62 protein-coding genes (2 of these 62 cut by a window edge) are annotated in these 57,671 nt (G+C 42.9%); 25 read left to right on the top strand and 37 right to left on the bottom strand.

Translation table 11 applies throughout. From position 1 onward, the window contains the following. The 4 genes in view from D7V92_RS02390 to D7V92_RS02375 are tightly spaced (at most 31 nt apart) and all read left to right on the top strand, a layout consistent with a single transcriptional unit that may run on beyond the window. On the top strand, positions 1-225 hold the 3' portion of the coding sequence (locus D7V92_RS02390; protein WP_121772201.1) for a nuclear transport factor 2 family protein. It extends 759 nt beyond the left edge of the window; the window shows 225 of its 984 coding nt (coding positions 760-984); its start codon lies off the left edge, out of view; the stop codon is at positions 223-225. 31 nt (positions 226-256) lie between these two features. Beyond that, positions 257-2,179 carry a hypothetical protein gene (locus tag D7V92_RS02385; protein WP_034532050.1) on the top strand — a complete coding sequence of 641 codons (1,923 nt, stop codon included), beginning with the start codon at positions 257-259 and terminating at the stop codon, positions 2,177-2,179. Between the two features lie 11 nt (positions 2,180-2,190). After that, the gene (locus D7V92_RS02380; RefSeq protein ID WP_008773715.1) at positions 2,191-3,915 is read left to right on the top strand and encodes a leucine-rich repeat domain-containing protein; all 1,725 of its coding nucleotides are present in this window, start codon (positions 2,191-2,193) and stop codon (positions 3,913-3,915) included. Between the two features lie 12 nt (positions 3,916-3,927). Continuing rightward, positions 3,928-4,761 carry a hypothetical protein gene (locus tag D7V92_RS02375; protein ID WP_121772200.1) on the top strand — a complete coding sequence of 278 codons (834 nt, stop codon included), beginning with the start codon at positions 3,928-3,930 and terminating at the stop codon, positions 4,759-4,761. A 1,032-nt stretch (positions 4,762-5,793) separates the two neighbouring features. Here the strand turns inward: D7V92_RS02375 and D7V92_RS02365 are convergent. Next, on the bottom strand, positions 5,794-6,933 hold the full coding sequence (locus D7V92_RS02365; RefSeq protein WP_121772199.1) for an ATP-binding protein: 1,140 nt from the start codon (positions 6,931-6,933) through the stop codon (positions 5,794-5,796). 241 nt (positions 6,934-7,174) lie between these two features. Between D7V92_RS02365 and D7V92_RS02360 the strand changes: the two genes are divergently transcribed. From D7V92_RS02360 to D7V92_RS02350, 3 genes are read left to right on the top strand one after another with little or no spacing between them, the layout of a single operon-like run. Beyond that, positions 7,175-7,819: an HD domain-containing protein gene (locus tag D7V92_RS02360; RefSeq protein WP_008773712.1), complete on the top strand. Its 645-nt coding sequence runs from the start codon at positions 7,175-7,177 to the stop codon at positions 7,817-7,819. A gap of 4 nt (positions 7,820-7,823) precedes the next feature. Further along, entirely contained in the window at positions 7,824-8,417 is a 594-nt protein-coding gene (locus D7V92_RS02355) for an RNA polymerase sigma factor (RefSeq protein ID WP_034532049.1), read from the top strand. 35 nt (positions 8,418-8,452) lie between these two features. Beyond that, entirely contained in the window at positions 8,453-9,442 is a 990-nt protein-coding gene (locus D7V92_RS02350) for a FecR family protein (RefSeq protein ID WP_008773710.1), read from the top strand. 385 nt (positions 9,443-9,827) lie between these two features. On the opposite strand, the gene D7V92_RS02345 is transcribed toward D7V92_RS02350, so the two are convergent. The 19 genes from D7V92_RS02345 to D7V92_RS02250 all read right to left on the bottom strand — a co-directional run bounded on the left by D7V92_RS02345 (position 9,828) and on the right by D7V92_RS02250 (position 25,140). Next, complete coding sequence (locus D7V92_RS02345) at positions 9,828-10,562, bottom strand: hypothetical protein (protein WP_057327573.1); 735 nt, start codon at positions 10,560-10,562, stop codon at positions 9,828-9,830. Between the two features lie 93 nt (positions 10,563-10,655). After that, entirely contained in the window at positions 10,656-10,898 is a 243-nt protein-coding gene (locus D7V92_RS02340) for a hypothetical protein (RefSeq protein WP_057327796.1), read from the bottom strand. A gap of 210 nt (positions 10,899-11,108) precedes the next feature. Next, a complete protein-coding gene (locus tag D7V92_RS02335) occupies positions 11,109-12,683 on the bottom strand; it encodes a hypothetical protein (RefSeq protein ID WP_121772198.1) in 1,575 nt (524 codons plus the stop codon). Continuing rightward, the gene (locus D7V92_RS21950) at positions 12,680-12,976 is read right to left on the bottom strand and encodes a hypothetical protein (RefSeq protein WP_147441508.1); all 297 of its coding nucleotides are present in this window, start codon (positions 12,974-12,976) and stop codon (positions 12,680-12,682) included. The genes D7V92_RS02335 and D7V92_RS21950 overlap by 4 nt, the downstream gene beginning before the upstream one ends. 170 nt (positions 12,977-13,146) lie before the next feature. Then, entirely contained in the window at positions 13,147-13,953 is an 807-nt protein-coding gene (locus D7V92_RS02325) for a baseplate J/gp47 family protein (protein WP_121772196.1), read from the bottom strand. Then, positions 13,929-14,231 carry a hypothetical protein gene (locus D7V92_RS02320; protein WP_121772195.1) on the bottom strand — a complete coding sequence of 101 codons (303 nt, stop codon included), beginning with the start codon at positions 14,229-14,231 and terminating at the stop codon, positions 13,929-13,931. Before D7V92_RS02320 ends, D7V92_RS02325 begins: the two co-directional genes overlap by 25 nt. Then, entirely contained in the window at positions 14,218-14,514 is a 297-nt protein-coding gene (locus D7V92_RS02315; RefSeq protein WP_057327578.1) for a hypothetical protein, read from the bottom strand. The genes D7V92_RS02320 and D7V92_RS02315 overlap by 14 nt, the downstream gene beginning before the upstream one ends. 3 nt (positions 14,515-14,517) lie before the next feature. Then, entirely contained in the window at positions 14,518-15,165 is a 648-nt protein-coding gene (locus D7V92_RS02310) for a hypothetical protein (RefSeq protein ID WP_121772194.1), read from the bottom strand. After that, positions 15,162-16,124 (bottom strand): hypothetical protein, encoded by a 963-nt coding sequence (locus tag D7V92_RS02305; RefSeq protein WP_121772193.1) that lies wholly within the window; start codon positions 16,122-16,124, stop codon positions 15,162-15,164. Before D7V92_RS02305 ends, D7V92_RS02310 begins: the two co-directional genes overlap by 4 nt. A gap of 1 nt (position 16,125) precedes the next feature. Further along, positions 16,126-16,722: a DUF6046 domain-containing protein gene (locus D7V92_RS02300; protein WP_121772192.1), complete on the bottom strand. Its 597-nt coding sequence runs from the start codon at positions 16,720-16,722 to the stop codon at positions 16,126-16,128. Further along, the gene (locus tag D7V92_RS02295) at positions 16,719-19,598 is read right to left on the bottom strand and encodes a phage tail tape measure protein (protein WP_121772191.1); all 2,880 of its coding nucleotides are present in this window, start codon (positions 19,596-19,598) and stop codon (positions 16,719-16,721) included. Before D7V92_RS02295 ends, D7V92_RS02300 begins: the two co-directional genes overlap by 4 nt. A 157-nt stretch (positions 19,599-19,755) precedes the next feature. Beyond that, a complete protein-coding gene (locus D7V92_RS02290) occupies positions 19,756-20,058 on the bottom strand; it encodes a hypothetical protein (RefSeq protein WP_057327583.1) in 303 nt (100 codons plus the stop codon). A 14-nt stretch (positions 20,059-20,072) separates the two neighbouring features. Continuing rightward, positions 20,073-20,498 (bottom strand): hypothetical protein, encoded by a 426-nt coding sequence (locus D7V92_RS02285; protein WP_057327584.1) that lies wholly within the window; start codon positions 20,496-20,498, stop codon positions 20,073-20,075. Continuing rightward, positions 20,498-21,691, bottom strand: coding sequence for a DUF2586 family protein (locus tag D7V92_RS02280; protein ID WP_121772190.1), 1,194 nt, complete (start codon positions 21,689-21,691; stop codon positions 20,498-20,500). Before D7V92_RS02280 ends, D7V92_RS02285 begins: the two co-directional genes overlap by 1 nt. 11 nt (positions 21,692-21,702) lie before the next feature. Continuing rightward, positions 21,703-21,912 (bottom strand): hypothetical protein, encoded by a 210-nt coding sequence (locus tag D7V92_RS02275; protein ID WP_121772189.1) that lies wholly within the window; start codon positions 21,910-21,912, stop codon positions 21,703-21,705. A 1-nt stretch (position 21,913) separates the two neighbouring features. Beyond that, positions 21,914-22,444: a hypothetical protein gene (locus D7V92_RS22010; RefSeq protein ID WP_158598873.1), complete on the bottom strand. Its 531-nt coding sequence runs from the start codon at positions 22,442-22,444 to the stop codon at positions 21,914-21,916. 244 nt (positions 22,445-22,688) lie between these two features. Beyond that, positions 22,689-23,099 carry a structural protein P5 gene (locus tag D7V92_RS02260; protein WP_121772187.1) on the bottom strand — a complete coding sequence of 137 codons (411 nt, stop codon included), beginning with the start codon at positions 23,097-23,099 and terminating at the stop codon, positions 22,689-22,691. A 3-nt stretch (positions 23,100-23,102) separates the two neighbouring features. Next, the gene (locus D7V92_RS02255) at positions 23,103-24,170 is read right to left on the bottom strand and encodes a hypothetical protein (RefSeq protein WP_121772186.1); all 1,068 of its coding nucleotides are present in this window, start codon (positions 24,168-24,170) and stop codon (positions 23,103-23,105) included. A 19-nt stretch (positions 24,171-24,189) separates the two neighbouring features. Beyond that, positions 24,190-25,140, bottom strand: coding sequence for a hypothetical protein (locus D7V92_RS02250; protein WP_121772185.1), 951 nt, complete (start codon positions 25,138-25,140; stop codon positions 24,190-24,192). A gap of 204 nt (positions 25,141-25,344) precedes the next feature. Between D7V92_RS02250 and D7V92_RS02245 the strand changes: the two genes are divergently transcribed. The 8 genes from D7V92_RS02245 (at position 25,345) to D7V92_RS02210 (ending at position 31,739) form a co-directional block, all read left to right on the top strand. After that, positions 25,345-25,803 (top strand): hypothetical protein, encoded by a 459-nt coding sequence (locus tag D7V92_RS02245; RefSeq protein WP_057327591.1) that lies wholly within the window; start codon positions 25,345-25,347, stop codon positions 25,801-25,803. Continuing rightward, positions 25,793-27,328, top strand: a complete 1,536-nt coding sequence (locus D7V92_RS02240; RefSeq protein ID WP_057327592.1) for a hypothetical protein — start codon at positions 25,793-25,795, stop codon at positions 27,326-27,328. Before D7V92_RS02245 ends, D7V92_RS02240 begins: the two co-directional genes overlap by 11 nt. A gap of 1 nt (position 27,329) precedes the next feature. Next, a complete protein-coding gene (locus D7V92_RS02235; protein ID WP_057327593.1) occupies positions 27,330-27,560 on the top strand; it encodes a hypothetical protein in 231 nt (76 codons plus the stop codon). A gap of 3 nt (positions 27,561-27,563) precedes the next feature. Further along, entirely contained in the window at positions 27,564-27,983 is a 420-nt protein-coding gene (locus D7V92_RS02230; protein WP_057327594.1) for a phage protein Gp36 family protein, read from the top strand. Between the two features lie 2 nt (positions 27,984-27,985). Beyond that, positions 27,986-29,224, top strand: a complete 1,239-nt coding sequence (locus D7V92_RS02225; protein ID WP_121772184.1) for a DUF935 family protein — start codon at positions 27,986-27,988, stop codon at positions 29,222-29,224. Positions 29,225-29,238: 14 nt separating this feature from the next. Beyond that, a complete protein-coding gene (locus tag D7V92_RS02220; protein WP_147441507.1) occupies positions 29,239-30,540 on the top strand; it encodes a phage minor head protein in 1,302 nt (433 codons plus the stop codon). A 102-nt stretch (positions 30,541-30,642) separates the two neighbouring features. Then, entirely contained in the window at positions 30,643-31,200 is a 558-nt protein-coding gene (locus tag D7V92_RS02215; protein WP_057327597.1) for a phage virion morphogenesis protein, read from the top strand. Then, positions 31,197-31,739, top strand: a complete 543-nt coding sequence (locus D7V92_RS02210; RefSeq protein WP_121772182.1) for a hypothetical protein — start codon at positions 31,197-31,199, stop codon at positions 31,737-31,739. The genes D7V92_RS02215 and D7V92_RS02210 overlap by 4 nt, the downstream gene beginning before the upstream one ends. Here D7V92_RS02210 and D7V92_RS02205 read toward each other — a convergent pair. The 14 genes from D7V92_RS02205 to D7V92_RS02140 form a co-directional block, all read right to left on the bottom strand. Beyond that, positions 31,736-31,954, bottom strand: coding sequence for a hypothetical protein (locus D7V92_RS02205; RefSeq protein ID WP_057327599.1), 219 nt, complete (start codon positions 31,952-31,954; stop codon positions 31,736-31,738). The genes D7V92_RS02210 and D7V92_RS02205 overlap by 4 nt on opposite strands. Positions 31,955-32,103: 149 nt before the next feature. Continuing rightward, on the bottom strand, positions 32,104-32,544 hold the full coding sequence (locus tag D7V92_RS02200; protein ID WP_121772181.1) for a hypothetical protein: 441 nt from the start codon (positions 32,542-32,544) through the stop codon (positions 32,104-32,106). A 7-nt stretch (positions 32,545-32,551) separates the two neighbouring features. Then, positions 32,552-33,262 (bottom strand): DUF2786 domain-containing protein, encoded by a 711-nt coding sequence (locus D7V92_RS02195; protein ID WP_121772180.1) that lies wholly within the window; start codon positions 33,260-33,262, stop codon positions 32,552-32,554. 47 nt (positions 33,263-33,309) lie between these two features. After that, positions 33,310-33,669, bottom strand: coding sequence for a xylulose kinase (locus D7V92_RS02190; RefSeq protein WP_121772179.1), 360 nt, complete (start codon positions 33,667-33,669; stop codon positions 33,310-33,312). A gap of 18 nt (positions 33,670-33,687) precedes the next feature. Then, positions 33,688-33,948, bottom strand: a complete 261-nt coding sequence (locus D7V92_RS02185) for a hypothetical protein (protein ID WP_075555815.1) — start codon at positions 33,946-33,948, stop codon at positions 33,688-33,690. A 259-nt stretch (positions 33,949-34,207) separates the two neighbouring features. After that, positions 34,208-34,444 carry a hypothetical protein gene (locus D7V92_RS02175; RefSeq protein ID WP_121772178.1) on the bottom strand — a complete coding sequence of 79 codons (237 nt, stop codon included), beginning with the start codon at positions 34,442-34,444 and terminating at the stop codon, positions 34,208-34,210. Continuing rightward, positions 34,441-35,103 carry a DUF3164 family protein gene (locus D7V92_RS02170; protein WP_121772177.1) on the bottom strand — a complete coding sequence of 221 codons (663 nt, stop codon included), beginning with the start codon at positions 35,101-35,103 and terminating at the stop codon, positions 34,441-34,443. The genes D7V92_RS02175 and D7V92_RS02170 overlap by 4 nt, the downstream gene beginning before the upstream one ends. Positions 35,104-35,110: 7 nt before the next feature. Next, positions 35,111-35,536: a hypothetical protein gene (locus D7V92_RS02165; RefSeq protein ID WP_075555817.1), complete on the bottom strand. Its 426-nt coding sequence runs from the start codon at positions 35,534-35,536 to the stop codon at positions 35,111-35,113. Then, positions 35,533-35,700 (bottom strand): hypothetical protein, encoded by a 168-nt coding sequence (locus D7V92_RS22140; RefSeq protein ID WP_167369465.1) that lies wholly within the window; start codon positions 35,698-35,700, stop codon positions 35,533-35,535. The genes D7V92_RS02165 and D7V92_RS22140 overlap by 4 nt, the downstream gene beginning before the upstream one ends. 23 nt (positions 35,701-35,723) lie before the next feature. Continuing rightward, a complete protein-coding gene (locus D7V92_RS02160) occupies positions 35,724-36,305 on the bottom strand; it encodes an ATP-binding protein (RefSeq protein ID WP_172681329.1) in 582 nt (193 codons plus the stop codon). Between the two features lie 32 nt (positions 36,306-36,337). Continuing rightward, positions 36,338-36,550, bottom strand: a complete 213-nt coding sequence (locus tag D7V92_RS02155; protein WP_075555818.1) for a hypothetical protein — start codon at positions 36,548-36,550, stop codon at positions 36,338-36,340. After that, positions 36,547-37,431 carry an ATP-binding protein gene (locus D7V92_RS02150; protein WP_057327622.1) on the bottom strand — a complete coding sequence of 295 codons (885 nt, stop codon included), beginning with the start codon at positions 37,429-37,431 and terminating at the stop codon, positions 36,547-36,549. Before D7V92_RS02150 ends, D7V92_RS02155 begins: the two co-directional genes overlap by 4 nt. A 34-nt stretch (positions 37,432-37,465) precedes the next feature. Then, positions 37,466-39,523: a hypothetical protein gene (locus D7V92_RS02145; RefSeq protein ID WP_075555820.1), complete on the bottom strand. Its 2,058-nt coding sequence runs from the start codon at positions 39,521-39,523 to the stop codon at positions 37,466-37,468. Between the two features lie 9 nt (positions 39,524-39,532). Beyond that, positions 39,533-39,925 carry a hypothetical protein gene (locus D7V92_RS02140; RefSeq protein WP_121772176.1) on the bottom strand — a complete coding sequence of 131 codons (393 nt, stop codon included), beginning with the start codon at positions 39,923-39,925 and terminating at the stop codon, positions 39,533-39,535. 107 nt (positions 39,926-40,032) lie between these two features. Here D7V92_RS02140 and D7V92_RS02135 point away from each other — a divergent pair, with 107 nt between their 5' ends. Beyond that, the gene (locus D7V92_RS02135) at positions 40,033-40,422 is read left to right on the top strand and encodes a hypothetical protein (protein ID WP_121772175.1); all 390 of its coding nucleotides are present in this window, start codon (positions 40,033-40,035) and stop codon (positions 40,420-40,422) included. A 236-nt stretch (positions 40,423-40,658) separates the two neighbouring features. Here the strand turns inward: D7V92_RS02135 and D7V92_RS02130 are convergent, their stop codons facing one another. Together D7V92_RS02130 and D7V92_RS02125 are read right to left on the bottom strand one after the other, a co-directional pair. After that, the gene (locus D7V92_RS02130; protein ID WP_121772174.1) at positions 40,659-40,868 is read right to left on the bottom strand and encodes a hypothetical protein; all 210 of its coding nucleotides are present in this window, start codon (positions 40,866-40,868) and stop codon (positions 40,659-40,661) included. A gap of 11 nt (positions 40,869-40,879) precedes the next feature. Continuing rightward, positions 40,880-41,080 carry a hypothetical protein gene (locus tag D7V92_RS02125; protein ID WP_057327626.1) on the bottom strand — a complete coding sequence of 67 codons (201 nt, stop codon included), beginning with the start codon at positions 41,078-41,080 and terminating at the stop codon, positions 40,880-40,882. 133 nt (positions 41,081-41,213) lie between these two features. On the opposite strand from D7V92_RS02125, the gene D7V92_RS02120 reads away from it, so the two are divergent. Beyond that, positions 41,214-41,951, top strand: coding sequence for a LexA family transcriptional regulator (locus D7V92_RS02120; protein ID WP_121772173.1), 738 nt, complete (start codon positions 41,214-41,216; stop codon positions 41,949-41,951). Positions 41,952-42,328: 377 nt separating this feature from the next. Here the strand turns inward: D7V92_RS02120 and D7V92_RS02115 are convergent, their stop codons facing one another. Then, complete coding sequence (locus tag D7V92_RS02115; RefSeq protein ID WP_121772172.1) at positions 42,329-42,547, bottom strand: hypothetical protein; 219 nt, start codon at positions 42,545-42,547, stop codon at positions 42,329-42,331. 447 nt (positions 42,548-42,994) lie between these two features. On the opposite strand from D7V92_RS02115, the gene D7V92_RS02110 reads away from it, so the two are divergent. From D7V92_RS02110 to D7V92_RS02075, 8 genes are all read left to right on the top strand, one after another. Then, complete coding sequence (locus D7V92_RS02110; RefSeq protein WP_036615447.1) at positions 42,995-46,372, top strand: TonB-dependent receptor; 3,378 nt, start codon at positions 42,995-42,997, stop codon at positions 46,370-46,372. A 4-nt stretch (positions 46,373-46,376) separates the two neighbouring features. Next, positions 46,377-47,936 carry a RagB/SusD family nutrient uptake outer membrane protein gene (locus tag D7V92_RS02105; protein WP_005854088.1) on the top strand — a complete coding sequence of 520 codons (1,560 nt, stop codon included), beginning with the start codon at positions 46,377-46,379 and terminating at the stop codon, positions 47,934-47,936. Between the two features lie 23 nt (positions 47,937-47,959). Beyond that, complete coding sequence (locus tag D7V92_RS02100) at positions 47,960-49,366, top strand: sulfatase (RefSeq protein WP_121772171.1); 1,407 nt, start codon at positions 47,960-47,962, stop codon at positions 49,364-49,366. Between the two features lie 12 nt (positions 49,367-49,378). Beyond that, positions 49,379-50,758: a sulfatase gene (locus D7V92_RS02095; RefSeq protein WP_121772170.1), complete on the top strand. Its 1,380-nt coding sequence runs from the start codon at positions 49,379-49,381 to the stop codon at positions 50,756-50,758. 24 nt (positions 50,759-50,782) lie between these two features. After that, complete coding sequence (locus D7V92_RS02090) at positions 50,783-52,141, top strand: sulfatase (protein WP_121772169.1); 1,359 nt, start codon at positions 50,783-50,785, stop codon at positions 52,139-52,141. A 150-nt stretch (positions 52,142-52,291) separates the two neighbouring features. Continuing rightward, the gene (locus D7V92_RS02085; RefSeq protein ID WP_121772232.1) at positions 52,292-52,840 is read left to right on the top strand and encodes an RNA polymerase sigma factor; all 549 of its coding nucleotides are present in this window, start codon (positions 52,292-52,294) and stop codon (positions 52,838-52,840) included. Positions 52,841-53,083: 243 nt separating this feature from the next. Continuing rightward, on the top strand, positions 53,084-54,163 hold the full coding sequence (locus tag D7V92_RS02080) for a FecR family protein (RefSeq protein ID WP_199718891.1): 1,080 nt from the start codon (positions 53,084-53,086) through the stop codon (positions 54,161-54,163). Between the two features lie 134 nt (positions 54,164-54,297). Next, positions 54,298-57,671: the 5' portion of a SusC/RagA family TonB-linked outer membrane protein gene (locus D7V92_RS02075; RefSeq protein WP_121772231.1), read on the top strand. Its footprint extends 4 nt past the window's final position; the window shows 3,374 of its 3,378 coding nt (coding positions 1-3,374); the start codon lies at positions 54,298-54,300; the stop codon falls past the right edge of the window.

Genomic DNA, 57,671 nt, shown 5'->3' with positions numbered 1-57,671 from the left:
AATGTGATCCGCCATCCGGCTAAACCCAACTTCTATGGAGTGACCTTGAAGCAAGGCTATACATCGGATCGCTACAGCGACGTGGGTTACTTATTCTTATTATGGGATTTCACGAACGAGGATGCCCCAAAGATTCATGTTCGTACTTGGCAGCCGGAGATGCTGGATCAGTATACGAAGTTGCCGGAGGAGGAGATATTCCAAGTGGAGGATTTTGATATTTAAAAGTGCGTTGATTAATTTAAGATGATTAGTTATGAGAAAGATAAATCAAATATTTTTTCTTTTTGTGTCATTGTCTTGTCTGTGTTTAGTTTCATGTAAAGATGAGGAAAGTCCGCAATGGACGTCAATAGAAGGGACTTTTAGTGATCCTATACCTTCTAGAAAAGGGGCTGTGGTAGAAGGTATGATTAATGGTAGTATTGGTGGTAATGTTAGTGTTTTTGGTTTTTTATGTTCACTTTCTAAAGAGTTAATTCCCGATGATCCTGCGACTATGCCTTTTCCTATAAAAGATGAAAGTTTTTCTGTGGGAAAATCTTTTAAAAAGACATTAACGGATTTAGAGCCGGGCAAACAATACTATTATTGCATGTATGTCAGTAATGGAACAAATATGATGAAAACCCAAACTTCTTCTTTCACCACATTGACCACATCTAAGCCATTATTGGGTGAGATGAAAATACTTTCGGTAGGAGAATATAGTTTATCGGCTTCTTGCGGTATATTGGATAATGGAGGGTCTAATATTACTCAGTGTGGTTTCTTTTATAAAAAGCAAGAGGATGAGAAGTTTGAACCTAAATTAGTCTCTGTTGAATCTTTTCAAGTTACAATCGATAAATTATCTCCAGGTACTATGTATTATATTTATCCATTTGCGACAAATAAAGATGGAACTATAAATGGAGATACTCTTGAGTTTACAACTGAAGGATTTGAGGCTCCGGTGGTGCTCACGAATAAAGTAGGGACAGAGGCTTTAGGTTCTGATTGGGCTATATTGAGTGGCTCGTTGGAGAATAGTGGTTCTTCTGAAATTAAAGAGATGGGATTCTGTTATACGACTGTGGATAAGGATCCTGTAAAAGATGTGGATAAATTTGTACCTGTAAAAGATAAAAAAGATTTTACGTATAAATTGACAGGCTTAGTTGATAAAACTAAATATTATGTACGAGCTTATGCGAAAAATGGTTCAAAAGCAGCTTATGGTGAGAGAATTGAGTTTGTGACTAAAGAGTATATTAAGCCAATATGTGAAACTGTAGAGATTAGTAATGTGACAGACATTTCAGCGGATGTTCAATCAAAGGTTAAACAAGGAAGTGACAATATATTGAGAAAAGGTTTTTGTTATAGTAACTCAGGAGCTCCGGAACTTAAAAACGCAACAATCTTAGAAGTTACGGATATAGAGGGAGACTATTTGAAAGCAACAATAACAGGTCTATCTCCAAATAAGAAATATTTTGTACGGGCTTTTGTTGAGACAGGAAAGGAGGTGTCTTATGGTCCAATAGAAACATTAGAGACAAGTGCGGATCCTACTCCTGTTATAGGTGCGATAACATTTACGAACGTAGAGAAAACAAGTTTTGCCGCTCATGTTACGATTTCTAGTAGTGGATCTATCAAGAAACGTATGTTCTTATATAGTTCGACAAACCAATCTCCGAAATTAGATGGAGAGAATGTTAGTGTGCTTGAATTTAGTTCTGAAAGTGCAACAATCTCAGGTTTGAAGCCAAATACACAATATTATGTTTGTGTTTATGTCCTCGGAGAAAAGGATAAAGAGGTGTATAGCGCCATAGCAACAGTAAAGACAGTAACGATGGGATTGCCAGTTGTATCAGATGTGAATATAACGAGAGAAGGAAATGTCGCTACGGTGAGGGCTACTGTAACAAGTGAATCAGAAATAACGGAATGTGGGGTTTGTTATAGTACGGTTAATACTATTCCTAGCGTTATTGATTCGAAAATAAATACGGGTTTATCTGGTAATAGGTTAAATGGGCAGATCACAAATTTGAAGCAATCTACGATTTATTATATACGTGTTTATGCGACAAGTGTAGCTGGTACGGTATATAGTGATGTTGTAAAAATGGATGTTGGTGATGGTTCTCCTAATATAAATGATAATGATAATCCTGATAAAAATTAAATTATATAAAGATGAAAGCAAATTATAAATGTAGTAATTGGCTGCTATTAAGTAGTTTGGTTCTAATGTTAATACAGTATTCTTGTCAACAAGAGGATCTATTGATATATGAGGCTAAAAAGTCGGATGTTGTAATGTCTTTAAAGGAAGGGAGTGCTAGTATTCAAAACGTAACATTGGAGAATGCTGGAACTTTATCGGAAAGAGTAACCGATGTCACCTCTATAAAGGAACTGACTATTGTTGGACCAATAAATGGAACAGATATAAATTGTATTCGATCGATGAACAATTTGAAAGTGCTAAATTTAGAAAATGCGGATATTGTTGCGGGAGGAGAAAAATATGGTATTTACTCTTGGTCTTCAAGTGATCCTCAAAGTACTGAGAATAATAAAATTACAAGAAATCTGTTTGAATCTTCCCCTTGTGAGAAAATAGTTATACCTAAGAGCGTAACATCAATTGATCAAGGAGGATTTATAGCTAGCAAGATTACTTCTATGGAAATACCAGAGAATGTCACGAGTATGGGAGGGCATGTATTTACATATTGTCCAAATCTGAGGTCTATAACTTTTTTAGCTGATCTTAAGTCCATTCCTTCTGATACATTTCAAGGATGTGAAAGCTTGATATCTGTGACGTTGCCTAAGTCTTTAGTTGAAATAGAGAGTAGCGCTTTCCGGGGATGTTCTAAATTAGAATCAATCTCACTACCCGAAGGTTTGGAAAGCATAGGCTCTGACGCTTTTTTTGCCTGTCCAATCTCATCAGTCATAATTCCAAGTACGGTTAAAAATATTGGTGGAGGTGCCTTCAATGATACAAAGCTAGAATATATCAAAGTTCCTGCTTCTGTAGTAAGCGTAGGTACATATGCCTTTGAATCGACTACTATGCGATATGTATTTTGGGATAGTTCAATGGATATTATATCAGATATGTTTGATGATAGAATGTCGCCAAATTGTATTGTTTATTTAAGTAAAGATGTTAAGGTGCCTGCTAAATGGAATAATATAGTTTACAATGGTGTTGCGGAAAAAATAGTTCTTACGGCAGATGAGGCTAAGCCATTTTATTGCCCTAAAAAGTTTAAAGCTAAAAAGATAATGTATACACATGATTTTAAACAAATAACAGGACAAGGAGAGTCAGCCGGTTGGGAAACTATAGTATTACCGTTTAATGTACAAAAAGTAATACATGAAGATGGTAGGATTTTAGCTCCATTCAATAGTGAAATAAAGAACGCCAAACCTTTTTGGTTACGTGCTTTGACTAAAAAAGGATTTGAAAATGTGACTTCTTTAAATGCGAATACTCCATATATTATTGCTATGCCAAATAATGGTGCCTATGAAGAGCAATATTGTGTAAATGGTAAGGTTGTTTTTGAAGCGGAAGATAATATTAATGGAGTTGATATTTTAGAGACTCCTAATGAAATAAAAAGTGAAGGACCTTCTTTTTTGCTAACAGGTACTTATAATGCTATTTTATCAAATAGTACGATTTATCTAATCAATAAAAATGATAACTCCAATGGATTTAAAGCAGGAAGTGTTTTTATTAGAGGGCTTCGAGATGTCGATCCTTTCGAGTGTTTTGTTAGTCCAAATGGACTATCTACAAAAAGTATTATATCAATAAATGAGGTTGTAAGAACTAAAACGTTTAATAGTTTGCTAAGAAATGGAAAAAAGCTTAAACCTTCTATTTTAGATCTATAAAAAAGCTGTTATATGAGAAGCATTGTAATATACATATTTTTTCTTGTAGGAATACACGTTAGCGTTTTAGCCCAAGAGATCCAAGTTAAATCTTTCCAGAAACTGGGGCGTGATTTAGAGGCACGTACGCAACCTCGTTTGGATTTGAATGATAATCCTTGTTCGATCATAAAGGTGGTCACTACTGGCGAGGATTTCCAGTTTGAGGGAAACACCATTGGAGATCCGGTTTATAGGAAAGGAGAAGTGGTTGTATATATGACCGAAAAAAGCCGTCGTCTTACCATCAAACATGAGAAATATGGGGTCATACGTTATGAGTTTCCACAATCAATCGGGAAGCAAGAAGTATATGAGCTTGTGGTGAAGCTTGTGGAAGATAAAAATAATAAACTGAGAACCTTGGTCATGCCAAATCTAAGTTATGGCTCTTCTCGTTTGTCTTACGGGATAATGATTGGTATTGTTAAAAAGACAGGAGGTTACATTAAGGTGAAATCGGATTTCGGTTCTATCTCGTCTGAAAAAGAGGTCGATAAAAATACTGTGGATACTTATTGGTATAATGGCAATAAACAATATAGTCGTTTGGCGATAACAGGAGGTCTGTTGCAACGTGTGTTGACTCCTCTTTATTTGTACGTAGGTGCAGGATATGGGTATAAAAACGTGGCTTGGGAAACTGTAGAGCATGTTTGGCTAAAGAACAATGAAATCTCGTATTCTGGTATTGAGGCTGAGGTGGGAGGTATTTATCGTATCAATAATTTAGCGGTATCTTTGGGCATACAGACAAATGGTTTTAAGATGTTTGAGGGATGCCTAGGTATCGGTATTATGTTTTGAGCTTTTTGTTTAACAATCTAATTATCTAATAACACTTATCGGTGAAATGTTGTCATAAGTGTTTGTCTATAAGTAGGGAGGATGTCTGTGATAGATATCCTCCCTAATGTCTCATTTCCACTTCCAAAGTAAACCAGCTTCGTTCGTTATCAAATCATCCGGTTCACACGTTTTTTTGTGCGCGTATAATTAGGTGTAACACGATGTAGCAACATTAAAAACGGATTATTCCATGGCAATATTCTGTAAAAGGGATAAGCAAACAGGAACTTCCATTGGCTTCTGAAGTGAATAACTAACGGCTTGTCGAGTGAATAACTAACGGCTATACCTAGCCGCTAGCTTACGGCTTGGGAAGTGAATAACTAACCACTTGAGAAGCCTTTTGCGAGCGATTAATTAAACTGCCTAAATGGCTTATTTTCAGTCGTAAAGTAAGTTCGCTTACTTTGTCAACGAAGTTCACTTACTTTTTCTGCTCGATTTCTTACCGCGGATTGTACGGAACTGGCCACAATACTCACCCTCTTCGGTCAAGGCGAAAAGTATCGTATCTTCATCGCCCCATGCACCTAAGATACTTCGCCAATGAACTTAGGATACTTTGCCAATGAAACTAAGATACCTTTTTCGCATGGCTAACTGATACGCCTATCCCCATTGAGTTTCTACTGACTCCATTGTTTTTGAGATAGTTCGTTAATTATTTATCGAAGTATTGTTTTATTCGATTATTTATATATTTTCGCATTACAGAAACCGTCGTTTCCGAGACGGTGGTTTCGGAACTAGCTCTTTACTTCTTTGTAGCTCGAAAAGCAGAGAATATTGACCTTGATATCCTTCGAGACAAAGGAGTACATTTTTTACGTGCCACAGGAGAACTGAAAGATTATAAAATAACCTATTTAGGGCTGTCGATGGAGGAAAGGAAAGTTTGGCCTCTCACGACCTTACCATGCTGAAAGGTCCTCTTCCGAAGAACTCGCTCCTGTCAGTTTTACCTCTTTCGGATATTTACAAACAAGAGGTTCAATACATTCTAGCCATCCAATCCGCAAAAAAGTAGTCATATACCCTATAAGAACCATCTTCCTGTGTTACCAAATCATTTTTCAACAGAGGTTTGATCGCAGATTGTACAGAACTGGCTGAGGGCAGCTTGTATTTCTTGATAAATGCCGATGACGTGATACCTTCTGCCCTGCCCTCTTTGGCTATAGCTTGTAAAACAAGTTTTTGTTTGGGAGCGAGATTGGCAAGTAGATCCTTGTAACTACTTTCTTGTGTTAGAATCACATTCTTGCGGGCTATTTCTATCTTATCCATACCACAACGTTCGCCCTCTCCGGTCAATGCGAAAAGTTCGTTCATTATCATTTGCACAAACCAAGTATAGCCATCGAACATCCGATAAACCTGGTCTATTACAGATTTATCAATATGCTTTCCCTTTTCCTCAAAAAGTCGGTTGGCAAACTCCACATAGATATTAATGGGTATTGGCTCAAGTCCTATACTAATAGCGCTTTGATAAAAAGGCTTAGAAGAGGAATTAAACATATTACTCATCAAGTGGCGTTTACTGCCGGAGAAGATAAACATAGTCTGCTTGCATTGCTGAATCTTGGTTCGCAATAACGCTTCTACATTTTTCTCCTCATAGCTGCCAATTTGCTGGAACTCATCGATCGCTACGATACATGGTTTATCTGCGGTCTCTAGATAAGTGAAGATCTCATCAAGCGTTGTTTGTGGCGCTTGGATGTCTCCTAGCCCAATATCAAAACTTGGTTCACCGGTTACCATATCCAGTTTGAAACCCGCACGCAATGAGGTTATGATTTGAAAGAACCGTTCCGCCCAAATTGTTTTCTTTGGCTTCAATTCGTCGTAGATGGCTTTTCCTAATAAATATACGAATTCTGCCAATGAAGTGGTGGCATAAATATCCACAAAGAACGCATGATAATCTTTTTCTATCGATTCTTGATGAAAAAGATGCTGGATCAATCCGGTCTTACCCAAACGGCGTGGAGAAATCAACGCGACATTACGTCCGTTCTCAATTTGTTTACTCAAGAGCTTTGTCTCTTCCTTGCGGTCACAAAAATATTTGTCTGATACATATCTACCCACGACAAAAGGGTTTATCATTGCGATTGTCTCCATACTATAAATACATTTTATTGCAAATATAATAATTGTATCCATAATAAAGAAAGGAAGTCGTATGATTCACTCGATTTAACCCTGTCTAAGTGAGTTAACTTCATTGCTTTGGGTGTGGTTGCCTTTGTTATAAAGGCGGTTTCTTTGAATATTTGAATAAATAACTACTTTTGTGGCGAGCCTTATTTAATTAATTGTTAATATTGCCATGCGCAAAGATTAATCTTAAGTACCGAAAAAAATGGAAAAACAGTTATTTGTCTCTATTGTAGAACGTTATTATCCTTGGATCAGCTGTTTGGAGAAAGCTGCGTTCCAGATACACGATGACGTAAACCAGAAATACGACCACGTATTACCCTATGGTTTCCATTTGAAAATGGCGGCCTCGTTCGTATCACGGTATGGATATTTGGTTGCGGAAAGTGAGGCGGACATCTTGATCTTGTATGCGGGTGCCTATCTGCATGACACGATAGAAGACGCACGGATGACTTACAATGATATCGTGAAATTTATCGATGATTTTCGAGTAGGGAGTTTGGTACTGCCGGAAGAGATCAAACGGAAGCTGGAAGAGCAAGTTCCGGAAATCGTATATGCCTTGACTAATGAGAAAGGGCGCAACAGGAAAGAACGTGCCAATGAGACCTATTATAAGGGGATACGGGATACGAGATTCGCGTCGTTCATAAAGATGTGCGACCGGTTGGCGAATATACAATATACGATGATGTTCGTCTTCGCGAACCGTATGCTTGAGGTCTATCGCAGAGAGTATCCGGAATTTATACGGTCGATCAGCGAAGGTTCTGTCACGCCAATACCGGATGTCATGAAAAAAGAGGCAGAATGGTTATTGAATAGCGAGTCGTATGTAATATAGGGTGATGTCTTTTTTCCAGAAATCCATACGAAGTGATGAAGATCTGCTTTCCGCATTGAGAGAGGGAAGTGAGGATGCGTTCACGGTTATTTATGAGCGGTATCATAAATTACTGTACGTATTAGCGTATAAATACCTGAAAAATTCATTCGCCGCGGAAGATGCCGTGCAACAAGTATTCTTGAGGCTGTGGGAGTCGCATTCCTTGTTGATGATAAACGTAAACTTGCGGAACTATCTCTATACGATGCTGAAAAACCATGTGTTGAATGAGATCCGGAATAATAATAGCGCATTAGAGAAAAACTATGAGATCGTGCAATCTTCGCCGGAATATGAGGATGAGTTGTTGGCCAAGATTGAAGAGAAGGATATGATGGAACATTTCTACCAAGCGATCGAACACTTACCCGAGCAAAAACGGCAAGTCTGCTTATATAAGTTGAAAGGAAATCTATCGAATCAGGAAATCGCCGATAAGATGAGTATCTCGGTGCCAACCGTTAAAACTCATTATGCCCAAGCGATAAAAATACTTCGGACACATTTTGAACGGTTATTTTTATTTCTTTTATATTTGTGGAACTCATCCTATTGATCGTTTGGCGTGTCAATTAAAAAAGGAAGATATATATGAGAATACCGGATCTGTCAATTATAGAAAAAACACTGGATAATGAGGCGACTCCCGAGGAAGCCCGTGAGGTGGTTCGCTGGTTCAAGACACCAGAGGGGCAAGCTTGGCTTGCTAAGCGTATGGATATGGATGAGAAAGCCATTCACATGGGACAGGAGGAGGAGTGGATCGACCATCCGGTGCCATCGGCCGTGATGTATCAGCGGATCGTGCGCCAGCTTCATCGCCAGCGTATACGCCGTCTTATTGCGTATGCGGCAGCCATTTTGATACCGGTGGCCTTGTTTATCGGTCTTTTCATGCGTGTTAACTCACAAGTGGATTTATTGGCGGATGATGGATACGATGAGGTTTATGTCCCTAATGGTGAGCGCATGCAAGTGCTTTTTCAAGATGGGAGCAAGGTGCATCTAAATTCAGGGAGCCGGATACGGTATCCGAAAAAGTTTGGTCTTTACGAACGGAAGGTCTATCTGGAAGGGGAAGCTTGGTTTGAGGTCGCGAAAAATAAGAACAGGCCGTTTGTTGTAAATCTTTCCTATATGGATATTAAGGTTTTGGGGACCACTTTTGACGTAAAGGCCTATCCGGAGGAAGACGCTATATTTATTGCCTTAGAGACCGGATCGATCGAGCTAAAATCCAAATCATTCAAGTCGTATCAATTGCGTCCCGGTGAGAAAGCGGTTTACGATAAGCTATCGGGCCGTTGCGAGGTTGTCCGTTCACATGATGTCAAGTTATATTCCGCATGGAGGCGGAATGTATTGGTATTTAAAAGTGCGCCTTTGCCTGAAGTGATGAAAACAATAGCTAGGACTTATGGTGTGTCTTTTGAGATAAAAGACTCCATGGCGTTGAAATATACATATACGATTACGACGGATAGTACGAATTTAACCACGGTACTAAAAGAGTTAGAGAAAATCACGCCTGTACTATTCGAGGAAAAAGGGGGCAAGATAGAAGTCCGGATGAAAAAATAAAAAAATTAGCTATAACGACTCATCCTTTTAGATTTGTCGTGTGTCTATTTGATAGGAGAGCAGGAAACAGAGTGTTAACCTTAAAATAGATATGCGTATGGATTCCTCATAAATAGATAACATAAGAACAGCCGAAAAGCTCCTACCTATAATCCGCAAAACCACCCAAACGAATTTTTAAAACGAAATGGTTTGATTTTCGTCGGGATGCTAAAACGAAGCGGTTCGATTTTGGATAAAATTCAATGGCATTAAAACAATATTCAAACACTGTTTTTAATGCCATTGAATTTTAACTTCTCTTACTTGAAAAAGCAATTTTGAAATTTGCATAGGTCGTATAAAATCAATACTATAATGAATAAAGTAATCAGTCGCATTGACTTTAAACAGCTACTTTATCAAGCAACCTTATAATGTTGGATTTGATTTTATCTGTATTGCGTTTCCATTGGGTAGGCTCTTCGCCTTTATCGTATGCCGGGTAAGGTTGCGGTTCACGACAGAATCTGAACTTTTTGCAAAGTGGATAAATGTACCTATATGTCTTTACTTGGAATATTTCTAAATCACCTATTAAAAATGCGATGTTTGCCCGTAAATAACCACTTGGCGACGTGCTGTCTGTTAGTATCTGTTTATGTGTAACTTCCCCTGATCTTTTATTACGGCAAAATATTGTATAGTGGAAACCATAATAAGCAAAATTGGCTGCTTTGTAGATTGTTCCACACCCTAACCGTCCGTCTGCAAAACTTTGCACCGCAACACATGTAGGGGCTGCTTTTTTTAACAACTTGATAGATGCTGCAATCAGAATGCTTTCTGCATTATGCCCTAAAATATCATCTATCCACATCCGATTCAATTCGCACATCCATGCGTTGGGATCAGGATGGCTAAAAATTTTCGCATAGGGCGTTTTCATCAAACCATACACTGCAACACCTAAACATTTATCCGGTTCTTCCTCTCTAAATATTCCATAATTGAACTTGCCGAAGCCACCGTCATTCCACTTGTGCGAATAATGATGTTCAATTATCAATTCTTTAGCTAAAACCTTCGGAATATCTTTTATTATAAGGTTGCCTAAAGTTGTTTTTTTGTAAATCTCCATACTCCGTTTTTGTTTTATACTACAAAGGTGGGTAAAAGAGAAAATAGAGCATAATTTTTCAGAATGATTACACTGCATCATTCTTGCATAGGATCAATGCTCAAGCGGCTCGCAGTCATGCGACAATCGCTTGAGCAAGGTGTACACCTTTCGCTCGCTTACCTGATATTTGTCGGCTAGTACCGCCACTACGTAAGTCACCTTATCACCATGGGCGATCATCCGGGAATAGTCCTTGTACAGATCGATATAATTCACGTCCTCTATATGAATGCCACTTTTTAACATCCATCTGAAAGGTGTTTGATACAGATTTAAAATGTCGAATACGGTCATATTGAAATATGTATTATATTTGTGACGCCAATCACATGAAACAAAAACGAGTAGTCGCGACTGAAGGCATACAGCCCCCGGTCGTGCGGCTACTCGCATTTGTTTGTTAGTATGTGATTGGCGTCTTTACTAACAGCCGGGGGCTTTCTTATTTCCCCGGTATTTATCTTAGATATACAGATTGTCAAGGTTTGATATCCCCTCTCCTGATCACCCATTAAGGGTTAAAAAAAAGCAACTGAAGGTATTGTCATCCTTGGAGTATTCTATCATACAGGTAGAAGAATACAAACCTCCCCATAGCCCGTACGATTGGCCCGATAAAAGGACTTGAATATCGCCGTTATCACCTTCCATGATACCACCGCTCAAGTTTACAGAACGATAAGACCCTCCAATATCCCCTCGTAAGAGCAATAGGTTCCCGTCTTTGATGGCTTGCGTGATATTCCTCAATCCGGACTCACCTCCCACGGCTCTTTCTATTTCACCGGAAGTGGATCCTTCTGTTAAATCAATCAAACCGCTGGGGAGGACATATGTTGTCGTGATCAGGGTTTTGGTGATAGTACGTGACAAGTTCTCGAACGAGCCGTTCTCATCCCGTATGGTAGTACGAACAATACTGTTTTTTTCACAATCCATCGTATAGATATCGACCGATTTGTAACTACCGTTTCCCCCGGCTTCTGCACGAATAGGAAAAATTTGCTCATAAGGATTGTTTTGTGAATAAAAAGAGAAAGGCTCATTATCTCTTACCGCATAATAAAGCCCTTTGAACCCGCCCATTCTTTCGAGGTACCGGACCAGGCTGGCATCGTCTGAAACATATAAAGGATCGACAAGGCAATGATCGGCCTCCAGCTTCTTTTTAAGCCTTACATCCTTGTTGATCTTAAGAGTCACGGACCTATTCTCGTGAGAAACGTTTATTTTCAGGCTCGTGAGAACGATATCCTCACTGTGTGACACGGTATTTTGATACCCCATGTATAGGTAACGTGTATTGCCGGAAAACATACCTGCGTCCGCAGATACGAAAACCCCTTTAGAGAACACAAGAAAAGCTCCACTCATAACCCCATTCACGATGCCGTCAAATTTTTCTTTTCCTCCAAACGCGGTCATGACACCGTCGTAATCCTCCTCTCCGGTTAAGCCATTAACCGCAAGAGGAATCGTGATGGCGGGTATGAGGGAATAATCCCCGTCGATCTTATCCACCTTCATCTTATCCACCGCCGACATGAATCCTGGCTTTGCTGTCGTGGCTTGGGCATGCGAATGGCCCGCCCCGCTCAACCCGTCGTCCCATTTCTTCCGGTCCGAGTCGGACACCATCCTGTGCCCCTCGTCCTGGATCTTGTCGACGAACCGGTTCTTGCCATCATCCCCCAACGGCAGGGAAGGCCTGTCCGTCGGCCTTTCATAAAGCAACTCCGCCTCGTAATCATAGGCGATGGGACGGGTGACCCCATCGGCGTACGTCCTGTCGCTCTCCGAGTACCTTAACACGAGGTAAACGGGAAAGGAGGGGATGCCGGAAGCCCCCCTGAAAGGGCATACGCAGTAGACCTCGTTACCATCCGGGTCTTTACCCGACAGGCCCACCAAGCCCTCCGACACGCGCCCGGCCTGCCTGTCCACCTCGCACCCCTTGATGACCATGTCCCCATATTCACAGAAGAAACCGTCTATCGCCTTCAACGGCTCGTTCTCCAACTCTATTAAATCTGTTCCCGACCACTTCCTTATGCCGGGTTCCTGTACGTGCCTTCTCATATTGACTTTATTTTATAACGTTTTCCCGCTAATTTATACCTGTCTATCTCCGCCCTTATCCGCCCGGTGTCATACCCCTTCGGGATCAACACAAGGAAATCGAAGCCGTCGAATCCCTCCCCGGCCTCGCCGGCGAGGGGGATCGGGGCCAGCACGCCCTCCTCGCCGGACAAGCTGACCGGCAGCCAATGCGCCGGCTCGCCGCTCAACCCGATCCCCCAAAGTCCGTCATCATACGAGAGCACCCGTATCCCCTCGCCGTACTTATCGGCAAGGAACTCCTCCAGCGTCATCCGTTGCCCGCAAACGCCAAGGCGGTAACGGGTATCCCGCCTCCACGAGGCGAAGTCGTCAAATACCTGCTGGAGGTCGACAAGCCCCCAAAGCCAGCCCAGGCGGTTCGGCTGCCGGCGATGGGGGGCGAGGTATTGCGACACGAGCCCCTTGAAATCCAAAACCACGTTCATTCTCGTGTATCATTGAGTGGAACAAAATCTATCTCGCAGTCCCCTGCGTAATTGAAATAACCAGCGTAGAGGTCGGCGTAAGCCCCGATGTCCCTGTACGAGTCCTCCCAGTGGCTTTTCGATGACAGGGCCCGCAATTCCGCGGTCACGACCCCGGGCGTCTCCGTCACCGCCTCGATCATCTTGTGCCTGTAGACTGTCCCGCCGAACCGTCGTAATGCCCGGAAGCCGTCAAGTGCCTCGCTCACGGACCGCCTGACGAAATCCAGCGTCGAGGAGGGGGAATAATATACCGTCAGCTCATACCGGAGCGTGTCGGCGTATGTCGAGATTACCGAGGTCCTGATCCCGGCGAATTTTATCGCCTCTATATAGTCCGTGAAGTTTCTCAGCTGCGTATCGGACAGGGGGACGATATTCCCCTCCTCGTCCTGTGTCGCCACCCGGAAAACGACGGTCCCGTCCTCGGAGGGTATCACCGAGGCCACCTTTATGATGCGGGCGGACTCGTCCGTGACATCGTACCCCAGCCGTCCCGTATCCGTGTCAAACGTCAGGTCGTAACCGAGCTGGAACTCATGGCACCGCTCGTTATACCAAGAGAGGGTCCCCGCCACGCTTCTCGCGGCCAAGACCTCGGTCTCCGCCTTGAACGTGTCAAGCGCCAGCTCGAACATGTGTATGGCGTACGCGACGCAATGGACCCACGACCGCCATTCCGAGGCCGCCGAGGTGGAGAGGCTGAAGCTCGTCCGTAGCTTTCCCGTGATGCTTTCCTCTATTTTCTGGATCGTTCTCGCCATGGCGTTTCCATATAAGTGGTGACACTTCCGTTTATCTTACCGACCACCGTCTTCTTGACAAGGCGGCTGTCATCATCGACGCTTACCCTTAATCCCGCCCTCAACTTGATGTCAGGGTAGAAAGGGCCGAGTTCCCGGCCGGCTTCCATGACAGCCGAAGGTTCGTTTTCCAGTCCGGGGTTGTTCGCCATGATCTCACCCATGGCCTCCGCTGTCCCGTAGTGTTGCAGGACGATGTCCAGCAATATCTGCTTGTCTTGTACCTCAATCGTTTTCATATCGTGCCTCCACGTTCAAATCGTTTGAATAGGCGGCGAAAGCCACCTTTGTCACTTTCATGCCATCGGCCGTGAACTCCTTGCGCGTAGCACGGAGAAGGCCTTCCGGGTCGTTATCCATCATGTAGTTCACCGCGCCGACACCGGCTTCCGCCTTCTGCCGGATATGGCCTTTGTCCGAATAGAGCAGGTCGCGCTGGTGCTGGTAGGTGCTTTCCGCGACCAACAGGTCGCCGGTAGAAAGGTCTAAATCTCCCTTATCTGTCTGTTTGTAATCAAGCATAAATCATCCTTCTAAATAGTTTGGCAAATCTGATTGTATCGCGGCAAACCTTGCCGCATTGACAGGAGTTCCCGATATACCATGCGGCGTTGGGACGGTTAACGCCTGAATAGCCGTAAGCATATCATCAAGTGTCTTTTTAAGGCCGGAACCGCCGCGGGTAATTGTCACCCCACCGGTCGAAGTCTTAACGGTCGTACTCTCCGCGGTAACCGTCAAAGCCGAACCCTCATGCAATACATTGACTTTGTCGTTTGTCACTTCCAACTTTTCCTTATCAACATGGACGGCTATTTTATCACCTTTCTTTATGTCGATATTATCCAAATCAACCGCCAGCTTTAAATCATTGCCGGTAAATATAACCTTGTCTATTTCGGTAAAACAGCAAACAAAAAGTTCGTTGCTTTTTCCGATGCGACACACAAGCACAACGCTTTGAAGTCGGGGGATGAAGGCAAAGCCCTGCAAATCGGCATTAACCAACCCGCGCAGGCGGACATCGAAGAAATCAACCTGTTCATCCCGGCGGACGGTGCAGGTAAATTCATTTTCGTTCACTTCAGTAACAACAGCCTGAAAAACGGCGTCTCCATCATTACCGAACACGCCTTGAAATTTTCGTCGTATTTCTTCAAGTTCCTTACTCATGCTTTTATTCCTAATTCAACGACACGACGACCGCCACCGGTTCCAAACTGTACTTCTACCGTTTCAATGAAGTAATCGCCGCTTCGTTCATTATATACTTTATCTTCAATACTTGCAACCATTCCGGGAAGCGCATAGGGAAACAGGAATGTTTTAATTTTGCCACGGTAGCCGTCAAAAGAATACCGCTTTAATTCTTCCTGCGCCAGCGTTTTTAATTCGCCGGCGTCTTTTACGTCATAGTAGTAAAATGTGCGTTGTTCGCCGCCATCTTCGCCCAATTCGCCTTCTATTTTCGTACCATCCTTGTAATAGCAAACAGCCTTGACTTTCAATTTTACATCTTCGGCAAGTTGGTACTTCAGTTCGTCGTCGCTGATTACATTTTCACGAAGCCGGTATTTTACCGTTTCGCCTTTGACATCGTTAGCCTTTCCTACGTATAACTTTCCGTTTATATCAAAGTAGGCGATCAGGCCGTATTCTTTTTTAAGGTAGCCAAGAACCCATGAACCGGGTTTATTATTTATTACGAAGTTTTTTAATGTCAGGTCTACCACATTACCGAATGTTATACCTGTTAGAACGGTATTCAAACAGTCTTTTAACGTCGTTTCCTTTTTACTGAAAACACAGTTTACAAAACGCAGCCTGTAATATTCATCCTCGCATTCAATTTCAAGCGGAACCTTATAATTAAGCCGTTTTACATACCCGACAAACTCGGTGTTCAACGTATTGTCATAGCCCAGCTTAATTTCAACCTTATCACCCACCTTGACCGTCTGCGCCGTTTCTATGTGCGTAGGCGGTTCACCGGCATGTTTGAGCACAGCGGTAACCGGAACCTTTACAATTGCCGTTGCGGCAAGGCTGTAAAGGCTTCGCTTTATCTCCACATTGTGAACGCTCTTAAAAGAAACGCCACCGATTTTTATTTCTGCACATAGAACAAACATATCATTCAAGTATCAATTCAAAACCACGGTCTGTAACTAAATTCATTTTAAAGACTTGCGCCGTTTCACAGCCGCGCATTTCCTGAAAGTCGATGCTTTTTAAAACAACCTTATCTTCTTCCTCTAAAAAAATATCTGTAAGGGCACATTTCAATGTTACCGCCTCATTGATATTATACAGGTCGTTCAATTCTGCAATCTGGCTGTCGGGGAAATCACTGTCCAAAGCCACACCGGCAATGTTTATTTCGTAATCATCTACCGATATAAGTTCTTTGACCGTCCCCTTCCTTCCAACCATCGCAGTTTCCACAATCGTTTTTTTTCCGTTAATGGAAATAACGGCATTCGGTATTTCGTATTCCTTACCTTTGTGCTCCAACACCACCGGCATAAAATACCACCGGCCCTGTGCGTCTTTCTTCCTGAGAACACTACCCAAATCGGAATAAGTCTTTTCCGAAGCCGCATCGCCGGGGTATTCATAGCCTGAACCCTTATACCGCGGCGGCTTATCGGGGAAAAAACCGCCGGGGTAAGGAATACCTTTGTAACCTATAAAGCTGGCCAATATGCCGCCTAAACTAAATTTACTCATCCTTCTGCCAATTCGTCTAATACGCGCATAATTTCAGCACGTATGGTTTCACTTCCTTTATTATCCGTATTTGCGACATGTATAACCACGCTGTCGCAAACCTTTCCTACATGCACCGTCTTGCCGGTTTCTACCGTAGTGGTGTTTTCAGATATAAAGCTGCTTTTTTCCGTTGTTTTTTCCGGCATGGAATAAGCATCGGAAAGCTGGGGTAACTTTACATCAGGAACGGAAGCCGCCGGAAATTCCGGCACATTTACTACCGGTTCATCCAATTCAATAGCCGGGCTTACAATTGGGGGAACATTTACCGGTGGAACAGAAACATCAGGAACGGGAACCTTCGGAAATTCCGGCACATTTACCACCGGGCCGCCAAGCTGAACGGCCGGGGATTGCGCTACAAGTTCAGGAGAAGCCAAATTTACAACGGGCTGTTCCGCCCCCTTTACCTCAGGTGAAGAAAGGGTAACCGCCAAAGGAAGCATAACAGCCGCCGCAATTTTCCGAACATTCGACAGAATATCAGAAAGGTAATTTTCCTTTTCCGGCTCATAACTTTGCGTACGGTCGTCCGCTTTAGCCGCAAAGGCGGTTTTTGCGTCAATAACATTGCCGGCGGGTAATACCTTGTCCGTTACCCGCTCTTTTGCTTCTGTCGGCTTCAGGCTGACTGTAAGCGGGGCCAGCTTCCGGGTAACAGCCGTATAAACAGCCGTTTCGTTCAGGTTTTTCACGTCATCATCAAGTTTAAGAACTTTTTTGGCTTTCGCGCCCTTCTTGTCCTTCCCCAATTTAGCCATCAGGTCATTAAAGTTCGTTCCCGGCATATTACCCGGTTCCGGTAATTGTGCGGGCGTTGGAAGAAGTTTATCCATCGTTGATACATCATCCGTCTTTTGCTGGGACGCGACCCAACTATCACGCCCGGCCTGTTTGCCTTTCTCCCACGCCTGCGAATAATTGCCGTTCTGGGCCGTATCGTACAAAATTGACACAGGATTAGCACCCAACACGCCTTCACCAATATTTTTAAAACCATCCTTAGCCGCGGCGGCCGCTTCTTTGAAATTGCCTTTTACAAGGTTTACAATAGCCGAACAAACCCCACCAATACCGGAAAGCACCTGCTTAAATGGCTTTACAACGCTATCCAATAAAGTAGCCCCAAATTCTTTTATCACACCCCACACGCCAAGTATAGCGACGCGGAAGCCCTCAAATTTTTGCCAACAATATGTTACAGCCGCAATAACCGCGCCTATCGCCAAAGCAACCCAACCCAAGGGAGAAGCATAGAACGCCGCATTTAACGCCCATTGCGCTGTCGTCAGCCCCCATGTTGCAGCGGTTTGCGCAATATCCATTACTTTTTTTATACCGCCGATAATGACAGCTTTTTGAGTAGTGGCGTAATTTGCTCCCATCGCAATAGTATAAAAACCTAAAGCAGCCGTTAGGCCAACAACAAGCGGGTTCCCTTCCCGAAGTAATGAATACCAAGAAGAAAAAAAGCCAACCACAATATTAAGAGTAGAAGAAACGCCGGTCAACACCACATCGGCAACACTCAACCCGGCACTAATAACCGGCAGGATTATTTCGCCAACAGTTACACCGATATTCTTGAATTTGTTCCAAACCTCTGTTAATCGTTGTACGCTGTTTTGTGAGTATTCCAAAGCCTTGTCGGTTTCTCCGGAAGAATTAACAACATCTTTCATAGATGCGTTATACTTTGTAATATCAGAGGTCAAAATAGCGAATGCGTTTTTTGCTTCTTTATCTACCATTCCCAATTTTTCAAGGAAGGAAGATTTTTGTTCATCATTCAATCCGGCCATAACGCCTTGCAAATCGGAGAAAATATCCACAAGGCTTCTAATTTTACCGGCTTCATCAAACACCTTTACACCGGATTTTGCCAACTTGTCGCGTACCTCGCCACGCCCCAAAATAGAAAACGCATTTTCCATCAGGACGGCAGCACGTTCTGCGCTTTGCCCTTTCCCCGTCATATAGGCAAATGTTCCGGCAACTTCTTTGTAGGCTACTCCTAAATTCGACGCGCCCGCAATCAGGTTCGGCATATACCGGGCAAAGTCGGAAAACTCACCGGCCCCCACACGCTTAGCCGCAAAGAATGTATCCAAGACTTCCGCGGCCGTCGTATTTTCTTTGCCGACAATAGACAGGGTTTGAGCCAGTGCGGCGGAAACAGTGTCTAATTGAGTAAAACCGGCCTTACTGCCTTTTAACGAAGCATCCAAAATAGAAAGTGACAAATCAACATCGTTAAGCTGTGAGTTTATCTGCTCAAACCCGACAGGTGCTAAAACAACATCTGTTTTATTGTCGTCCGCAATCGTTTTAAGTTTCTTTTTCAGGTCAGACAATCCAGCTTCATCCAGTTGTGCGGTAATATTCACTTTCGCCATGCCTTCGTCAAAACTCATTCCGGCTTTACCTGCAAACCCGATAGCCGCCATTCCGGTAACCAGCGGGTTTTTAAGAAGACCTGCACCCGGTATGGCCTCGAAAGCGTCGGAAGCCCATTTCTTAAATTTGCCCCCGCCACTGGCCGTTTCCAGCGCATCAATCTCCTTTGTCAACCGGGAAATTTCTTTGTTATACTCGCGTATGGCGGGCAAATTATCCGCCGGTATCCATTCCCTTTCCGCCTGAAGCGCATCAACTTTCATTTTAAGCGAACCTACGGTTTTACCCGTATCTTTGCATACAGCATCGACAGAAGCAACCTTTTCACGTACACCGGAAAGGGCTGTTACCGTTTTGTCGGAAGTGGCTGTAATACCACCCAATTTCGCGGAAATCTTATCCTGCAAGCTGAATATGTACTCTATTTTGTTCGCCATAAGCTAACCATTAAATCTTGTTTAACCCATTCGGCCATCGCTATTTGATGCGCCCATTCTTCATCCGTGAGTTCTTCGGGATTCATGTGCAAATAAGCCCGGATAAGGGTATCGGCTAAAAACATCCATCCGGGCTTGTCTGCTACGTTTGTTCGGCTTATAATTTTTTTAACTCGGCTTCCTTTATTTCGATAAGGTCGGCCAGTTTTGAAGAAACGCCCAGGAATAATTCGTCGTTAGTTTTTATTTCTTCATCACCACCAAGCCAGCAGTTATTCAAAAGCACCTCATTATACTTCATCGGGTCGGTTTTCCCAAGTACGGCAGCCGCACTCAACGCCTTGCGGTCGGGCTTTTTCAGATAGGCCGTTTTGCTGTCAACTGTTACACTGTACACCGAGCCATGTTTCTTTTTCCATGCCTCAATCTGTTCTTCTGTAATTACTTTTTCTTCGTTCATTGTTCTTTTTTTTATTATACAACATTCGGTTCTACATCACAGGCAATAAACGGGAGCGCAATTTCCTGAAACAAATCACCCTCTTTCATCCCGTATGGGGCTTCCGTAATAGATAGATTTACTATCTTATCGGTCTGCACAACACCGCTTTCAGGAACATAGGACACAATAGCATCAAATTCCAAGTCGGTAACATCGTCATACCCTTTCGCCTTTGCGGCTGTCTGCATGGCTATCAATTCGGATTGAAGAACAGTAATAGTACCTTCATACTCCTTTTTCCCAAGCTGAATGCCACGAGCCTTTTTACCTGTGGCGAAAAGGGCTTCTTTCTGTCGCTTCATTTTATATTCAATACCGCGAAGCCCGGTAACAGGTTTACCAAGCATAACAAGCGTCACATCAATCCAAGCGTATTCTTTTGAATTAAAATTATCCATTATTCACTTGTTTTATAGGGGTTGTTAAATGCTAAATCCACGTTTATTTCTTTCAGCAGGGCTGTAGGCACTATTTTTGCCTGAACGTTCAGCCTGCCGGAAGTGATCAAATCCTGTTTAGGGTCAATATAGGCGGTAAATCCTGAGATTTCACCTACCATATTGGTGTTAACCGCACGTGTAAGCAACTGTTCGTAATACTTACACATCGGGCTTGGAACCTGTCCGGTTTCGGGGTCTACTTCGATACTGTCCAAAATTTCATCAATGTACGTTTTGTAACAGATAACAAGAGCTTTTTGAATAACGCGGATAAGGCAAAGGCGGTGGTAGTCGTCCGTCGTTGCGATTGCCGTTGCATCATCATTCAAGTAATAACCGTTTTTTCCGATATAGGTACGATAAAAGATATAGCCGGCATCATGCAGGATATTCCAAAGGCTGTAATCTTCCTGTGGCGTTTTTCCGTCGGTCAAATAGCCCGTTGCGGCAATGCTGCCATCTTTGACGCGGCCAATGGAGATATTAACCGCACAGGTGGCCGCACGTCCGAGAACTTGACCGATTGCGGCCGAATACAATTTACTTTCGCCATACTTACCATCCGAAGCCAGTACAATAGACGCACAATTATAACTACCTTCCCTCGGTTGATACAAACCTTCGGTTTCACCGCTCCAACCAATGGCCGGAAGAAGGATAACAAAGGGGGCAATTTTACCCATGTACGACTTAGCAACCGACTGCGCTTCATCGACGGCAGTAATAACATCTTTGTCAATGCAATTTTCAACCGTAGGCGTATAAGAAGCCGGAGCGTTACGATTAACACCTACAAGGCGAATACGTCCAGCCGCGGAGTCAATCAGCTTTTGAAGGGGCGAACCGGGTTCAGAGGAACAAATTTGCGTCAGCGTACTTGCTTCACTTACTACAAGCAAATGCAATTCCGCACCATCGCCGGCCGCTTTATAAAAGGCTGCCACATCTTTATAGACCAAAGGGTTGTTTTCTTTGGTAATGCCGTATTTCGACAGGTCATTGCTGGAAGAAAGAACGTACACTTTGTTAAGGGTAAGTTTTTCCTCTACGGCCTGACCGGTCAAAATAAGCCCGGAAATACCATCGTCAGAAAGGGTTACCGTACCAATATTACCGTTACCCAAAACTATGTTTACATTTGGTAAACTCATGCTTTCAAAAATTAATAAGTTTTTAACTCTCCTTTTCCCACCGTTTTTTGGTGAGAAACGGCTTTATCGTATTCGTGCGACAGGAATACCAAGTTATCACCGGCCACATGAAATTTTAAACATTCCGGGTATGCCGCCCGATATTGAGCCAAAAAGGCGGGTTCCTGTTCTGTTATGGGAACCGGTGTTACTTCCGGCTGTCCCTGTTTTTCTTTTGCCATTCTAATTGCGTTTTAATAGTTTTAAAATAGCCTTCCAAAGCAAAGGCAGATACTTGATCAAAAGGATAACCGCAAACAATCTGCCTATGTATATCCACGTCTGCTGCCACCATGTAAGCCGGTTGGTATAGACCGTATCGCCGGGAACGGGCAGTGGCACATAAATAATAGAATCTTTTGCCGGTATATAAATCGTGTCACGCTTGGCGTTAGCCTTGTAATCAAGTTTGCCATTATCAAAAGAAAGGTTACTTTCAACACTTGCGCTTTTCAATTCATTATAAGCCTTCATTACAACCTGATTATTGCTGTCACATTCAAACAGGGCTGTAAGAAGTGCCGAATCAGGCGACAAATAAACCGGAACCAGTCGTTCCGTTACAAGATTATCCGGTAGGTTCGCGGGCGTGCCCTTCGCATTTCTCTGCGTGCCGCAACTCGTCACGTACAGGACAAGCAATATCAGCGTGGGGACAAGTATTAACTTTTTCAACGGCCCGGCGAAACCGCGCCAACTCTTTCCGTATTTCATTTATTTCTTTTTTTAGCGGCTCGACCACCTCTTCCATCAGGATGGCCATTGCCTTTTTTACATTTTCCAGTTCATCGCCGCGGGTTTCCGCCTTTGAGGCTTTTACTTGCGCCCGAAGTTGTTCGACTTCCACGTCATACTTCTTTCGCAGTAATATAGCCGTGAGCCACGCGCTTAACGGTGCGGATATGATTGCGGCGACCAACGAAATTATTCCAGACAATTCCATCCTGACTTCTTAGGTTTACTTTAATAAATCCCAGCCTGCATATACATCAGCCCGCACGGCCGGAACGCCGTTTTCTACCTGACTGATAGCCGCCGCAAAGCTGCACATGGTCGTTTTGTCGTTCACGTCCGGCACATAGGTCGCAGCGACTTGCATTTCGCGGCAAACTCTTTGTATATACGCGGCCGTGTCATTCTCTGTTCTCGGAGCCCACCGGCTAATAAAGTCCGCGATCGTTTTACAATCATGCTTTTTACGGTAGTTTTGAAGCAACCTGATCAGGGCACGATAGCCATGCGCCATATCTTCAAATTCCTCAAAAGCATTATCTTTCTTTTCCGACTTTTTTACCTCACCCTGCCAATCGGTAGCATCCGAATTTCGGATGTTACCGGGGTTATTGTTCCTTATTCCGCGTGGTGTCATTTATCAACCTCCTACTGCCGCCACATATTCGGACATGATAGCCGCCATCGCATCTTTCTTTTTCGGAAGCACGATAAAGTAGTGGCGGAAGTTTACAAGGCTGCGCTGGTTCAGCGGGTCGGTTTTTGCCTCACTGTAATACATCGTAGTGGAACCGGAAGCCTTGAAAGCACGCTTTGTATAGAAAGCGACAGAAGCCTGAAATTCATTTGCGCCGGCAGCAGTTCCAAACTTGACCTTTGTTCCATCGGCCTTATATACAGGGTTGGCACAATATTCAAAGACTTCAAAACTATACAGATTGGATATTTTACCGGTCGTATAGTTATAATATTGGTCTTTGAACTTTTGGTCTGTCAGCAATAAATCGTTCACATGGTCGGAACACAATACCAAACGGCGGCCCTGCAATGGTATTTGCGCTTTATCAAAGGCATCTTTCAGTGCGATAATATCCGCAACCTGTAATCTGCGCCGGCCCGTTTCCCCGCCGTCTACTATTTCGCCGGTTGTTTTCAACACAGGTGTTTTTGTCGTTTTCTTATCCGGCGCAAGGGCGTGAATTGCTTTTGCATATTTAGAGACTTTGATTGCATCAGCATGGCGGTCCTTCAAACTTGACATTTTGTCGTAAGAGGAAGCATACAGTTCGTCGTCTGTTACCGGGGTCGCTTTAGTCTGGAATTTATCTAAGCTGAACACCGCATCAACATCTGAAATTTCCTGAACGGCGATAGGGTAAGTCGTATTATTGATTAATACGTCAGGGTCGCCGCCTACATCTACCATGTGAATAACATCATTTTCGGCGTATTGGCTATAATCTGGAATGCCATCCAAGAAGGTGGCAACATCACCCGCACGAAGGGTTTTAATCAATTCACCTGTCCAAATTTCCGTAAGCACACCGGCGCAGGCAGCCCCTTTGGGCATAAAGTTTCCCGCTAAAGCGGACACGCCAACGGCAGTGGCCGCACCGGCAGAAGCGGGAACACCAACTGCACCGGCAAGAATAAGCCCCATAGTTGCGCAAACCAACACACGGGAAAATAATTTAAATCCTGTTTTCATTTAATACCTGTTTTTTTGATTAGTAATTCGGGCAATCCACACCATATTCAGCCCGGTACAGCTTCATATAAGTAGGTTTGTCGTTGTTTCTTATTTCTTCAATCTTATCCGCCGGAACATCAGACAATTTTTTATAGTCCAACGCCATAGAACCGCCTGACGGCTGGCCAATCAAGTTCATCGGCTTTTGAATGGGCGTCATAGACTCAAAAGTCAATTTTAAACTTTCAATACCTACCTTTTTACCCAATTCAATAAAATGCGCTTCCTTTTCCGGCACAATCAAGTGTTTTGCCGTAGCTTCTTTTACCGTTTGAGTAATGGCGGATAACTGCAATTGTTCTTTCTCCTGTTGTAATTGCTGGTTGGTCGTTTTATAGCCAAGCAACAGGTCAATAGAAGAAAGAATTTCATTTTCTCCGGCCGTTTCCGGCAGCCCCAATTTCAGGGCGATAGCTTTGTGATCCATCTTTTCTTCGTCTTTTTGATTGTTGATATTAGTGAGTAATGGCAGACCGTCCGAATTTTCACCGGCCGCCAGTTTTAGTTCCTGACCTTTAAAAGTGAGTACCAGCGGCAAAGCGTTGTCATTTCCGCCTATGTCAACCATACTTATTTCAATTAGCTTGCTTCGTGTAGCAGTTGCCCGGTATTGGCCCGGCTTTATCAGTTCCGGCGCGTCGCTGGTTTCTGTTACCTCAAAATTAGCGGAAGCCATTTTTAACGTACCCTTATCCCATTGCTGCTTTGCAAGTTTACTTTCATCGCGTACTTCATCAAAGTAAGGTTCGCCGGTGATTTTGTCGCCTTCCTTTTTTATATCTTTGATGCAGCCGATAATAATACCGCGCCAGTGCATCCACAACAACACAGGATTGCGTTCGTATTGCGAAATATCAACGCCATCGGTTTTAACCCACGTTCCGTAACAGTTTACGGACTCATCACTTATAATTATTCGCTTTGCCATTTGCTACATGTTACATCGTTTTTATTACTGCATTTCTGCGCTTTATCCGGTGCAAACATAACCCCCTAAAATAGTCCGCACAAAAAAGTGTGCAACCGTTACGCACTTGTGTGAAAGCATTTTATAATAGATGGAAAGCGTTTCACACTTAATTGCCTCGCCCATCCATACTTTACAATTTTGCCCAAAAGTAAAGCGATAATTATGTCAAAAAAGGAACTGGAAAAGAGCAAAGAACTTGCTCGCCTGTACTATCTGAATGGCGACACGCAAAAACTTGTGGCCGAAAAGGTCGGGGTTAGCCGCGTTACGATAAACAAATGGGTTTCCGACGGTGGTTGGGACACCATGCGTATGGCTAAAAGTATCACCCGGAAAGAACTTGTAACCAAAATGATGCAAAAGGCAAACGACAAACTGGAAGAAGGCAATATGTCTTTTGATGAAATGGCAAAACTATCCGCTTCTATAAAAGAGCTGGATAAACAGACAAATGCCGTTACCATTTTGGAAGTGTTAACCGCATACAATGAATGGCTGGTTGTCCGTATGCAGGTTGATAAGGAATTAACGACGGATTTAGTAAAGACTATGAACCGTTATCAAGATATGTTTTTAAGCGAACAGATAGGAAACAACAAATCGTTATTCAATGGCAACTAACACTTTAAAACAGGCACAGGAAAGGTGGAAACAGTTGTCGGAAACGATACAAAACATGTCTACCGTCAATGCCGCCGAAACAAAAGCAACCCAAATCGCACGTATCGAGCGTGCCCGGAAAGATTATGCCTATTTTGTCGAATACTATTATCCCCATTATTGCACGGACAGGGAAACGGGAAAAGTAACACAATCCGCAAAATTCCACATAGAAGCCGCAAAGAGGATATTAAAAACACGCGATTTAAAAGCTGTATTCAAGTGGGCACGCGGGCATGCCAAATCCACACACATGGACGTAATGATACCTATGTGGCTGATGTGTCAAAAACAACGGCAGATACACGTAATGGTATTGGTTGGAAAGTCCGAAGATAACGCAAAAACGCTGCTCGGGGATATACAGGCGGAATTACAATACAACAAACGGTATATTCACGACTTCGGGGCGCAATACAATGCCGGGAATTGGCAAGACGGTGAATTTGTAACCCGCAACGGGGTCGCTTTCTTCGCCCGCGGCCGCGGACAAAGCCCCCGCGGGCTTCGCTACCGGAACCGCCGCCCGGATTACATCGTTATTGACGACCTCGACGACGACGAACTGTGTGAAAATGATACCCGCGTTAGAAAGATTACCGAATGGGTAAAGGAAGCCTTGTTCGGGGCTTTTGGGGCGGAAGGAGGCCGTTTTATTATGGTGGGCAACCTTATCAGCAAATGCAGCGTATTGGCTAATATCGCGGCGTCAAAAGGCGTATTCGTCAGTCAGGTGAATGTACTGGATAAAAACGGCAAGCCCTCCTGGCCGGAATACTGGACGGCAGAACGTATCAAGGCCAAACGTGAATTTATGGGGTACAGGGCATTTGAAAAAGAATACATGAATAACCCCATAAAGGAAGGTTCGGTTTTTCGCAAAGACTGGATTAAGTTTAAAAAGATGTTTCCGCTTGACCGGTACGACAAAATCGTGGCTTATTGCGACCCGTCTTTTAAAGGTTCAACGCAAAACGACTACAAGGCGATAAAAGTATGGGGTAAGATTGGTACAGAATTGCATCACATCAAAGCATTTGTTCGCCAGTGCAGCGTGTCGGAAATGGTACGCTGGTTCTACGACCTGCACGAAAGTTTGCCCGAAGGGGTTATTTGCGAATACTACATTGAAGCCAATTTTCTTCAGGACATTCTTTTGGATGAATTTACAACGGAAGGAAAGCTACGGGGCTACCAATTACCCATACAGGCCGACAAGCGTAAAAAGCCGGATAAATTCGGCCGTATCGAAGCTGTTTCGCCCCTTTGGGAGCGTGGCTTTGTCTTTTATAACGAAGCCATGCAAAACGATCCCGATATGTTGGCCGGGATAGAACAGACCCTTTCAATCGAAAAAGGAAGCCGGACACACGACGATGCACCGGACGCCGACGAAGGGGCTATTTATATCCTGCAAAAATATACAAGAGTACAAGAGTATCAACCCAGCTTTGGCATGCGCCGGAGCCCTAAAAATTCATGGTAATATGATTAAGTTATTCAAAGAAATCATTCTGAATTACAGAGTAAAAAGAGCCGTTAAGATGGCAAAAGAATTATCAGAAGTGAGCAAACGCAAGTACATCGTTTTGATGGTGGCCGGTGTCCCCAAAGTCTATTCCAAACAGGAATTAAAAAGCCTGATTGCAAGGCGTGTTTTTAAAAAAGGCACTACTATTCAAGACTTGGAAAGACGTGCAATTCTTATAACCGCATAGCCTATGTTTCTAACAGAGAACGACTATATCGTAACATCGGCGGACGCTCTGACTATCTTCCAACAAAGTACGCCGGAAAAGCGCGAACAGGCCGAAAAAATGGCTGTCGAAGAAATTGCCGGTTATCTGCGTAGCCGGTACGATACCGACAAAGTATTTTCCGCGGTAGGCAAAGAACGGAACGACATAATCGTTATGTACGCCTGTGATATAACGTTGTATCATCTTATATCATGGCTGCCAAATAAAATGGGCCGCGAAATAAGAAAGGAGCGTTACGACCGCGCGATAAAGTGGCTGGAAGAAGTACAGACCGGAAAGGTCACACCGGACTTGCCAACCTTCACCGGTGAGGACGGCGAAGAAGATATTTATAACCCTGTAAAATGGGGATCGGAAAAAAGTAACACTTACATTTGGTAACAATGGGTTGTAAAAAACGCAATATAAACAACAGCCTGTCTATTGGCGGGTATAATCTTGCAAGGGAAAGCGACCGGAAACGGCTTAATTCCATGCTGGTGGAACTGAAGCTGCAAGCCGATGCCTTGACACAAAAAGACCTGAAAAACTGGCGTCAGGCATGGCAAATGGCATTGAATATCGAAAATCCGCGACGCGGCCCGCTGTATGATATTTATACAGATATAGAGGCCGACCTTCACTTGACCGGTTGCGTCGGTCAGCGCAAGGGCTTCACGCTGAAAAAAAGTTTCAAGCTGGTAGATGCGAAGGGCAAGGAAAAGGAAGAAGCTACGGCCCTGTTTGAAACAGGCTGGTTCAAAGATTTAATCGGCTATATTTTGGATAGCCGCTATTGGGGGCATTCGCTTATACAGTTGGGCGATGTTATATCCGTCGACGGGAAAATGCGCTACAAAGACGTTGAATTAGTGCCGCGTAAACATGTTATTCCTGAATACGGGGCTATCATCCGCGAACAGGGTGACGAATGGAAAAACGGTTTTGATTACCGGGAAGGCCCTTTGTCCGATTGGGTTATTGAAGCCGGAAAACCGAAAGACCTCGGATTATACCTGAAGGCGGCACATCAGGCAATTCCCAAAAAGAACATGCTGGCCTATTGGGATCAGTTCGGAGAAATATTCGGCATGCCGATTAGAATTGCCAAGTCAACGGCACGCGACCCCAAAGATCGGTCGCGCATTGAAAACATGCTGGCTTCTATGGGAGCCGCCGCATGGGGCTTGTTTCCCGAAGGAACCGAAATAGACATAAAGGAAACAACCCGCGGCGATGCGTTTAACGTGTACGATAAACGCGTCGAACGAGCCAACAGCGAAATAAGCAAGGGGCTGCTAAATCAGACAATGACAATCGACAATGGCAGTAGTTTGTCGCAGTCGGAAGTACACCTCGAAGTATTTGAAAATGTTGTCGAAAGCGATGCGGATTTGGTCAAGGATATAGTAAACGACCAGCTTATACCGCGTATGGTCAAGCACGGGTTCCCGATAAAAGGGTTACGTTTTATATATGACGAAAGTATAGACTACACACCGGAACAGCAGGTTTTATTTGAAACAATGATTGCAGACCGGTTTGAAGTCGACCCAAAGTACTTTATAAATAAGTATAATATTCCTATCATTGGCAAAAAGCAGGTTCCGACACAGCCACTTTCAAGACCTTTTTTCGACTAAGCCCCACCGATTACGTGGGGCTGCATGGTAGGGCGGCAGAAGTGTACAAAGGTGGCGGCCTTGTTTTATCCGCAAAGGATTACCCGGATATTTCAGGTGTTGAAGCGGCGTTCGACAAGGCGATAGAATGGTTGCACGATAAACGCGTATTCGGGGCGGCCATGCTTCGCGACGACGCAATCGCCGGGCTGATTGAGGAAACAGCGTCTTTTCTCTCCAAAGGCATAGAACGGGGGCTGGGTGAAAGTTCGCCATCTGAAGCAATGGTAAACAGTTTACGCGAAAGCGTTGGTGTTTTCAGCGGGTTCAAGACATTTCACGAAATGAAAGAAGCCGCAGGTATGTTGCTGGACGAAAGCGGAAATATAAAGCCGTTTGAACAGTATTATAAGGACGTTCAAACGTTGAATGATACTTATAATAAATTCTACCTGAAAACCGAATATGACTTTACCGTAGCAAGCAGCGAAATGGCAGCCCGCTGGGAAGAACAGCGGGACGACGGGGGTGGTCGGTATTTACTTCAATACCGGACGGTAGGGGACAACAAAGTAAGAAAGGAACATCGCGCTTTGGAAGGTATCACCCTGCCAAGCAGCGACCCGTTTTGGGATAGCTATTACCCGCCAAATGGCTGGCGTTGTCGCTGTACCGTTACAAAAGTACGTGCGGCCAAATATCCGGCAACCGATAGCAAAGAAGCCATGACGGCCGGAGAAAAGGCGACTGAGGGGAAGTACGCCGAAATGTTCCGCTTTAATCCCGGAAAGCAAAGGGCTGCCTACCCGGCTTACAATACATATACAATCAGCAAATGTTCTGTATGCAAAAAAGGTAATGTGAAGCTGGGTAAAATACCGAGCAATGAACTTTGTGCCGCGTGCCCGATCATCCGGGAATGCGCCGGAGATATGGCCAAATCACAGACTGCCATTGAGCGTAAGCACTACCTAAGGGAAATGCAGCCGCTTCTAAAAAAGAAAGTCACGCTGGAGATTGACGGGGTGCAGAAAAGTATCGGATTCCGAAAAGAAGGGAACGAGCATCTATATAGTGATACGTTTGGCCGATCGTCAGTCCTAAAGAAAGGCCATTTGTCCGAACTGGATAAAGTGCTGGAAAAAGCGGTTTATGTGAGAACGTCGGATTCGCTCAGCCATGAACGAAAAGATAAAATCAAACGGTTCTATTATCTGAAATCAGAGATAGAAGGCAAAACTGTTTATTTGAATGTGGCGGAAACGGACGAAAAGTCGAAAAAAGGTGTTATTTGGCACAATCGCTTCCTGTATTCAATTACGGACAAGATAAAATGAAAGCACCCATTGGCACCGTCTTAGGTTCCAAGACCAGGTGTGGCCACACAATGAATGCTTTCATAGCGCAAATATACAATTAATAATCTAAAACCCAACCTTATGGACGGAAATTTCAGAAAAGAAGTAATCGACCGGTCTTTGGATGATATAAAGGTAGAATTAGACGAAGAGTTCGACCGAAATTTTGAACGTAAATCTTTCTTTGATGAACAGAAGTGGCCCGAAAGGAAGTTTGACGACGGTGTCGGCTCATTAATGCAGCGCACCGGCGGATTACGCAAAAGCATCAGTTCCCGGAAGCGGGGCGCGGAACTGGCGTACACTTCACACAAACCATACGGACGCATTCACAACGAAGGCGGAGAAATAAAGGTTACCCGTAAGATGAAGGGGTATTTCTTCGCAAAGCTGAAAGAGATTGAAAGCGGGTACAGCTATAAGAAAAACGGCGAAAAACGGGATAACAGACGCAACCGGACATTATCGGATAAAGAAAACTTTTACAGGGCTATGGCTTTGAAAAAGGTTGGTTCTACAATCACCATACCGGAACGCCGCTTTATCGGCAATAGTAAAACAACAGATAAGATTATACGCGAAATCGCGGAACAAAATATTGACGATTATTTTAAACGGCATAATATTATTACAAAATGAGAAAAGATGTATATCAGGCATTAAAAAAACGCCTTAGCCGGCTTATTATTGATGAAGGGGGAAATATAATATTTCTATCAGAAGAACAGCTTCAGGCTGTTATAGAAAGTGGAGATAAGCCAAATTACGCTATAAAACACATCGCCCTTTGGAACAGGCAGGTTGAATTTATAGAAGAAGAAAGTATATTTGCCATGCCGGCCGTTTTCATTGAATTTGGTAAAATTAGCTGGCGGACACAAACCAACGGATTACAGGACGCAGACCTTACAATAGGGCTTCATGTGGTAACAAACGCTGTACCTGAAGGGTTCGACGGTGACACTTTCCATCTTGATTTATTGGATAAAATAAACCGTTGTTTATACGGCTTCAGTACAGAACAGTTAGGTTCTTTGGAACGGACGGCTTCTATTCCGTGCCACGACCACGAAGAAATATTGGATAATACGGAAGTCTTTAAATGTTTGGTACATGATAACTCGGCAGTCAAAAAAATGATGAAACTGCCTGCCATGCCGAATATTTCCGTTCATTAAAACAGGGACAGTTGCAACGCTTCCTGTTTGGCGATAACAGCAGGATTTGCGGCCGCATTTATATAGTTATAGAATGTCTTTTCCGATATACCATAAATAGGCCAAATATACTTGCGCCAAATCGCCCGGTTGGATAAACCGGTTTTTGCGTATTCGTCGTATATTTCATTTACTTCCTTAACGCGTTTTGCGTATGAACAGCCTGTTAAACTCATGTATTGCGGATTTAGAACAAATACAAAATTATCAATTAAACGCCGTACCACAAAAGAAAAGCGGGATAAATTTACTTATCCCGCTTTCCGTAAAGTGGCAACATCACTTTAAAGCATCAGAATTGAATTATACGTTGCCATTATAGCGGCTATTTCAATCCAAAACATCCAGTTCTTTTCCTGGCTAAATCCGGCAACACATAAAAAAAGGCAAAAGAAAGCAGGGACAACCACCAAAAGCCGGCCGCGAAACACCATATTTGAGAAAACAGACAACAGATAATCGCCGCAGTATAATGCACTGTATTTGTCAGTCTTTCTTTGAATTGTGCCGCCGTACCAACGAAAGCCAAGCCTGCGGCAGAGAGAAAGCAGGTAAACTGATAACCTTCCGGTGTCACATTCAGCCAACCGGGTAACAAAAAACCACCAACACCGTAACAAAATGCAGTAAACAGCCAACCTAACCCCTTTCTTTTTTCCTCTAAAAGATAGTAGGTGTTACTAATAGACCACGGAACACCAAACATAAAAACCATACTGCCAATATACAGCAGAAATATTGCTATTGATGCGAAAATTAAGTTCATGGGATTATTACTTTATTGCTTTGTTAATATTAGTATTCTTACCGTCACAATAGCCATTATAAAAAGCCTCTATAATATCTTTCTTTTTCGTTTTAGGGGCTTTTCTTTCCACAGGTGTATAACTATGCATATAATCATTTATCAGTTGATTATGACAAACAACAAGCGATTTTTCCTGCACTTCATTTGCTTTTGCTTCAATGGTTAGTTTTTCCCTTAGTCCATAGGCACAACCATTCAGGTACGAAGCAATATATTTGCGTTTATACTTTTCTGTTCGTATAGCCCCACGTTTGCCGTTTGCAAATTCTTTATACCTGACCGGAGCCAATTTGCGGAAGATACTGCGCAGCATATCATATAAATAGATAACCGTTGAAGTATTTGCTTCTGTTCCTACTACAATCATATTTGTTTGACCGGAAATCAGGAAAACTTTGCAGTAATTAAATTCACATATAACATTCATAAGCAAGCGTTTCCAAAGGCCGTATGTGTCTTTAAAACTAATATTTCCGGTTCTTTGTACCCGCAAAGACTCTTTTCTTTCTTCCGGGTTAATATCCATCAATGACAAATTATATTGTGTCAACAGTCGACTAATCGCAGCCGCAGCGGCATTTGCTTCACCTTCTGACCCGATTTTTTGGGCTGATTGTTGAAGGCGCATTAACTTTTTCAGTCTTTCAACTATTTTATTTGGTACTTCTGTTTCCATTTTATTCCTTTTAATTTTGCTTATATTCGCTGTTTTTTTAATGTTAATTAACCGACAATCGTATAATCTTGTATTTCGCCAACTCCAATATCAATCGCTCCTTTCTTCCCATCAGGCAGAACGCTGACTCGTGCATTTCCCAAATACCGAATAAAACATTGTTGATATCTATTCAATACCTTATAGCTCTTCCCCTCTTTTTCCAAAATCATACCTTTTTTAATAGGCTTTCCAGTTGAATCTATCAAATACTTATCCAAAAAAGCATTTTCCAGTTCTATTATCTCTTGATCTAAAGGGGCTGTTTCCTCTTTATATCGGGCTTCAATAGCCTTTTTTTTATCCATAATAGCGAGCACTGACTTTGTCAGTAATTCTGCATCATTAAATCGTTCTGATATTTCCATGATTCGTTATTTTTTAAATTAAAAGTTTAGAAAAGCATATACGCCTGCGTTACACAAAGTGGCAATAATTAACCCCCTATCGCCTTCTGCCGGGCCTATATTCAAACTTTCGCTTACACCCGAAGGGATGGTAACAATTTCATCCCCACCAATCAAACAGAAGCCGGCAGAAACAATTTTCATTCCTTCTATATTCACCATATTATGTGTTACATGGTCGGGAAAAAGAACCGGCATTTTTAAGCCGGTTCCTTCTTGTTCAAATATGACATACTTCATATAAGCCTATTTTAAAGCGTTTCCGGCACGAATGCCATCACATAGGTTACAACATCACAGGTGACTATTACGCGCCCTGAACCTTTGCATTGTTCGCAAATATGGCCGTCTATGATACCGCGGCCGTCGCACACCTTGCAAGCTACTACATGCGGCGGAATAGTCCTTGTTCTTTTTATCCCTTTGGGTTCTTGCGTTTCCTTTGGCTTTCTAAATCTGTCTAAAATGTTTCCCATATCGTTTTATTATTTTAATATTACTATTTATTTTCATCAGCTACCCAGTTGATAGTCACAACTGCTTTTAATTTCTTATATCCCTTACAAACCGGGCATTCTACCTTTACACTTTCATGTGTCAGTTCATCCATTCCCCAAAACCAACCGTTCCCATGACAATACCCGCAGGGGACACCGCCGAATACCACCTGTTCTGTCGGGTGTTCTTTTGGGAAAAGCGGCGGCGATATTAATAACATTGGTTGTCGCTTGCTCATGCTTCTGTCATTCCTAAAGGTACACAAACCCATGCGCCATTCTCATTTTTTACTTCAGCCCGGATAAACTGTTTGCTTATCGCCGGTTGATAGGCTTCTTCTATTATTTGAACGCCTTCCATAAAACGGTCACTTCCGGTTTCTTCGGCAATCTTCCGGAGTTGCACTACACGGCTTGCCTTTAATGTGCCTTTCGCATCGCGGGCCAGCAAGCGAAGCACCATTTTAACAAGTGCCTTTGTTTTTTCATCACTGGCAAGCCCTTCGATGTACTCTTTAACGATTGCTATGCCATCTTCTACCGTATCGCGATAACCGTCCGTTGTATAGACACCGATAGTTATCCGTTTATCACCCTGTGAGTTGGTAAACGTATCGCTGCGCTGACCGTCTTTTTTCAACTTTAGAACATCGGCTTTCATTTCAATAACGTGCCTGAAATCATCCAAAATCGACTGCTTTGTTTCCTTAATACCTTGACTAAGGCGCATTAAGGCCGGAACTGTCTTGTCAATGGTTTCATCCACCAAATCGCGGTAAGCCTCACGATCTCTTTTAGCCTGTTCTTTGGCATTCTTTTTAGCCTGTTCGGCCTTAAATTCATTGAACTGCTTCAGTTCCTCGTCCGTCATTTCAACGGCTTTCTTTTCTTCTGTCATAACTTTATTAATTTAATTGTGAATAATCCTTGTTTTTATCATTTTTCCGCATTATCAACCGCAATTTGATACACAGAAGTTCCAATTCTTCAACTGTCAATTTTCCGAACTCCTTACCGGAAATTCGCGGGTTTTTACAGTAGGCGTTTACGCGGTTCCAGTCGGTTGTGTCAATTCCATTCTTTTGTAAAAGAAGAAGGGCCGCCGACCGTTTGCGTCTTAGTTCCTCTCGTGCAATTTCGCGGGCTTTATATCCGCCTACCTGTCTTTGCATACCGTCACACATGGCGTCGTATTCTTTATCGGTCAATTCCTTCAGGGAAGTTGTACGGCCGTTTGTGTATTGCCGTACCAATTCCACTTTTAATTCTTCTTTGTCCGATGTGGGCATCCGGTTAAGAAGAGTATAAAACCGGGCATAATTTCGTTTCATATACAATCTTCTTCTGTTAGTCCATATTCAGCCATCAGAGCGTCGTGTGAAAGATTAGTGAGGCGTTCTGATACTTCACTATAAATAAAAGACTGGTCGCTGAAAGAAAAGCCTTCGGCCTTCTTTATCGCACTGTTTAAAATTGCTTCAATCACATCATCCACGACTATGTATTTAAAATTGTTTATTATTCATTCCAATATTGCGCAGCACCTTCAGCCCATATCGTAAAGTGATTGCCCGGCTTTGTGATAAACCGGCCTTTACAAATTGCCCGGAAGCCCTGCACGAATATTTTTACATCAGCATCATAAGCCACCTTTTTTGCTGCCCGGCCTTCAGGTTTCACTCCTTCGGCATGGCTAATAAATATCAGCAGCTTATTACGGTGCTTTTCCTTCATTGCCTTGTAGGTCGCATAAGTAAGCCCGGAGTATTGAAAACTATCCACAATGGCGATACCGGCACTTCTCCGTTTTAAAAGGCGTTCAGACAGTTCATTCATTGGTTCCCGGTCAAGTATCTGAAATCTCCCGTTAACTTCATCCATGCGACACCGGTTCAAACTGTTTTGAAGCGAAAGCCCTGTACTTTCTTCCAAGCTGTCATAAATCACCTTGTCAAACTGGCATAGATACTTGGCCAACTGCATAACGAAACTACTTTTGCCATTACCACTGTCACCCCAAATAATCCAAGTGCCTGTGCGGTCAGGCGTTCCGAATGCAGCTTCCCATTCATCGGTAAACGGGAAGCTGGGTATATTCATAGATTGTATCTCTTTAGGAGAATAAGCCCGTTTCATCCTTTTGCGTATCTACATGCAACCTTGCAACGGGTCGCGGTTACTATTTTGTTAGCTAACTCCAAATTATCCAGTTCAATAATTATCAAACCGGCTGTTTTCGCCCGACGTACACAAATATCACAGGGATATTCACCTTCATTCCACAATAACAGCACATGCGCAGCATATTGCGGCTCCATTCCGAGTTGATAAATCTTTTTCATCATACCAAGCCCCCTTTTCTTATTTTTTCAATTTCTGTATACACCCGGCGAAGGCTTCCGCCGGTACGGTTTACCACTTTCATAATTTCAGTCCCTTCAGGCGCATTTAATTTGGCGACCATTGCGGCTTGTGCCTTCAGGAAGGCTTCGCGTTCTTTCCCGTCTTCCGGGGTTACTTTACTGTACCTGTCACCATAGCGGGAAAACATTTCGGTATAACCTACCTTTTTGCATTCGATAGACCGGTTCATTTTTTCTTTCAGGCCGTCAGCCCCCATCATGTACCAAGCGCAACAACGTTCCGTAGCGTTCCAAAGGGCTTTCAACTCCAAAAAGGCTTCATATTGCAGGTCGCCCCCTTCATCAAGAATAATTAAAGGGTGTTCCAGCGTTTTCAGATAAAAACACAGGTCGTCGTAAACGTCGCAATACCTGCCGTTGTTGTTTACTCCAAATTCTTTCGCAATGAAGCGTATCAGGCGTTGTTTAGTCTTTACCTGTGAACAATCGACATATATGGCGTTCTTGTGGTTCTTTACATACAGGCGGGCCGTAAACGTCTTACCTATATTCGCCATATCGCATAACACTGCGGAAACACTGCTTTCTTGACACATTGCCAACTGTTCGGTTATATAGACAAAAGTCGGCGTTTCGGCCGCTTGCCACTGAATTTCATTATTCAGCGATACATTCAAGCGACGGGCAAGGCAAATCCAATTTGTATCGCTAACCTGTTTGTCAATTTTCCCTTTTTTCAGTACATTGTACACGCTGGCCGAAATGCCAAGTGCGGCGGCGTGCTTGTTATCCGAAGGGTAATTTTCTCGGTTTACCGTAATGGCTTCGAGAATACGTTGTTTAATATCGTTCGTTACTTCCATGTTATAATAATGTTTTAATGTTATTCTAATACTGTTATATACTTGCTACGCCCCGGCCTTTGTAGTCGCTGAATTGAGCTATCAGGCTATCGGCATCCGTTTCTACATTATCAACCTGTATCGGCTTCGCCGTTGCTTTCGCTATCTTTTTGGCGGTTTCTGCTTTCATCACCACCACCGGGGCAATAGCTTCTTTCTTAGTCATTGCGTCGAACTGGCTGATTAACTTGTTTTGCTCTGTCATTACCTGTTTGTCCTTATCCGTCTGTTCGGCTTCCGATGTATTGAAGGTTCCGACATTGCTTAACTTATCAAGTAGTACGCCGTTTTGGTAGATATACACATCACCCATGTTTCCTTCTTCATCCGGCAGGTAATAGGCATCCACTTGGTTATTATTGGGGGCAAGGCGGTCGAGAACTTCTGGACTGCTTAACCAAAGGTCTGTATAGTTTACGCGGCAATAACTGTTTCGTCTGATACTTGTTTCTACGTGTTCACCAATGAAACGGTATAAAATAGCCTTATCAACAGGCTGCAAAGTCGGGTTCATATTACTTTCAAGCACCTGCCAGCGCGTCATACCGGGATATTTCTTTTGATTGGGGTGCAGGGAATGATTAAATTCGTGAACATCCGCAATATCTTCCTGAATAAGCTGCTCCCATGTGTAATACTGCTTTTCTTCGTAAGTGTCGTTATATTCGTCACTTATCTTTTTACTTTCTGCCCTGTATTTCTCATTTTTGGCATAAAAGCGGCCTATTCCTAAATGGTTTTTGTGTTCAACACTGCGTTTCTTTGCGCCGTTTAATGGTTCTGCAAACTTTTCCTGTGAGTTTAGCGGGGCACAGAAACGAACAAAGGGAAACATCGTACCGGCTTTTAAAAAACTATCTTTCCACTGGCTCATAAGGTGGTTTTCCACTTCGACTTGTGCCGGGCAATTCCAACCGTTACGCTCCATAAGACGAAACATATCGCGGAAACAGTCTACCACTAAATCAACGTTCTTATTACGGTTGTAAGCAAGGCCGACTACACATTGGCTGGTTACGTCATAGGCATAATAAGCCTTTGGACGTTGTTTGGTATCCTTCAGCTTACGTGGCAAATCGCGGTCGTCGAACGAAATCTTACTGAAAGAAAATTCCGGGGCGTGGCGGTGTACATGCGGGCGTTCATTGTGCATGAATGTGCTCCAACTCATAAGTCTGTGATTTATCAAGACCTGATTTTTAGGCTGGTTCAGATAGTTGTTTATAGTGGATTGGCTAAGCCTGATCGGGTTGCCTTTCTTATCCACAAATTCCGCCGGGTTAAATATCTCGCCGGTTTCCGGATTGCAAACAGTCAACTCACCGGCTATAAACATGTTGTACATTTCCCACACGTTTTTATTCCACGGCTTGTTCGGCAATGTCGCCAAACTAAGCAGTAAACTTTCAACCTGCACATTGACAAGCCTTGTGTTCTGATTACCGAACTTTTTGCTTATCAGGCTTATGTAACTGTTTTCTTGAAAGTCCTTTACTTTCTTTTTGAAGCGGTTTACCGAAAGCGGCAAACTATGCCCAAACTCTTTTTGAAAGAAGCTGATCGCACCGGCCATTTCTTCCCAACGTATTTTGTTGTTCTGCATGACAGCCCGTTTCATCCTGACATCATTCATCAGGCGGACAACTGACTGTAAAGCGGAAGCATTCAATGTATATTCCTGCTGTTGTTCCGGTTCCAGAGGCTTGCCGGAAGGCAGGCGGAAGCGGGAATAAAAGCTGCGGGCATCCGCATCCACTTCCCAATGCGAAGCGAACCAGTTTCTTAAAATCTCAGCGTCCATACTTCCGTATTTTTGTTCAACTAACTTTTTATATTTATCCGGCAGACTATCCACGGAAACAAGGGATTTTACCCCACGGCCTATACCTTTACGAATCACCTGTATTATTTTACGATAAACCAACTGATCGAAACAGCTAACTGTCATTATAGGAGCTTTCGTTACATCTAACCGATAGTCCCCTAAAAGCGGCCGGTCGTCACGTGTCAGGTCATCTTTTGATATACACAATATTTTTCCGTAGTACTCCATAGTGATACTTTAAATTCGGGGGCCGTAGGCCATTCTCACAACTTCATCCTGAAGGTTCATAAAATCAGAAATCATCAAACTGCTTTCTACTCTCTTCACTTCTTTGCCATTTATAAAGGCAACGACTAAAGGAAAATCATTATGTGATATGATTTTAACACGTTTCCCAAAAGTCTGCGTCATTGTATGCTCTGCCGTTTGATGGGTTGTTTCCCAGTCCATAGCAAAACCGTCATTGATAGTAAAACCGCCTAATTCCTTTATTGCCGTGTAACGGATTTCGCGGGCCAGCCCACTGTCGCTTTCAAAAGTCAATGCTTTCCATATCATCACACCCGTACAGTCAAATATCTGACGCAATTTGCCTTTGCCGGCCCTGTCTAAATAAATATGCTTTTTCATCGCTATATCGTTTATAGTTAATACTCTGTTTTAAATACCTTCCGCTATTCTCACGAACCGCGGAAGTTTTGCTACATTTGTAGCATGTCTAACTAATACTTAATACCATGAATAATATCATTGAAGAAAAAGACCTTATGCTTTCCTTTGTCTGCGAACGTGGTTCCTATATCGGTATCACGGGTTTCGCCTATTCTGAATACCCCATTAAGGGGAAAGAAAAGATTATAGGCATTATGAAACACTTTCAAAGGCTCAACCTAATTAGCGAATGTAGTGCCAATGCTTATAAGGTCTCATATCTTTTACATCTTGAAGCCTCTGAACTTCTTTCCAAGGGGGGATTTAAAGCCCAAGAAGAACTTCTTCAGGCGAACATTGAAAAGTTGCTTCTTGAGATTGAAGACCTCAAACCGTCGCTTCCTCATAAAGCGGAAACGATTACAAGCATCGCAGCCGGTATTGCTACCGCAGCTGGGCTTCTCTTCGGGAAATAGCATTACGACATAATTCCAGAAGCAATCCACCGGGGAGCCAAAAAATGGGCATTTTCTTGTCAAATGGGTGGCGACATACTGGTCGTAATAGACTTCGCCATCCATTTTTACAATGGTTCGTTCACCTTTTATACAATGTTTGTTTACTCCTTCTTTCTCAAAATCCGATTCATCAAATCCATATGTGATGCGGGTGACTGTTACTTCTATACTACCAAGCTCTTTCATTTCCTATATCATTTAATTATTTCAATCGTACAATCATCCAATTTCCCGGCAAGGACTGCCCTTACATAAGCCATCGCACATTCACCGGAAGCAGCTACTACAAAATCCGTCTGGCCTGTCCCCGTAGCCGCTATATCCTCGTGGCCGTTGAACTTCTCTATCAGGTTCAGCATCTTAAACTGTTCCGCTTCATCAATAAATACTTTGATTGCTTTCATATTTTACCGTTTTAATTAAGTTCGATTTCTATTGTGTCAAGCAAATTGCCAGTAATCATACTGTTTACAGCCAGCTCCGCAACTCTTACACAGTTTTCTTTCATCCACCTTTTAGCGTGATTGATTGCAGTCTGTTTACTACTACCGTCCGGTATTGATACGCCCAAATCATTATAGCGTTCATCTGTCAACTCAAACCAATACCTTTTCATATTTCACTCCTTTAATTATTGAACTGTCGAGCGTTTTTTATTATATTTACCGCCCGTTAATATGTTTAACACGCTGCAAATATATAGAAGTTTTTCTATATATAGAATGTTTCATTGAAAAAAATCAAGTTTTATGGAGAATTTTATAGAAAGACTTCAACATTATATGAAAACAAAAGGCATTAACGACAATCAAATGACTGTTATAGCAGGTCTTTCTGTTGGGCTTATAGGTAAAGCAAAGGCCTCTGGTAAAGGCATGAGTTCTACTAATATAGAGAAAATTCTATACGCATACCCGGATTTAAATCCCAATTGGCTATTAACAGGTAGAGGTACTATGCTACAAGAGGAAAATCCTCCATTGGTAGATTCGACACATACAAACCCAGTAAAAAGCGTTAATTGTATACCTCCGACAGCCCCAATAGAAAATACTGCTGACAAACCAGTAGCTATACCGACTATTCATCCCAATGAAGGGATACCACTAATACCAATTGAAGCGATGGCCGGAGCTTTAACAAGCGAACAGACTATTTTAGAGTACGAATGCGAACGTTACGTCATACCAATGTTCAAAGGGGCTGACTTTCTCATACCGGTGAAAGGTTCCAGCATGTATCCGAAATATAGTTCCGGTGATATTGTAGCCTGCCAACATGTGCCTATGTCCGATCTGTTCTTTCAATGGAATAAAGTATATGTTATCGACACAACACAAGGGCCACTTATTAAAAGAATAAAACCCGGCAGCGACAAAGAACATGTGTCCATTATATCAGACAACCCCAATTATGATCCGTTCGAACTACATTTAAGCGCAATCCACTCGGTTGCACTTGTAATAGGGGTATTAAGGCTTGAATAATCCCTCAAAGGCATACGCACACAAAAATGAAAGCCGGGAAAGGAGATATAAAGCATAACTATCTGATAATACGTGATATAATAGGTATAATTGTGTTGATTAATACGTTTATATAAATGGCTTTTTCTACCCATTTAAACGGCTTTTTCTGTCAAAACAAACCGTTTTATGTTGTTTTTATATATTTTACAAGCATCATATTACATGTTTTTGTAAGTCTTTTGTAAGTGTTTTAACATATATTTTGTACGTGTTTTATGTAGGTGTTTTTGTAAGGCATTCAAGTAAAACAAGATGTTAGAACACCAATAAAAAAGCCGTTAGAATACCATATCAAAGGCATTTTGACGGCTTCTAATATTCAATGTAACAACACTTTAACTTCCGCCTCTAATAAGGTAGGATTGCTTTATAATAGCTTTTCGGGTAGGCAAGGACGTTCCATCACTTAAACCGGCATGTAGAAGGGTACTTTTCTTAATACCGATACGTTCTTCGTCCAGTGTTTTGAATATGGCAGATATACTACCAAAATAGAAATCTTTTTTCTCAAATATCAGGTGTACATGTATCACCTTTGTTTCTGTCTTTCCCATGCGTATTTGGAATTTTATACTGCAAAACTACCAAATAATAAATATTTGGAAGTTTTTATATCGTTAAACTACCAAAAAAGGAAAAATAAAAAACAGCAAAAACAAAGCCGCCGGCAACCTCGTTTTGAGGCCCTATGGCGGCTTTGTTTTTCGTATCGGGGAAATATAAGCAAAGTAAAGAGAAAAGTAAATGGCGGCCGGCGTTTGCTTTAATTAGATAACTTCAAGTGTTAAGCTAAAACTAAGCAAGTGTAAGGCAAAAACCGTTTCGTTTTAAACCGGCATTCGTGTCCTATCCTTCTGAAACGCCTATGAATAAAGGCTTTCCGTAGTGTTTTCAATATTCAGAGTTAAACCGCTTCGTTCTGTGCCCCATATACCCTTTTCGGCTGCCGGTCGTATTAAAAATAAATTTCTAATACCAACTATTAAAATCAATACAAATATATGAAAGAAAAGCAAGAAAGCCCTCGGCGTAGGTGCCTTTTAATATTAATTGAGAAAATACCGAATGCCATGAAGTTAACCTTTCTATTTTTAGTCATATCCTTGCTGAGTTTCACGGCTACCGCCTCGGCTCAGCGGGTTTCTATTGTGCTGGACAATGCGAAAGTGGAGAAAGTTTTAGCTACCATCACCCACCAAACCGGGTTGAGTGTTGCGTATAGCAAACAAATCGTAGATTTGAATCGGAGAGTGAGCGTTAATTTTACGAATGCAGAATTGACAAATGTATTGGATAAAATAACGGAGGGCACGTCATTAAGTTATGAAGTTAAAAATGGAAAGATCTACTTATTTGAAAAACCTATAGCGAATGCGGTCACCCAGCAAGCCAAAAAAATAACGGGTGTTGTTGTCGATTCAAAAGGGGAACCTATCATTGGAGCGAATGTTGTGGAGAAAGGTACTACAAATGGTACGATAACAGACTTTGATGGTAAATTTATTTTGGAGGTATCGGATAACGCGACACTTCAATTTTCTTATATCGGCTTTATGCCAACAACTGTCGCTATTGCGGGACAGACTTCATTGAATGTACGTTTAAGGGAGGATACACAGGCTTTGGAAGAGGTTGTGGTTGTTGGTTATGGAACCCAGAAGAAGGTGAATTTGACAGGTTCTGTTTCTTCAGTCAAATTTGATGAGGAATTGGCGAATCGTCCGATCACTGATGCTTCTCAAGCACTTTCCGGAAAGGTTTCCGGCGTGTGGATCAGCCAGAATTCGGGTAAGCCGGGAGATGATGGAGCGCAATTGAGAATTCGTGGCTGGGGTACATTGAATAATTCGGACCCGTTGGTGATTATTGACGGAGTAGAAGGGGTATTCAGCCAAGTAAATCCGAGTGACATCGAAAGTATCACAGTCTTGAAGGATGCGGCTAGTGCGGCTATTTACGGATCAAAGGCCGCTAACGGTGTCGTTTTGGTTACGACGAAGATGGGAAAGAATAATGAGAAAACCCAAGTAGAGTTGAACTCTTACGTCGGAATGCAGCAGATCGGACGTCATTTTGATTTAGTGACGAATAGCGCCGAGCATATGACTATGGCGAATCAAGCTTTGGTGAATGGGGGAGAGAACCCTCTTTTCTCGGAAACATTGATCTCTAATTTCGCAAACGGAACAGATCCTTATAAATACCCGAATACGGATTGGTATGACTCTCTTTATCGGAATGCTTTAATAACAGGGCATAATTTATCCATTCGCGGTGGATCGGAGAAACTATCTTCCTTCTTGTCTTTGAACTATTTGAGTCAGGAAGGTATTTTGATGAACTCTAAGGCGGAGCGGTTCGGTATCCGGGCAAATGTGGAGTATAAAGTGAATTCATGGTTGAGAGTTGGCGCTCGTTTGAATTATACTCGTAGGAATTCCCAAGAGCCTTTTGATTTGTTCCGTGTATTCGAACAGCAACAAGGCGCGGCTCCTTTCATCGCTCCATATACCCGGGATGGCCGTTTCGGTTCGGTAGAAGCGATTAAGGATGATGGTACTTTATTGTATACGACTTATCAGCCGGTTATAGACGCTTCGAACGGGGCGACTAAAACATCCAAGGATTATATGGCTGTAAATGCTTTCGCTACCGTAGATTTTACGAAAGACTTGAACTTACAAGTAACATGGGCCTCTAATGGCAATTGGAAAATGGTTGATAAATATAATGAGACCCTTTATGGATATACGGATTCTGGCATAGAGACGATACCGAAAAATTACAATCGTGATGGTATTGTGTTGAGTAGAGAGCAAGTATCGACCATGCGTAATAATTTCCAAGCGACATTAAACTATAGCAAGCGATTTGCGGATAAGCATTATGTTGCCGCTATCCTTGGTACCCAATTGGAGAATTATAGTATAAAGAACGTATTTGCCCGAAGAACCAACCCTCCTAAAGAAGGATTAACCCAAGTGGACGCGGGAACGGAAGGTATCAAGGGAGAGGGAAATTTTGAAGGTCTACGCATGGCATCTTATTTTGGTCGATTGAATTATGCCTTTGCGGATAAATATTTATTTGAGATGAATCTCCGTGCCGATGCCTCCTCTCGTTTTAAACGGGGAAATCGTTGGGGTGTTTTTCCGGGCTTCTCTGCAGGATGGCGTTTGAGTGAAGAGGCGTTTATTAAGAACCTGAATCTGTTTTCTAATTTGAAACTACGTGCGTCGTGGGGACAATTAGGCAATCAAACTATTGAAGGATATTGGCCTTATTTAACAGTGATCTCCCAAAATTATGACTTGAGTTATAATTATGGAGGTTCATTGGCTCCGGGTGCTGCCGTAACCGCTTTGGTGGATGAGGATATTACTTGGGAAACTACTTCTTCCTTGGATATTGGCGTGGATTTGGGCTTCTTAGGTAATAAGTTGAATATTGAAGCTGATTACTTCAATAAAAAGACAACCGATATTATCGTTCAATTGCCAATACCAAATGTATTAGGGGATAAGACCGCGCCGTTTGAGAATGTGGGCGAAATGAAAAATAATGGTTTTGAGTTAGTCGTGAATTATGATAATCTTGAGACGAGCAGAGATCGCCTTGGATTTAACGTAGGACTAAACTTTACGTATATCGATAATAAAGTAACGAAATTTCAAGGAGGAAACTCTCCGGACCAGCTTTATTTGATTCGTGAGGGATATCCGTATAAGGCTTTGTATGGCTATAAAGCGGTTGGCATCTATCAATCGGACGAAGAAGCCGCTCAACATATGCATAGCAATGGGCTTAAGCCGGAAATGGGAAATCTGAAATACGAGGATGTTAATAACGATGGAAAATTAGACTATCAAGATAAACAAGTACTTGGTAATACGATTCCTAAAATTACGTATGGACTTACTGCCGGCTTACGCTATAAAGGGTTTGACTTAAATATCTTATTCCAAGGTTTGGGACAGGCGAATGCGTTTACGAAGAGCGGCATGACCCGTATGCAATACGAATGGCTGACTATTTCTGATAAATGGCGGGATGCGTGGAGCCCAGAGAATCCGGACTCAAATATACCGATGCTTCGGTTTGACTCTTCATGGGACACGTATGACTCCTCATTTTGGGTACATCGTATCGATTTCTTGAAATTGAAGAACTTACAATTAGGTTATGCGTTCCCTGAATGGATTACCTCAAAGCTAAAAATGCAACGGTTGTATGTATATGCGAATGCCCAGAACCTGTTTACGATTATGTGGAAAAAAGGGTATGAAGGATATGATCCGGAAAGAAATACGTTTGATTCGGGTACCAATTATTACCCGACTCCGAGAATATTTACATTTGGTATAAATCTTAATTTCTAAAAGTATGAAACAGTTATTAGCATATTGCTTATCAATTATACTATGTGTCTCTTTCACGGGATGTATGGAGAATTATTTGGATTTGTATCCTGAGGATAAGATTACTTCGGCGAGTTTCCCGGAAAATGAATCGGATATCAAACTCCTTTTAAATGGTGTCTATGCTCAATTGAGGGAAAAAGAGGTTTATAATCAAGGCTTGTTTGGCTTTGGCATAACGGATGGAGCTACCCCTAACGCATTTAACTGGGGAACGGATGAGGTTTTTAATAAGCTGGGTGCCGGGCGATTGAGCTCTAGTGACGGAGGAGTCGTAACGTATCGTTGGAAAAGATGTTACGAGATAATCTCCCGGGCAAACTATTTGTTGGCCTGTATGGATTTAGTGGATTTATCGGAAGAAGCGAAAGCCAAATATTCAGGTGAGACTCATTTTCTACGGGGACTGGCTTATTCCGTGCTAGCGGAAACCTATGGTGGGGTACCTATTATATTGACGAACATTTCCACGGAAGAAGCTCGTAGCTTGAAGCGGGCGAGTTTGGAGGAGACTTGGCAACAGGCGTTGGATGATTATGAGGTTGCGATCACCAATTTGGGAGTGGATGCTCCCGAGCCGGGGCGTGCTACCAAGGGGGCGGCTTTAGGTATGAAAATGCGAGCCTACTTATACCAAGGTAAATACAAGGAGGTTCTGGCTTGTGTCGAGCAAATTGATGCGTTGAAGAAATATGGTCTATTCCATAGTTATGAGGGCTTGTTTGATCCGGCTAATGAGAACAATAAGGAAGTATTGTTTGATATCCAATATATTGAAGGCGAAAATTCGCAAGGTTCCTATATTGACCAGTATTGCGGAACGGGTACCGGAAGTTGGACCCGTGGAAGCCGTTATGTCCCTACGGATGATTTGGTAGCGGCTTATGAGACGATCGACGGCTCTCCTGTAGATCCCGAGAATCCTTATGAGAACCGGGATCCTCGTTTAGGTTTCACGGCTGTACTTCCGGGTTCTTATTTCTTGGGCTATCGTTTCCCTAATTACCTGTATCCGGGAGGTGCGTTTAATCATGCCGGTAATCGGTTGAAACATTTAAGTACCCGTAAATATCGGATTCAGGATGAGTCAAAGCTTCCTCCTTCCGGACAATCTTATATCAATGATATCATACTGAGATATGCGGATGTCTTATTGTCAAAAGCGGAGGCGATTATTGAGACGAATGGAAATGTGGCGGATGCGATCGCTATCCTTAACCGGATCCGTACGGAAAGGGATGATGTTAAGATCTCTTTGTTGCCGACATCTATGAGCCGTGAGGAGGCCCGTGAGAAAGTGAGACATGAGAGACGGATTGAGTTAGCATTAGAAGGACGTTATTGGTCAGATGTAAAACGTTGGAAAATCGGTAAGGAACTTTACCCTATGATTATTAAGGATCATGAGGGTAGCGTGATCGAGACGAAGTTCCCAAATGGCTATTTGGAATATTACGATTTATTACCGATTCCTGATAGCGAGCGCTCTTTGAATCCGAATTTGGATCAGAACCCGGGTTGGTAATGTTCAACTAAAAGAAGGATGAAATGAAATTTATATCTAAACTAATATCTGTATTAGCTTTTTCCGGAGCGGCCGTGGCTACTCAAGCGGCGGAAAGGCCAAATGTGATAATCGTATTTATCGATGATTTCGGATATGGGGATTTAGGTTGTTACGGGAGTACGAAGCATCGTACTCCCCATATCGACCAGATGGCTAAAGAGGGAATACGACTGACCGATTTTTATGTGGGTTCGAGCGTGAGCACACCTTCCAGATCGGCTTTATTGACAGGGTGTTATCCAAGGCGAGTCTCCATGCATGTAAATGCGGACCCTACACCTTTGATGTCCAAAGGGAGGCAAGTGCTATTTCCAGCTTCGCATAAAGGCTTGAATCCCGGTGAGATAACGATCGCCGAGTTGATGAAGGAGCAGGGATATGCGACGGCTTGTATCGGGAAATGGCATCTAGGGGATCAATTGCCATTTCTTCCTACCCGGCAGGGTTTCGACTACTATTATGGTATTCCTTATAGTAACGATATGGATCGTCCGTATTGTCCGTTACCCTTGATGGAACAGGAGGAGGTAATAGTGGCTCCTGTCGGTCATGATTCCTTGACGATTCGTTATACCAATAAGACTGTGGAGTTTATAAAGTCTCATAAGGAATCTCCGTTCTTTATTTACTTGTGCCATAATATGACTCATAATCCGTTAGCGGCTTCTCCCGCTTTCAAGGGAAAGTCTCAGAACGGACTCTATGGAGATGCGACCGAGGAATTGGATTGGTCGATGGGAGTCTTGCTTGAGACTTTAAAGGAGGAAGGATTGGATCAAAATACCTTGGTTATCTTTACTTCCGATAATGGTGCGGATGAACACTTCGGCGGTACGAACCGTCCGTTGAGAGGCCAAAAGGGTACGACGTATGAAGGTGGGTTCAGGGTGCCTTGTATAATGAGATGGCCCGCTAAAATACCGGCGGGACAGGAGACTGATAATCTGGTGACTTCGATGGATTTCTTACCGACATTGGCGCATTATTGCGGTTATGCGGTTCCTTCCGACCGGGTGATAGATGGGCATAATGTGTCTGGAATCTTGGAGGGAGAATCGATGGCATCGCCCACGGAGACTTTCTATTATTACCAGAAACAACAATTACAAGCGGTACGTTGGGGAAACTGGAAGTATCATTTACCTTTGAAGGAACGTATCAAAGGCCCTCACTTCCCGGATACGGAAGTCGGTGAAGCTCGTTTATATAATTTGGCGAATGATTTGTCGGAAACAACCAATGTCATCGATAAACATCCCGAAGTAGTGACGAAGATGAATCAATGGATCGAACAGGTTCGTAATGATATGGGAGATTGGGGATATGAAGGCCGGAACCAGCGTCCTGCCGGTATCATAGATGAACCTTTTGCCCGTTTACTTAAATAAAAAGATACGCATATGAAAACACTGAAATCATTGTCTGTTTTAACAGCGGCGGTATTATCGAACAGCTTGAGCTTGAACGCTGCCTCGGATGCGGCCAATAAGCCTAATTTTGTAATCATATTCTGTGACGATATGGGATATGGGGATTTGAGTTGCTATGGGAATCCCACGATCCGCACACCGAATATAGACCGTATGGCTTGTGAAGGAATGAAGCTGACCCAGTTTTATGTGGGGGCCGGAGTCTCTACACCAAGTCGGGCCGCGTTAATGACCGGACGTTTGCCGGTTCGAAATGGATTGTATGGAGATCGGGTAGCCGTACTTTTCCCTAACTCAAAGGCTGGGTTAGGACAAGATGAGGTCACGATCGCCAAGGTTTTACAACAAAGTGGGTATGCGACCGGCTGTGTAGGCAAATGGCATTTAGGAGCGTTCTCTCCCTATTTACCGACGGATCATGGTTTTGATACCTATTTCGGCATACCTTATTCCAATGATATGAGCCCCGTTCAGAATAAAGGCGCGCATGCCCGGAATTTTCCTCCGACTCCATTGATAGTGGATGGTAAGCAAATCGAATCGGAACCGGATCAGGGAGAATTAACCCGTCGCTATACGGAGAAAGCGGTATCGTTCATCAAGGATCATTCAAAGGAACCTTTCTTCCTTTATTTCGCTCATACCTTCCCGCATATCCCATTGTACACGAATGCCCGTTTCGAGGGAACGAGCAAACGAGGCCTGTACGGAGATGTGGTTGAGGAAATAGACTGGAGCGTTGGGGAGGTGTTGAAGGCTCTGCGTGAAAATGGCTTGGACGAGAATACGTTTGTTATTTTTACCAGCGATAACGGCCCTTGGCTGACGGAGCATGAGAATGGTGGTTCCGCAGGTCCGTTGAAGGATGGCAAGGGTACTTGGTGGGAAGGTGGCTTCCGGGTTCCGGCCATTTGTTGGATGCCGGGAAAAATCAATCCGGCGATTAACGATGAGATTATGACCTCGATGGATTTATATCCGACTTTCCTCTCGATGGCGGGTATCGAGCAACCGAAAGATCTTGTATTGGATGGCGTGAATCAAACCGGATTATTGTTTGAGGAAAAGCATTCCGCCCGTGATGAAGTTTATTATTGGTGGGGAAGCGAGTTGATGGCGATCCGTAAAGGGGAGTGGAAGTATTATTTTAAGACGATCAAGGACCAATATCTGCGAACCTGTAAGATCGAGACTCCGGCAGAACCCTTGTTGTATAACGTGGAGACAGATATCTCAGAGCGATTCAATCAGGCGGATAAGCATCCGGAGATCGTGAAATTACTGATCGAGGCTGGTGAGAAACATAAGAAAGGAATGAAGATCAAACCTTCCGTATGTGATATGATGTAATGGGAAATTAAAAACAACAGATAGATGAATAAATATATACTGACAGCGGCTTGCGGATTGGCTTTTTCCGCAGCTTCCGCACAAACAAAGGCTTTGCCGGATAGCCCGAATATCCTGCTGATTTTGGTGGATGATTTGGGATATGGTGATTTGTCCTGTCAAGGAGCCGCCAAGGGCATTCAAACTCCACATATCGATAAATTATTAAATGAAGGAGTTCGTTTCACGAATTTCCATGCGAACTGTCCGGTCTCCTCTCCTAGTAGAGCTTCCTTATTAACCGGTCGTTATCCGGATATGGTAGGCGTACCGGGAGTCATTCGTACGCATAAAGAGGATAGCTGGGGGTATCTGTCGGAGGATGCCGTATTATTACCCCAGATGTTGAAGAAAAGAGGCTATCATAATGCGATGGTTGGAAAATGGAATCTAGGATTGGAATCTCCGAATACCCCTACGGAAAGGGGCTTCGATTTCTACCGGGGATTTTTAGGGGATATGATGGATGATTATTATACCCATCGTCGTTTCGGAAATAATTATATGCGTGAGAACTTGAAAGAGATCGATCCACAAGGACATGCTACAGAGATTTTCTCTGATTGGGCGATCCGTTACCTGTCGGATATGAAGCAAAAGCAAGAGCCTTTCTTCTTGTATCTAGCTTATAATGCCCCACATACCCCGATACAACCTCCTCAGGAATGGCTGGAAAAGGTGAAAAAGCGTGAACCGTCACTTCCAGAGAAGCGTGCTAAGATTGTCGCCTTGATTGAGCATTTGGATTATAACGTCGGACGTGTGTATGAGGCCTTGGAACAGAATGGCCAGTTGGAGAATACGATCATTATATTTACCTCTGATAATGGAGGGCAGGACGATGCGGGTGCGAATAACGGCCCGTTCAGAGGCGCGAAGCAGGATATGTATGAGGGAGGGATCCGGGTAGCCGGAGGTATTTATTGGAAGAACCAGATCCGTCCGGCGGTACGTGATAATTTCGTCATGCTTTCGGATATGTTCCCGACCTTATGCGATCTGACAGCCGTGCCTGTATCACATGAGATCGACGGTATCAGTATCTTGCCTCTTTTACGGGGTGAGGAACAAGATACCGGAGATCGAATGGTGCATTGGGTGCGAAGGGAAGGTAATTCCCGATATGGAGGTCAGGCATATTACGCATCTCAATACCGGGATTTCAAGATTTTACAAAATACTCCTTGGGAGCCTATTCAATTCTTTAATATAAAGGAAGATCCGAAGGAACAAAGTCCGATCGGGGAACGATCTTCGGATACGTATAAAAACTTGTTCAATGGCTTGATGGAGCATATCCGTCAGACGGGTATGATACCGTGGCAAGGCAAACGGTATAAGTGATTTTCCCATGTGATTTTTTAGAAGCACGTACATCGCTATTCATGGTGGTGTACGTGCTTTTTTGTAATTTTTTATTGCTCTTAACTGAATTTGAATGTTTTTTTGTATGTTTGCGCCAAATCTGTGGGAGTTATTGTCTACATGATCTATATGGAAATATCCGATGAGAAGCTATGGGAATCGTGTCTGAAGGGAGATAAGGAAGCCTTCCGTGAGCTTTATTGCCGATTTTACGCATTGCTGTGCAATTATGGAATCAAGTTACTTCCCGACAAGAACTTGGTGGAAGATTGCGTACAGGATATTTTTATCAATTTGATTCAAAACCATACTTCCCTCTCTCCGACGGCGAATGTCAGAGGATATCTGCTTAAGGCTTTAAGACATAAGCTGTATGATACGATCGAGAAAAACAGGAAAATGGAGGATGTCTCCTTATATGAGGACGTGTTTCAAGTGGATGAGTTATTCTCCCGTATCGCATTGGATACGACAGATACGGACGACCGGGTTAAACTTTTGATGAAAGCCTTGACAAAACTTTCTCCCCATCAGCGAGAGATCATTTATCTTTATTATGTAAATGAATTGGGGCATAATGAGATAGCTGGTATTTTAGGCATAAATTACCAATCCAGTAAAAATTTATTGTCTAGAACACTCCGTAAGTTAAGGCGGTGGTTCTCGTTGGAGCTTTAATGTATTCTTGGACTCTCTTTATGTCGCAGTATATCAAAGATATATTGTGCCAATAATTTTCACCTTGATGGCACAGTCGTGCCATCCAAGTGGCATAGTTGTGCCATCAAGGTGGCACAGCCGTGCCCTAGGGATGGCAAAAGAGGTTGTAAGAATGAAAAAAATGGCGGATTCGCTATTTTTCCCGGTAAAAAGTGAGTACCAAAACGAATTCCATCCGTAATAAGAGTAAACAGGTATCTCGTGAATAAGAAACAGGACATGGTTGAGAAGGATTCATTTCGGCAAGCCGGAGAAGATTTGTTGCGTAAAGTTCGTGAAGAGGAGCGAGTGGATTTGCGACTGGCACTTTCTTCTTGGCAGAAGCTGGAGGAACGTTTGAATGCTCCCCGTAAGACCTCTGTTTTACGTATACGCTATCTTGTTTCTTCCGTAGCGGCCGCCGTCATGTTGCTTCTTGCCGTGGGATGTTATTTTTGGATAATGGGGCATGATAAATCTTCATTGCCTTTGGCCTTGTTGGAGGAAAAGAATGTTGGCGCCTTGCCGGGGGATGAGATTCTCTTGGTGAAGGATCAAGGTTGGGTTCAACTGAAAGATGAAGCTACGGTAATTTATGATACGGTAGGCAAATCAAATGTAGAGGAACACCAAATAGAAAAGAATGAGCAAGAAACTAAAATTGATGAGCCGGATCAAATAATAGTACCGAAAGGACGGCGTGCGAATATCGTATTTTCAGATGGTACTAAAATGTATATTAATGCAGAGACCCGGGTGATTTTTCCTACGGTTTTTGCTAAAGATAAGCGGGAGATATTAGTGGATGGAGAGGTCTATTTGGAAGTTGCTGCGGACCCTTCTCGCCCTTTTATTGTTAAAACGAGTACGATCGAGGTAAAAGTGCTTGGCACTCGATTCAATGTGTGTGCTTATCGGGATGAACCTGCGGCTTCCGTTGTATTAGTGGAAGGACAGGTCGAGGTGAAAAATGGCGATAATGGTAAGAATGTGCTGAGCCCTGATGATATGCTTGAGTTAAAGGGTAAAGAAATATCGATCAAAAAGGTAGATGTCTTTGAACATATTTGTTGGAAAGATAACTTGATGCTGTTAAATGATCGTAAGGTTGGAGAGGTCTTAAATCGGTTGTCTCGTTATTATGGCCGGACTATTTTATTTGGCAAAGAGATAGGTGAAATACCTATTTCAGGAAAATTGGACCTGAGAGAGAGCTTGGAGGAAGTTGTTGAGATTATTTGTCAATCTCTTTTTCTACGCCAAGAGAGAGACGGGGAGAATAATATAATTTTATTAAAATAATTTGCCTATGGGAAAGGAATGATCTGTAAGCGTGTTTGCATTTACAAGAGAGCCAGAAGATACTGCCATATCTTCCGGCTCAAGAGCTTTGTTTAATCAATAATTACGTACTAAAGAAAAAACATTACAAAGGTATGAAGAAAAAAGAAGATTTCTGCCGAGAATCAAATCATTTTCTCAAAAGTCTTGGTTTAGCCTTATGTCTGGTAAGTTTTGGAGGATCTGCGATATATGCGTCTTCCCTATATGCGCAACGGACTATGCTAAGCATTCAAATGAATGATCGTACGGTAGAAGATGTATTTGAATACATTGAGAAAAACAGTGAGTTTATTTTTGTGTATCATGGTTCTAACATTGATTTGCATAGGAAAGTTAATCTGGATGTTCGGGATCAGTCTGTAGAGATAATATTAGATAAATTATTCAGCGGAACGGATATTGAGTATATTATTAATAATCGTCAAATAATCGTACGTCGAGACACGAAAAAAGAGGATTTACCGATTGCTAATCAACAGACGAAAAAGGTAAAAATAACAGGTGTCGTGAAAGATGCTCACGGGGATCCAGTGATTGGTGCGAATGTAGTAGAAAAAGGAACGACTAACGGCACTATTAGTGATCTGGACGGAAACTTTTCCTTGGATGTTTCCGCTGGGAATGTGCTAATGGTATCTTATGTCGGTTTTCAAGAAAAAGAGGTTCCTGTTGGGGATAAAACAGTTCTCCAGATAGTGCTTGATGAAGATTCAAAAGCCTTGGAGGAAGTTGTCGTTACCGCTTTGGGTATTACTCGTTCAGAGAAAGCGTTAGGTTATGCTACACAAAAGTTCAAGGGGGATGAATTGGAGAAAGTTAAGGGCGTGAATATCGCGACGAGTTTAAGTGGTAGGATCTCGGGCATGCGAGTGTATAATTCTACGGAATTTGGGGTCGCTCCTAAGATAAAATTACGTGGAGAGGAGCCTTTGGTCGTCGTGGATGGCGTTCCTACAAATCAAGCGTTTAGTGATTTCAACCAGGATGTGATTGAGAATATTACTGTGTTGAAAGGGGCTACGGCCTCTGCGTTGTATGGTTCCCGAGGAGGTAATGGAGCGATCATGATTACCACTAAGAAAGGGGGTGATAAGGGCTTTTCTATAGAGGTAAATACCAGTAATATGTTTAATGCCGGACAGTTAAAAATACCGGAGGTGCAGACGGCTTATAGCGCCGGGTCTGGAGGTAAATTTGATAATATAGATTATGTCTGGGGCGATAAGTTGGATATTGGTCGTGTTTATACGCAATGGGATCCTATTAAGAAAGAGTATCGGGAAATGGAGTTGACTTCGAGGGGTAAGAATAATTTTAAGAATTTCTTGGAGTTTAGTATGATCAGTAATACTACGGTCAGTGTATCATCTTCTGGTAAGAATGGAAGCATCCGCACTTCTTTGTCTTATTTGTATGATAAGAATCAATATCCGAATTCACGTAAGAATAAATTCTGGTATAATATTGGTGGAGAGCTGAAACTAGGCAATAAGGCGAGCGTGGAAGGTAGTATGAACTTTACGCAGGAATCTGCGCCGAATACGGCTGGGTATGGATATGGTACCGGATATATGTACAATATTTTATTATGGACTGGTCCGGAGTATGATCTGCGGGATTACAAGGATTATTGGCTTGTCCCAAATGAAAAGCAAAATTGGCATTATACGGATTGGTATGATAATCCTTATTTTGAGGCTTATGAGAAGATTAAGTCGATAAATAATTTTACGACGAATGGTTCATTGTCTTTTAAGTACGAGATACTCCCTTGGATGAAATTGCAATTGCGTGCGGGAGGAGTCGCTTATGCGAATAATAATGTGACTCGTTCTTCGGTGGGAACGATCTCTAAAGGCCGTGGTGGCTGGGAAGACGGAGCGCTGGGTTATTATAAAGAGGGCAAGAAGACTGGTTTTACCATGAATTATGATTTCTTCTTGCTGTTTAATAAGAAGCTGAGTGATTTTAGTGTTGACGGTTTATTGGGAGGTTCTCTTTATTATACGAAAACAAAGAATCTGGAAGCTTCCACGAAGAATGGCTTGTCTGTTCCCGGTTTTTATTCGATAAAAGCTTCCGTAGAAAGTCCGATCGTGGATGCGGAGACTAAGACGAAAAAAGTGAATAGTCTGTTCGGCACGTTGACATTGGGGTATAAGGATACTTACTATCTGGAGGCTACAGGGCGTAATGACTGGTCTTCTACTTTGCCTTCAAATGATAAATCATATTTTTATCCTTCCGTGGGAGTGAGTATTATTCCTTCTAATATAATAAGCTTGCCGGATTGGATACCCTTCTGGAAATTGAGAGGATCGTGGACTGTCTCTAAAACCGATTTAGCTATTTATGATTTAGATCGGGCCTATACGATTAAACAGAATGTTTGGGATGGCTTGAATACGGCTAGTTATCCGGATTATTTGCGTGGCGACGTGAAGCCTATCACGAATCGTACATGGGAAATCGGTACGGGTATTCACTTCTTGCAAGGACATCGCTTGAAATTAGATGTGAGTTATTTCAATAAGTTGACTTATAATAATACGATCAGCCAAAGGATATCTTCCGCTACGGGCTATAAATCGAGATTGATGAATATTGACGAAGAATATGTTCGTCGGGGGGTGGAGATTTCTATTGACGCTACTCCGGTGCAAGTCCGTGATTTCTCATGGGATGTGTCGTTGAATCTTTCGACGAGCAAGAGGTATTACGCTAAATTGGATGAGAACTTCAGCCCGGATAATTTGTGGACATACGTGGGCGCTCGTACGGATTCTTATTCATATAAAGGCTATGACAAAGATCCGGATGGTAATTATATTATTAATACGAATGGCTTGATGTCTAGGAGCCAATATAGCTCTTTGATTGGTTATACGGATCCGGATTTAGAGTATGGTCTAGCGAATGTATTCAAGTATAAGAATTTTACGCTGACACTCAATTTTGATGGCCGTATTGGTGGAAAATCATGGTCGAATACGGAATTCCACATGTTGGAAACCGGCGCTCATCCGGATACGGACAATCAATGGAGATATGATGAGGTGGTGAATGGCAAGAAAAACTATGTGGGTGAAGGTGTCAAGATTGTATCAGGTGAGGTCAAATATGATCAATATGGCAGGATTACATCAGATACGCGGGTATTCGCTCCGAATGATATCGAGACTTCTTATGAGGATTTTGTAAGAAGCAGCCATAATAATCCAGATAAATTAGTTCAGAAAAAGACATTCTTGAAATTGAGGGAAATGTCAATCGGATATAATTTGCCGAAGAAGTTTATTAGTAAGTTAAGTATGAATAGCTGTTATGTAGGCTTTATCGGACAGAACTTATTTGTGTTGACCAAAGATTTTAGATTCTCGGATCCGGATGGCTTTGAGGATATTGAGGGCGAGGATATATCTTCTCCATCTATAAGGTATGTAGGTGTAAACTTGAAAGTTGAATT

This window comes from Parabacteroides sp. CH2-D42-20 (assembly GCF_003670185.1).
Lineage (GTDB): Bacteria > Bacteroidota > Bacteroidia > Bacteroidales > Tannerellaceae > Parabacteroides > Parabacteroides distasonis.
Note: the sequence above shows the minus strand (reverse complement) of the source record. Positions and strands in the feature narration are given on the sequence as shown.

Coding starts and splice junctions, on each gene's coding strand:
- D7V92_RS02385 (WP_034532050.1), top strand. CDS start 257: ATGAGAAAGATAAATCAAATATTTTTTCTTTTTGTGTCATTGTCTTGT.
- D7V92_RS02380 (WP_008773715.1), top strand. CDS start 2,191: ATGAAAGCAAATTATAAATGTAGTAATTGGCTGCTATTAAGTAGTTTG.
- D7V92_RS02375 (WP_121772200.1), top strand. CDS start 3,928: ATGAGAAGCATTGTAATATACATATTTTTTCTTGTAGGAATACACGTT.
- D7V92_RS02365 (WP_121772199.1), bottom strand. CDS start 6,933: ATGGAGACAATCGCAATGATAAACCCTTTTGTCGTGGGTAGATATGTA.
- D7V92_RS02360 (WP_008773712.1), top strand. CDS start 7,175: ATGGAAAAACAGTTATTTGTCTCTATTGTAGAACGTTATTATCCTTGG.
- D7V92_RS02355 (WP_034532049.1), top strand. CDS start 7,824: ATGTCTTTTTTCCAGAAATCCATACGAAGTGATGAAGATCTGCTTTCC.
- D7V92_RS02350 (WP_008773710.1), top strand. CDS start 8,453: ATGAGAATACCGGATCTGTCAATTATAGAAAAAACACTGGATAATGAG.
- D7V92_RS02345 (WP_057327573.1), bottom strand. CDS start 10,562: ATGGAGATTTACAAAAAAACAACTTTAGGCAACCTTATAATAAAAGAT.
- D7V92_RS02340 (WP_057327796.1), bottom strand. CDS start 10,898: ATGACCGTATTCGACATTTTAAATCTGTATCAAACACCTTTCAGATGG.
- D7V92_RS02335 (WP_121772198.1), bottom strand. CDS start 12,683: ATGAGAAGGCACGTACAGGAACCCGGCATAAGGAAGTGGTCGGGAACA.
- D7V92_RS21950 (WP_147441508.1), bottom strand. CDS start 12,976: ATGACGCTGGAGGAGTTCCTTGCCGATAAGTACGGCGAGGGGATACGG.
- D7V92_RS02325 (WP_121772196.1), bottom strand. CDS start 13,953: ATGGCGAGAACGATCCAGAAAATAGAGGAAAGCATCACGGGAAAGCTA.
- D7V92_RS02320 (WP_121772195.1), bottom strand. CDS start 14,231: ATGAAAACGATTGAGGTACAAGACAAGCAGATATTGCTGGACATCGTC.
- D7V92_RS02315 (WP_057327578.1), bottom strand. CDS start 14,514: ATGCTTGATTACAAACAGACAGATAAGGGAGATTTAGACCTTTCTACC.
- D7V92_RS02310 (WP_121772194.1), bottom strand. CDS start 15,165: ATGAGTAAGGAACTTGAAGAAATACGACGAAAATTTCAAGGCGTGTTC.
- D7V92_RS02305 (WP_121772193.1), bottom strand. CDS start 16,124: ATGTTTGTTCTATGTGCAGAAATAAAAATCGGTGGCGTTTCTTTTAAG.
- D7V92_RS02300 (WP_121772192.1), bottom strand. CDS start 16,722: ATGAGTAAATTTAGTTTAGGCGGCATATTGGCCAGCTTTATAGGTTAC.
- D7V92_RS02295 (WP_121772191.1), bottom strand. CDS start 19,598: ATGGCGAACAAAATAGAGTACATATTCAGCTTGCAGGATAAGATTTCC.
- D7V92_RS02290 (WP_057327583.1), bottom strand. CDS start 20,058: ATGAACGAAGAAAAAGTAATTACAGAAGAACAGATTGAGGCATGGAAA.
- D7V92_RS02285 (WP_057327584.1), bottom strand. CDS start 20,498: ATGGATAATTTTAATTCAAAAGAATACGCTTGGATTGATGTGACGCTT.
- D7V92_RS02280 (WP_121772190.1), bottom strand. CDS start 21,691: ATGAGTTTACCAAATGTAAACATAGTTTTGGGTAACGGTAATATTGGT.
- D7V92_RS02275 (WP_121772189.1), bottom strand. CDS start 21,912: ATGGCAAAAGAAAAACAGGGACAGCCGGAAGTAACACCGGTTCCCATA.
- D7V92_RS22010 (WP_158598873.1), bottom strand. CDS start 22,444: ATGAAATACGGAAAGAGTTGGCGCGGTTTCGCCGGGCCGTTGAAAAAG.
- D7V92_RS02260 (WP_121772187.1), bottom strand. CDS start 23,099: ATGACACCACGCGGAATAAGGAACAATAACCCCGGTAACATCCGAAAT.
- D7V92_RS02255 (WP_121772186.1), bottom strand. CDS start 24,170: ATGAAAACAGGATTTAAATTATTTTCCCGTGTGTTGGTTTGCGCAACT.
- D7V92_RS02250 (WP_121772185.1), bottom strand. CDS start 25,140: ATGGCAAAGCGAATAATTATAAGTGATGAGTCCGTAAACTGTTACGGA.
- D7V92_RS02245 (WP_057327591.1), top strand. CDS start 25,345: ATGTCAAAAAAGGAACTGGAAAAGAGCAAAGAACTTGCTCGCCTGTAC.
- D7V92_RS02240 (WP_057327592.1), top strand. CDS start 25,793: ATGGCAACTAACACTTTAAAACAGGCACAGGAAAGGTGGAAACAGTTG.
- D7V92_RS02235 (WP_057327593.1), top strand. CDS start 27,330: ATGATTAAGTTATTCAAAGAAATCATTCTGAATTACAGAGTAAAAAGA.
- D7V92_RS02230 (WP_057327594.1), top strand. CDS start 27,564: ATGTTTCTAACAGAGAACGACTATATCGTAACATCGGCGGACGCTCTG.
- D7V92_RS02225 (WP_121772184.1), top strand. CDS start 27,986: ATGGGTTGTAAAAAACGCAATATAAACAACAGCCTGTCTATTGGCGGG.
- D7V92_RS02215 (WP_057327597.1), top strand. CDS start 30,643: ATGGACGGAAATTTCAGAAAAGAAGTAATCGACCGGTCTTTGGATGAT.
- D7V92_RS02210 (WP_121772182.1), top strand. CDS start 31,197: ATGAGAAAAGATGTATATCAGGCATTAAAAAAACGCCTTAGCCGGCTT.
- D7V92_RS02205 (WP_057327599.1), bottom strand. CDS start 31,954: ATGAGTTTAACAGGCTGTTCATACGCAAAACGCGTTAAGGAAGTAAAT.
- D7V92_RS02200 (WP_121772181.1), bottom strand. CDS start 32,544: ATGAACTTAATTTTCGCATCAATAGCAATATTTCTGCTGTATATTGGC.
- D7V92_RS02195 (WP_121772180.1), bottom strand. CDS start 33,262: ATGGAAACAGAAGTACCAAATAAAATAGTTGAAAGACTGAAAAAGTTA.
- D7V92_RS02190 (WP_121772179.1), bottom strand. CDS start 33,669: ATGGAAATATCAGAACGATTTAATGATGCAGAATTACTGACAAAGTCA.
- D7V92_RS02185 (WP_075555815.1), bottom strand. CDS start 33,948: ATGAAGTATGTCATATTTGAACAAGAAGGAACCGGCTTAAAAATGCCG.
- D7V92_RS02175 (WP_121772178.1), bottom strand. CDS start 34,444: ATGAGCAAGCGACAACCAATGTTATTAATATCGCCGCCGCTTTTCCCA.
- D7V92_RS02170 (WP_121772177.1), bottom strand. CDS start 35,103: ATGACAGAAGAAAAGAAAGCCGTTGAAATGACGGACGAGGAACTGAAG.
- D7V92_RS02165 (WP_075555817.1), bottom strand. CDS start 35,536: ATGAAACGAAATTATGCCCGGTTTTATACTCTTCTTAACCGGATGCCC.
- D7V92_RS02160 (WP_172681329.1), bottom strand. CDS start 36,305: ATGAATATACCCAGCTTCCCGTTTACCGATGAATGGGAAGCTGCATTC.
- D7V92_RS02155 (WP_075555818.1), bottom strand. CDS start 36,550: ATGATGAAAAAGATTTATCAACTCGGAATGGAGCCGCAATATGCTGCG.
- D7V92_RS02150 (WP_057327622.1), bottom strand. CDS start 37,431: ATGGAAGTAACGAACGATATTAAACAACGTATTCTCGAAGCCATTACG.
- D7V92_RS02145 (WP_075555820.1), bottom strand. CDS start 39,523: ATGGAGTACTACGGAAAAATATTGTGTATATCAAAAGATGACCTGACA.
- D7V92_RS02140 (WP_121772176.1), bottom strand. CDS start 39,925: ATGAAAAAGCATATTTATTTAGACAGGGCCGGCAAAGGCAAATTGCGT.
- D7V92_RS02135 (WP_121772175.1), top strand. CDS start 40,033: ATGAATAATATCATTGAAGAAAAAGACCTTATGCTTTCCTTTGTCTGC.
- D7V92_RS02130 (WP_121772174.1), bottom strand. CDS start 40,868: ATGAAAGCAATCAAAGTATTTATTGATGAAGCGGAACAGTTTAAGATG.
- D7V92_RS02125 (WP_057327626.1), bottom strand. CDS start 41,080: ATGAAAAGGTATTGGTTTGAGTTGACAGATGAACGCTATAATGATTTG.
- D7V92_RS02120 (WP_121772173.1), top strand. CDS start 41,214: ATGGAGAATTTTATAGAAAGACTTCAACATTATATGAAAACAAAAGGC.
- D7V92_RS02115 (WP_121772172.1), bottom strand. CDS start 42,547: ATGGGAAAGACAGAAACAAAGGTGATACATGTACACCTGATATTTGAG.
- D7V92_RS02110 (WP_036615447.1), top strand. CDS start 42,995: ATGAAAGAAAAGCAAGAAAGCCCTCGGCGTAGGTGCCTTTTAATATTA.
- D7V92_RS02105 (WP_005854088.1), top strand. CDS start 46,377: ATGAAACAGTTATTAGCATATTGCTTATCAATTATACTATGTGTCTCT.
- D7V92_RS02100 (WP_121772171.1), top strand. CDS start 47,960: ATGAAATTTATATCTAAACTAATATCTGTATTAGCTTTTTCCGGAGCG.
- D7V92_RS02095 (WP_121772170.1), top strand. CDS start 49,379: ATGAAAACACTGAAATCATTGTCTGTTTTAACAGCGGCGGTATTATCG.
- D7V92_RS02090 (WP_121772169.1), top strand. CDS start 50,783: ATGAATAAATATATACTGACAGCGGCTTGCGGATTGGCTTTTTCCGCA.
- D7V92_RS02085 (WP_121772232.1), top strand. CDS start 52,292: ATGGAAATATCCGATGAGAAGCTATGGGAATCGTGTCTGAAGGGAGAT.